The sequence below is a fragment of the Flavobacterium frigidarium DSM 17623 genome, from assembly GCF_000425505.1.
Taxonomy (GTDB): domain Bacteria; phylum Bacteroidota; class Bacteroidia; order Flavobacteriales; family Flavobacteriaceae; genus Flavobacterium; species Flavobacterium frigidarium.
In genome coordinates this window covers 98,644-156,314 of record NZ_KE384392.1, presented here as the reverse complement: position 1 = coordinate 156,314, position 57,671 = coordinate 98,644, and the positions used below count along the sequence as shown (strand labels likewise).

53 protein-coding genes and 1 riboswitch (2 of these 54 only partly in view) are annotated in these 57,671 nt (G+C 33.7%); of the genes, 15 read left to right on the top strand and 38 right to left on the bottom strand.

The window, feature by feature from the left end; genetic code table 11:
- On the top strand, positions 1-214 hold the 3' end of the coding sequence (locus tag H603_RS0113430; RefSeq protein ID WP_026709098.1) for an FKBP-type peptidyl-prolyl cis-trans isomerase. It extends 218 nt beyond the left edge of the window; only the last 214 of its 432 coding nucleotides appear in the window; its start codon lies off the left edge, out of view; the stop codon is at positions 212-214.
- Between the two features lie 143 nt (positions 215-357).
- On the opposite strand, the gene H603_RS0113425 is transcribed toward H603_RS0113430, so the two are convergent.
- Positions 358-555, bottom strand: a complete 198-nt coding sequence (locus H603_RS0113425; protein ID WP_026709097.1) for a YqaE/Pmp3 family membrane protein — start codon at positions 553-555, stop codon at positions 358-360.
- 513 nt (positions 556-1,068) lie between these two features.
- Here H603_RS0113425 and H603_RS16870 point away from each other — a divergent pair.
- From H603_RS16870 to H603_RS0113395, 6 genes are read left to right on the top strand one after another with little or no spacing between them, the layout of a single operon-like run.
- Positions 1,069-1,965, top strand: a complete 897-nt coding sequence (locus H603_RS16870; protein WP_051219329.1) for a hypothetical protein — start codon at positions 1,069-1,071, stop codon at positions 1,963-1,965.
- A gap of 36 nt (positions 1,966-2,001) precedes the next feature.
- Positions 2,002-3,051 (top strand): substrate-binding domain-containing protein, encoded by a 1,050-nt coding sequence (locus H603_RS0113415; protein WP_051219327.1) that lies wholly within the window; start codon positions 2,002-2,004, stop codon positions 3,049-3,051.
- 20 nt (positions 3,052-3,071) lie between these two features.
- Entirely contained in the window at positions 3,072-4,589 is a 1,518-nt protein-coding gene (locus H603_RS0113410; protein ID WP_026709095.1) for a sugar ABC transporter ATP-binding protein, read from the top strand.
- A 27-nt stretch (positions 4,590-4,616) separates the two neighbouring features.
- The gene (locus H603_RS0113405; protein WP_026709094.1) at positions 4,617-5,591 is read left to right on the top strand and encodes an ABC transporter permease; all 975 of its coding nucleotides are present in this window, start codon (positions 4,617-4,619) and stop codon (positions 5,589-5,591) included.
- Positions 5,592-5,594: 3 nt separating this feature from the next.
- Positions 5,595-7,079, top strand: coding sequence for a mannitol dehydrogenase family protein (locus tag H603_RS0113400; RefSeq protein ID WP_026709093.1), 1,485 nt, complete (start codon positions 5,595-5,597; stop codon positions 7,077-7,079).
- Between the two features lie 10 nt (positions 7,080-7,089).
- Positions 7,090-7,980: a carbohydrate kinase family protein gene (locus H603_RS0113395; RefSeq protein WP_026709092.1), complete on the top strand. Its 891-nt coding sequence runs from the start codon at positions 7,090-7,092 to the stop codon at positions 7,978-7,980.
- A gap of 120 nt (positions 7,981-8,100) precedes the next feature.
- Here H603_RS0113395 and H603_RS0113390 read toward each other — a convergent pair whose 3' ends face one another.
- Positions 8,101-9,585: a mannitol dehydrogenase family protein gene (locus H603_RS0113390; RefSeq protein WP_026709091.1), complete on the bottom strand. Its 1,485-nt coding sequence runs from the start codon at positions 9,583-9,585 to the stop codon at positions 8,101-8,103.
- Between the two features lie 204 nt (positions 9,586-9,789).
- Between H603_RS0113390 and H603_RS0113385 the strand changes: the two genes are divergently transcribed.
- Complete coding sequence (locus tag H603_RS0113385; RefSeq protein ID WP_026709090.1) at positions 9,790-10,527, top strand: NUDIX hydrolase; 738 nt, start codon at positions 9,790-9,792, stop codon at positions 10,525-10,527.
- 24 nt (positions 10,528-10,551) lie between these two features.
- Here the strand turns inward: H603_RS0113385 and H603_RS0113380 are convergent, their stop codons facing one another.
- On the bottom strand, positions 10,552-11,088 hold the full coding sequence (locus tag H603_RS0113380; RefSeq protein ID WP_026709089.1) for a cupin domain-containing protein: 537 nt from the start codon (positions 11,086-11,088) through the stop codon (positions 10,552-10,554).
- A 353-nt stretch (positions 11,089-11,441) separates the two neighbouring features.
- Between H603_RS0113380 and H603_RS0113375 the strand changes: the two genes are divergently transcribed.
- Complete coding sequence (locus tag H603_RS0113375) at positions 11,442-12,635, top strand: multidrug effflux MFS transporter (RefSeq protein WP_026709088.1); 1,194 nt, start codon at positions 11,442-11,444, stop codon at positions 12,633-12,635.
- Between the two features lie 14 nt (positions 12,636-12,649).
- Here the strand turns inward: H603_RS0113375 and H603_RS0113370 are convergent, their stop codons facing one another.
- Positions 12,650-13,933, bottom strand: a complete 1,284-nt coding sequence (locus tag H603_RS0113370) for an NAD(P)/FAD-dependent oxidoreductase (protein WP_026709087.1) — start codon at positions 13,931-13,933, stop codon at positions 12,650-12,652.
- Positions 13,934-14,221: 288 nt separating this feature from the next.
- Here H603_RS0113370 and H603_RS0113365 point away from each other — a divergent pair, with 288 nt between their 5' ends.
- Entirely contained in the window at positions 14,222-15,514 is a 1,293-nt protein-coding gene (locus H603_RS0113365; protein ID WP_026709086.1) for a sensor histidine kinase, read from the top strand.
- 67 nt (positions 15,515-15,581) lie between these two features.
- Here the strand turns inward: H603_RS0113365 and H603_RS0113360 are convergent, their stop codons facing one another.
- From H603_RS0113360 to H603_RS0113350, 3 genes are all read right to left on the bottom strand, one after another.
- Entirely contained in the window at positions 15,582-16,925 is a 1,344-nt protein-coding gene (locus H603_RS0113360; protein WP_026709085.1) for a DEAD/DEAH box helicase, read from the bottom strand.
- Positions 16,926-17,050: 125 nt separating this feature from the next.
- On the bottom strand, positions 17,051-18,595 hold the full coding sequence (locus H603_RS0113355; RefSeq protein WP_026709084.1) for a DEAD/DEAH box helicase: 1,545 nt from the start codon (positions 18,593-18,595) through the stop codon (positions 17,051-17,053).
- Positions 18,596-18,707: 112 nt separating this feature from the next.
- The gene (locus H603_RS0113350; protein WP_026709083.1) at positions 18,708-19,229 is read right to left on the bottom strand and encodes a DUF6155 family protein; all 522 of its coding nucleotides are present in this window, start codon (positions 19,227-19,229) and stop codon (positions 18,708-18,710) included.
- Between the two features lie 105 nt (positions 19,230-19,334).
- On the opposite strand from H603_RS0113350, the gene H603_RS0113345 reads away from it, so the two are divergent.
- The 3 genes from H603_RS0113345 to H603_RS0113335 are packed head-to-tail and all read left to right on the top strand — an operon-like array spanning position 19,335 to position 21,430.
- Complete coding sequence (locus H603_RS0113345) at positions 19,335-19,619, top strand: DUF3817 domain-containing protein (protein WP_026709082.1); 285 nt, start codon at positions 19,335-19,337, stop codon at positions 19,617-19,619.
- Positions 19,612-20,868 (top strand): mechanosensitive ion channel family protein, encoded by a 1,257-nt coding sequence (locus H603_RS0113340; RefSeq protein WP_026709081.1) that lies wholly within the window; start codon positions 19,612-19,614, stop codon positions 20,866-20,868. The genes H603_RS0113345 and H603_RS0113340 overlap by 8 nt, the downstream gene beginning before the upstream one ends.
- Before the next feature lie 10 nt (positions 20,869-20,878).
- The gene (locus H603_RS0113335; protein WP_026709080.1) at positions 20,879-21,430 is read left to right on the top strand and encodes a GNAT family N-acetyltransferase; all 552 of its coding nucleotides are present in this window, start codon (positions 20,879-20,881) and stop codon (positions 21,428-21,430) included.
- Positions 21,431-21,452: 22 nt separating this feature from the next.
- Here H603_RS0113335 and H603_RS0113330 read toward each other — a convergent pair whose 3' ends face one another.
- The gene (locus H603_RS0113330; RefSeq protein WP_026709079.1) at positions 21,453-21,839 is read right to left on the bottom strand and encodes an acyl-CoA thioesterase; all 387 of its coding nucleotides are present in this window, start codon (positions 21,837-21,839) and stop codon (positions 21,453-21,455) included.
- A 67-nt stretch (positions 21,840-21,906) separates the two neighbouring features.
- Between H603_RS0113330 and H603_RS0113325 the strand changes: the two genes are divergently transcribed.
- Positions 21,907-22,293, top strand: a complete 387-nt coding sequence (locus H603_RS0113325) for a hypothetical protein (RefSeq protein WP_026709078.1) — start codon at positions 21,907-21,909, stop codon at positions 22,291-22,293.
- A 67-nt stretch (positions 22,294-22,360) separates the two neighbouring features.
- Here H603_RS0113325 and H603_RS0113320 read toward each other — a convergent pair whose 3' ends face one another.
- From H603_RS0113320 to H603_RS0113215, 22 genes are all read right to left on the bottom strand, one after another.
- On the bottom strand, positions 22,361-23,038 hold the full coding sequence (locus tag H603_RS0113320; protein WP_084157748.1) for a DUF4240 domain-containing protein: 678 nt from the start codon (positions 23,036-23,038) through the stop codon (positions 22,361-22,363).
- A gap of 51 nt (positions 23,039-23,089) precedes the next feature.
- The gene (locus tag H603_RS0113315) at positions 23,090-24,751 is read right to left on the bottom strand and encodes a M1 family metallopeptidase (protein ID WP_026709076.1); all 1,662 of its coding nucleotides are present in this window, start codon (positions 24,749-24,751) and stop codon (positions 23,090-23,092) included.
- Between the two features lie 46 nt (positions 24,752-24,797).
- Complete coding sequence (locus H603_RS0113310; RefSeq protein ID WP_026709075.1) at positions 24,798-26,228, bottom strand: leucyl aminopeptidase family protein; 1,431 nt, start codon at positions 26,226-26,228, stop codon at positions 24,798-24,800.
- Between the two features lie 156 nt (positions 26,229-26,384).
- On the bottom strand, positions 26,385-26,984 hold the full coding sequence (gene hisIE, locus H603_RS0113305) for a bifunctional phosphoribosyl-AMP cyclohydrolase/phosphoribosyl-ATP diphosphatase HisIE (RefSeq protein ID WP_026709074.1): 600 nt from the start codon (positions 26,982-26,984) through the stop codon (positions 26,385-26,387).
- Positions 26,985-27,062: 78 nt separating this feature from the next.
- Positions 27,063-27,818, bottom strand: a complete 756-nt coding sequence (gene hisF / locus H603_RS0113300; protein WP_026709073.1) for an imidazole glycerol phosphate synthase subunit HisF — start codon at positions 27,816-27,818, stop codon at positions 27,063-27,065.
- A gap of 33 nt (positions 27,819-27,851) precedes the next feature.
- Positions 27,852-28,211, bottom strand: coding sequence for a four helix bundle protein (locus tag H603_RS0113295; protein ID WP_026709072.1), 360 nt, complete (start codon positions 28,209-28,211; stop codon positions 27,852-27,854).
- A gap of 16 nt (positions 28,212-28,227) precedes the next feature.
- A complete protein-coding gene (gene hisA, locus H603_RS0113290) occupies positions 28,228-28,959 on the bottom strand; it encodes a 1-(5-phosphoribosyl)-5-[(5-phosphoribosylamino)methylideneamino]imidazole-4-carboxamide isomerase (protein ID WP_026709071.1) in 732 nt (243 codons plus the stop codon).
- Positions 28,960-28,994: 35 nt separating this feature from the next.
- Positions 28,995-29,624 carry an imidazole glycerol phosphate synthase subunit HisH gene (gene hisH / locus H603_RS0113285; protein ID WP_051219325.1) on the bottom strand — a complete coding sequence of 210 codons (630 nt, stop codon included), beginning with the start codon at positions 29,622-29,624 and terminating at the stop codon, positions 28,995-28,997.
- Positions 29,625-29,684: 60 nt separating this feature from the next.
- The gene (gene hisB, locus H603_RS0113280) at positions 29,685-30,821 is read right to left on the bottom strand and encodes a bifunctional histidinol-phosphatase/imidazoleglycerol-phosphate dehydratase HisB (protein WP_026709069.1); all 1,137 of its coding nucleotides are present in this window, start codon (positions 30,819-30,821) and stop codon (positions 29,685-29,687) included.
- Between the two features lie 175 nt (positions 30,822-30,996).
- Entirely contained in the window at positions 30,997-32,052 is a 1,056-nt protein-coding gene (hisC, locus tag H603_RS0113275; protein ID WP_026709068.1) for a histidinol-phosphate transaminase, read from the bottom strand.
- Positions 32,053-32,169: 117 nt separating this feature from the next.
- A complete protein-coding gene (gene hisD / locus H603_RS0113270; protein WP_026709067.1) occupies positions 32,170-33,453 on the bottom strand; it encodes a histidinol dehydrogenase in 1,284 nt (427 codons plus the stop codon).
- A gap of 92 nt (positions 33,454-33,545) precedes the next feature.
- Entirely contained in the window at positions 33,546-34,403 is an 858-nt protein-coding gene (hisG, locus tag H603_RS0113265) for an ATP phosphoribosyltransferase (protein WP_026709066.1), read from the bottom strand.
- Between the two features lie 271 nt (positions 34,404-34,674).
- Positions 34,675-35,172, bottom strand: a complete 498-nt coding sequence (locus H603_RS0113260) for a hypothetical protein (RefSeq protein WP_026709065.1) — start codon at positions 35,170-35,172, stop codon at positions 34,675-34,677.
- Positions 35,173-35,196: 24 nt separating this feature from the next.
- Positions 35,197-35,922, bottom strand: coding sequence for a VIT1/CCC1 transporter family protein (locus H603_RS0113255; protein WP_026709064.1), 726 nt, complete (start codon positions 35,920-35,922; stop codon positions 35,197-35,199).
- A 78-nt stretch (positions 35,923-36,000) separates the two neighbouring features.
- On the bottom strand, positions 36,001-37,119 hold the full coding sequence (locus H603_RS0113250) for an efflux RND transporter periplasmic adaptor subunit (protein WP_026709063.1): 1,119 nt from the start codon (positions 37,117-37,119) through the stop codon (positions 36,001-36,003).
- Positions 37,120-37,129: 10 nt separating this feature from the next.
- Positions 37,130-41,464, bottom strand: a complete 4,335-nt coding sequence (locus H603_RS0113245) for a CusA/CzcA family heavy metal efflux RND transporter (RefSeq protein WP_026709062.1) — start codon at positions 41,462-41,464, stop codon at positions 37,130-37,132.
- Between the two features lie 56 nt (positions 41,465-41,520).
- Positions 41,521-42,915 (bottom strand): sensor histidine kinase, encoded by a 1,395-nt coding sequence (locus H603_RS0113240; protein WP_026709061.1) that lies wholly within the window; start codon positions 42,913-42,915, stop codon positions 41,521-41,523.
- Positions 42,916-42,917: 2 nt separating this feature from the next.
- The gene (locus H603_RS0113235; RefSeq protein WP_026709060.1) at positions 42,918-43,580 is read right to left on the bottom strand and encodes a response regulator transcription factor; all 663 of its coding nucleotides are present in this window, start codon (positions 43,578-43,580) and stop codon (positions 42,918-42,920) included.
- A gap of 11 nt (positions 43,581-43,591) precedes the next feature.
- On the bottom strand, positions 43,592-45,025 hold the full coding sequence (locus H603_RS0113230; protein ID WP_026709059.1) for a DUF3570 domain-containing protein: 1,434 nt from the start codon (positions 45,023-45,025) through the stop codon (positions 43,592-43,594).
- A 9-nt stretch (positions 45,026-45,034) separates the two neighbouring features.
- On the bottom strand, positions 45,035-45,244 hold the full coding sequence (locus H603_RS0113225) for a DUF4266 domain-containing protein (protein ID WP_026709058.1): 210 nt from the start codon (positions 45,242-45,244) through the stop codon (positions 45,035-45,037).
- Entirely contained in the window at positions 45,237-46,226 is a 990-nt protein-coding gene (locus tag H603_RS0113220) for an FAD:protein FMN transferase (RefSeq protein ID WP_026709057.1), read from the bottom strand. The genes H603_RS0113225 and H603_RS0113220 overlap by 8 nt, the downstream gene beginning before the upstream one ends.
- A gap of 4 nt (positions 46,227-46,230) precedes the next feature.
- Positions 46,231-46,665, bottom strand: a complete 435-nt coding sequence (locus H603_RS0113215) for a thioredoxin family protein (protein ID WP_026709056.1) — start codon at positions 46,663-46,665, stop codon at positions 46,231-46,233.
- A 146-nt stretch (positions 46,666-46,811) separates the two neighbouring features.
- Here H603_RS0113215 and H603_RS0113210 point away from each other — a divergent pair, with 146 nt between their 5' ends.
- Positions 46,812-48,908, top strand: coding sequence for an LTA synthase family protein (locus H603_RS0113210; RefSeq protein WP_026709055.1), 2,097 nt, complete (start codon positions 46,812-46,814; stop codon positions 48,906-48,908).
- Between the two features lie 54 nt (positions 48,909-48,962).
- Here the strand turns inward: H603_RS0113210 and H603_RS0113205 are convergent, their stop codons facing one another.
- The 8 genes from H603_RS0113205 to sucD form a co-directional block, all read right to left on the bottom strand.
- On the bottom strand, positions 48,963-49,967 hold the full coding sequence (locus H603_RS0113205) for a zinc dependent phospholipase C family protein (RefSeq protein ID WP_026709054.1): 1,005 nt from the start codon (positions 49,965-49,967) through the stop codon (positions 48,963-48,965).
- 159 nt (positions 49,968-50,126) lie between these two features.
- On the bottom strand, positions 50,127-51,059 hold the full coding sequence (locus tag H603_RS0113200; protein ID WP_026709053.1) for a YeiH family protein: 933 nt from the start codon (positions 51,057-51,059) through the stop codon (positions 50,127-50,129).
- Between the two features lie 115 nt (positions 51,060-51,174).
- Positions 51,175-52,071 (bottom strand): LysR family transcriptional regulator, encoded by an 897-nt coding sequence (locus tag H603_RS0113195; protein WP_026709052.1) that lies wholly within the window; start codon positions 52,069-52,071, stop codon positions 51,175-51,177.
- An 11-nt stretch (positions 52,072-52,082) separates the two neighbouring features.
- Positions 52,083-54,110, bottom strand: coding sequence for a hypothetical protein (locus tag H603_RS0113190; RefSeq protein WP_026709051.1), 2,028 nt, complete (start codon positions 54,108-54,110; stop codon positions 52,083-52,085).
- 25 nt (positions 54,111-54,135) lie between these two features.
- Complete coding sequence (fabG, locus tag H603_RS0113185; RefSeq protein ID WP_026709050.1) at positions 54,136-54,882, bottom strand: 3-oxoacyl-[acyl-carrier-protein] reductase; 747 nt, start codon at positions 54,880-54,882, stop codon at positions 54,136-54,138.
- Positions 54,883-55,074: 192 nt separating this feature from the next.
- Complete coding sequence (locus tag H603_RS0113180; RefSeq protein WP_035676077.1) at positions 55,075-56,400, bottom strand: Na+/H+ antiporter NhaC family protein; 1,326 nt, start codon at positions 56,398-56,400, stop codon at positions 55,075-55,077.
- Positions 56,401-56,457: 57 nt separating this feature from the next.
- A riboswitch (SAM-I-IV-variant riboswitch) is annotated at positions 56,458-56,554 on the bottom strand.
- Positions 56,555-56,670: 116 nt separating this feature from the next.
- The gene (locus H603_RS0113175) at positions 56,671-57,093 is read right to left on the bottom strand and encodes a hypothetical protein (RefSeq protein WP_026709048.1); all 423 of its coding nucleotides are present in this window, start codon (positions 57,091-57,093) and stop codon (positions 56,671-56,673) included.
- Between the two features lie 214 nt (positions 57,094-57,307).
- Positions 57,308-57,671, bottom strand: partial view of a succinate--CoA ligase subunit alpha gene (sucD, locus tag H603_RS0113170; RefSeq protein ID WP_026709047.1) — the 3' portion only. Its footprint extends 509 nt past the window's final position; only the last 364 of its 873 coding nucleotides appear in the window; its start codon lies beyond the right edge, outside the window — the gene reads right to left on this strand; its stop codon occupies positions 57,308-57,310.

Genomic DNA, 57,671 nt, shown 5'->3' with positions numbered 1-57,671 from the left:
TGAAGATTTGATTATCGAAGTACCAAAAACTGAACTACCTCAAGAGATGACTCCTGAAGTGGGTATGGGACTAGTTTCTAGAACTCCGGAAGGTCAAGAAATGAATCTTTTGGTTGTTGAAGTAAGAGAAGAATCAGTTGTATTAGATGGAAATCATCCTCTAGCTGGTAAAGATCTAATTTTTGATCTTGAAGTTGTTGAGATTACTGAATAAGCATATACTACAATATTTAAAAAGCCTGACGGATACCAATCTGTCAGGCTTTTTTTTGCGATATTATTTTCGAAAATGAAAATGACTGATTTTTAAGGACAACTTCCATCAATAGCTGTCATATAATTAAAGATTCTAATTACCTATTTTTTATTCATCGCTTTTATTAATTTTTTGTTGCGTTTTTCAGCTCTTGCGTCTTGTAAAGAAAGTACTGCCCAAATAGACGCAGGAATCCACCCAATAATTGTTATTTGCAAAAGCAAACACAAAATTGCTGTCAATATTTTGCCTCTTAAAAAAAAAGATAGCGTCGGGAAAATGATTGCGATTATTAACATTTTTTTTTAATTGTTTAATTAGTAGCACTCTAAGAAAATTATTTACTCAAACACTACTTGGATTTATTAGCTAGTATTTTAAAATTAGGCATTAAGTTCCAATCGCTTTGATACATAATAATAGTCTTCAATCGAGAATATATCGTTTTCGGAAGTGTAAATCTACACTATTTAAGTATTAATTATACAATTTAACTTACTAAAAAAACGATGTAGTTGTAATTTTCTATATTTTTTTTCGAATAATACACTTTTTGAATTATTTGCATATTAAACTATAATTTCTATTAATATTTTTAAGATAATTCAATAAAGCGTTAATTTAACGTAATATAAATATGTAAAAATATATCGATTTAACTGTCAATAATCTAATAATAATGGATTATAAATGAAATAATCACTTTTTTTTATCGAAATAAAATTTTTAGTTGTTGGAAATAATTTACATTTGTTTTTATAAAACGTAAATATTACGCTTTATAAAATTAACCAAACCAAAAATTATTAGACATGAAATTATTACTATTTAAATCTGGTCTTGCTGCTTCGCTAGCAAATTATTATAAACCTAGCTCGAAGTATTTTTTAAAAATTATAGCTACAGGTTTCCTATTTTCACAAGGAGCAATCCATGCACAAGATAGCAGTAAAGGTGAAGTGAAAAATAGTAGTACAATTGAAGATGAATACAAACCTTTTAATATTCACATGCATTTAAAAAATATGCATACATGGCATGGTTTCGTGGTAACACCAAGTCCTATGGTCGCAACGTCATTAGAATACAATTCGAAAAATAAAAAATTTGTTTTTGGTTTATGGGGTGGCGCAGGTTTTTCTGGAGACCCAATAACAACTAACGATGGTGACCGAGTAAACGCAAATTATAAAGAGTTATCTATATATACGTCTTATCACATTACTGAGAAATTTTTCATCGAAGCAGTTTCGCACAACAATTATACGGGTGTGGAAGAACGAGGTGATGTATTACATTACTGGAGTTATAAAAAAACACAAGGATATAATTTTGTAGATTTAAACTTTGGTTATCAGGTGACTAATAAAACTTCGTTGTATTTAGCAACGATTTTAGCTGGTAGATCTGGTGATTATGAGGTTCAAAATGATGGTTCGTTGAAAGACTCCTATACACATTACCTAGAAGTAAAGCATAAGGTTTGGGAAAAAGACAATAATAGTTTGACATTGTTCACAGGTGGTGCTTTCTCATTCCTTACTGACAAAACTTTTTACACAGACCAAAAAGCAAATATCATCAATGTAGGCGCTGTTTATGCACGTACAGTCAAAGCTGGTGGTTTTTCTTTCCCAATTGAAATGACTGCAATGTGGAATCCAGAAAAACAGAAAACCGTTTTACAAGTTGATATTGCTCTGTTTTAAAATAATTATTCGAAATAATTCTTAAAAAATTAAAATATGAAAACATTTTTCAAAAAAGCATTTAAACCGTTATTCATCTTAACAGTGGCTGTAAGCCTTGTTAGCTGTCTTGATAAAAGTGACAGGATAAAATCAGATGTGCAATCTAGTGGCTCTAAAGTTACAAAGATTGAAAGCGCTAAGGATTTAAAAGGAATGAAAATAGGTTACTGCAGTCCTTCACTAGATGCCCCATATTACCAAGCTTTGTTCACAAGTATCAAAGAAAATACAGAAATCAACGGAATGGAATTTATATCTGCTGATGGACAAGGTGATATAAACAAGCAAATTGCCGCTGTAGAAGATTTAATCACAAAAGGGGTTGATGCTTTATTACTTAACCCTAAAGACCCAATGGCCTTAGTGGCAGTGACAAAAGTGGCAAAGGCTGCTGGAATTCCCGTTTTTATTATAGATAGTTCTATTGACCCTTCTGCGGAAATTGTTACTACAATTCAATCTAATAATTTAGCTAATGGTGAATTAGCAGGTGCTTGGGTTGCTAAGAAATTTGGAAATAAAAAAATGAAAATTGCTTTATTAAGTGGGAATGCAGGAAACCCTGTAGGTTTAACTCGTAAGCAAGGATTATTACAAGGAATCACTGAGGAGCAATTAAGAACACTAGGTTACATAAATTTAAATGTAGCTACTCAAATGTATACTGAGTGGACGTATGCTGGGGGATTGAAAGCCATGGAAGATGTATTAGTAGCACATCCAGATATTAATGTCGTAATAACAGAATCTGATGTTTGTGTTTTAGGTGCTATTAAAGCGATTGCACAAGCTGGTAAAACAGATGACATCTTGATTGTTGCTGGAGCAGATGGTCAAAAAGAAGCCATTAAATATATCATGGATACTGACTTCTATGGTTGTACAGCAATGAATAGCCCGGTGCAAATAGGTCGAAATTCCGTTGAATGCGCCATACAATATATTAATGGAAAGAGAGATTTTCCATTAAAATCATATACAGCTCCTTTGTTAATTACTAAAGAAAACGCTGCACAATACTACAATCCAAAAGCATTGTTCTAAAAATAAAAAAAAGTACTCAAATGGGAAATTCAGAAAGCGAATACCGTCTTGAAATGACTGGAATAACTAAAAGTTTTGGGGTTGTTTCTGTTCTTGAAGGTGTAAATCTAAAAGTCAAACATGGAGAAATTCATGCTTTGCTTGGTGAGAATGGTGCAGGTAAATCGACGTTAGTTAAAATCTTAAGTGGTGTACATCAAAAGGACAGCGGAAAGGTAGTGCTTAATGGCAAAGAAATAAATCCAAAAAATACCCATTACGGTCAACTACTAGGCATTAGTGTAGTCTACCAAGAACTTTCATTAGTAAATGATTTATCAGTTGCTGAGAATATTTACTTACATAAGTTAGGTGCAAGTAAATTCTGGATGAATTGGAAAAAAATTACCAAGGATGCGCAAGAGTTAATTAATTCTTTAGGTTTCGAAATAGATGCTTCGGCAATTGTTAGAGACTTAAGTATCGTCCAGAAGCAAGTGGTTGAAATTGCCAAAGCATTATCTGAAGATACTAAAGTTTTAATTCTTGATGAACCTACCACTGTATTTGATCCAAATGATGCCAAAAAACTTTTTGCCAATTTAGAGCGCTTGAAAAAAGGTGGAATGTCCATCATTTATATTTCGCATCACCTAGAGGAAATTTTTAAAATAGCAGACACGATCACTGTTTTAAAAGATGGAGTTGACACGGGTTGCGTGCCTAAAGAAGATATCGATAAAGACGGTGTCATTCGATTGATGATAGGTAGAGAATTGGAAGATTTATTTCCGGTGCGAGACGTTGTTGTTAGTGAAAAACCTGTATTTGAAGTAAAAGGATTAAGCGGAGACGACGGTTTTGTAAAAGATGTCTCGTTTGCTGTTCGTGCAGGTGAAGTTTTAGGAATTGCTGGTTTAGGAGGAAGCGGACGTACAGAAATGGCAAAACTAATTTTTGGTGCTGATAAAAAGAAATCAGGAACTTTAACCTTGAACGGAAAAGTAATCACTACAAAAAATCCGGTTGAAGCTGTAAACCAACAAATTGGTTTTGTATCTGAAGATCGCAAAGAAGAAGGTGTTTTTCTGCCTTTATCTATTCGTAAAAATATAAGTATTACCAGTTTTAAAACTATTTCTAGTAAGCTAGGTTTTATAAATGACGAAAAGGAATATAACAATGTTCAGAATTTAATTGCTAAGCTTAACATTAAAACTCCAAGCTCTGAAATTGATGTCAAAAATTTATCAGGTGGAAACCAGCAAAAAGTCGCTTTGGCAAAATGGTTGAGTATCGACAGTAAGCTTATTATTATTGACGAACCTACTAGGGGTGTTGATGTAGGCGCCAAGGTCGAAATCTACAACCTGATTAATGAAGTAGCAAAAAAAGGAGTTGCTGTCGTAGTAATATCGTCTGACATGCCAGAAATTATGGGAATTGCAGACCGAATATTAGTGATGCACAAAGGAAGCATCTTTGGAGAATTACCTAAAGATAAATTCTCTGAAGAAAATATTTTGAGGTACTCTATTGGCGAAGAATTAAAAAATTAAATTTTAAATAATATTAAATACAACGTAATGAATCTAACTATAAAACAACAGCTTAGCACTCCAGGAGGAATTCTAAAGTTTTTAATTAAGCACAATACAATTGTCATTTTTGTATTACTGATGATTTTCTCAGCTTTGATTTCTGATGTGTTTTTTACGCAAACAAACTTATCTAATTTATTGAAACAAGTATCTGGAATAGGCATTATCAGTATCGGGATGCTTATTGTTATCCTAACTGGAGGAATTGACTTATCTGTTGGTTCGCTTGTCGCTCTATTAGCTGTGACATTTGCACTTTTAATAAATTTAGTCATTCTGCCTGCTGCTATATTACTGACAATCGTTATGGGATTTGCATTGGGTAGTGTATCGGGATATTTAGTTGCCTATCAAAAGATGGCCCCTTTTGTAGCCACATTAGCACTAATGACTATAGCAAGAGGATTGGGTTTTATTTATGCCAAAGGTTCCCCTGTAACATTTGAAACAGCTGGAGGTGCATTCATGTCTGACTTTGCAAACAATGCAACTCTAGGTGTTCCTAATATAGCCATTATCTTTTTCATCATTGTTGCCATGGCATCTGTGATGTTGAAATACAATGTGTTTGGTCGTTTAGTTATCGCCATGGGAAGTAACGAAGAGGCTTCTCGCCTATCTGGTATTAAAGTAAACAAATACAAGTTTTTAGTGTATGCAATTTCTGGATCACTGGCAGCAGTAGCAGCAATCATCACTGCTTCAAGAACTAATTTAGGATCTCCTAATATGGGAGTATCATGGGAGCTAGATGCTATTGCAGCAGTAGTTATTGGAGGAGCAAGTCTAAATGGAGGGAAAGGAACTGCTATTAATACCTTAATGGGAGTGTTAATCTTAGGATTAATAGGTAATATTTTAAATCTTTTAAATGTTCCATCTTACCCGCAACAAGTTGTAAAGGGAGGAATTATCATCTTAGCCGTATTATTTCAAAAATTCGAAGGAAAAAAACAATAAATCATGAAGCAGTATAAATTAAATAGCAACAACTTATCAGCAATTTCTGAACGTGTGGCTGTACCAAACTATAACAGAGAAACTATCACAGCAGGCATCGTACACGTAGGTGTTGGTGGATTTCATAGAGCACACGAAGCAATGTATATTGATCAATTACTTGAAGATGCAGCTAATGCTAACTGGGGTATTTGCGGAGTGGCCTTACTTAATTTTGACCAAAAAATTTACAACGTTTTAAAAGAGCAAGATGGTTTATACACATTAGTAATCAAGGAACTAGACGGTACCTTAACTAAGGAAGTCATCGGTTCGATTACAGAATATTTATTTGCTCCTGATAGCCCAAAAGCAGTTATTGAAAAAATGGCTGATAAAGCGACCAAGATTATTACGCTTACTATCACTGAAGGTGGATACAATTTGAAAGAAGCGACCGGAGAATTCAATTATGAAAATCCAACAATTGTTCACGATAAAAATAATCCAGCTGAGCCTAAAACAATTTTTGGATATTTAACGCAAGCTTTAGCATTAAGAAAAGAAAACGACAACGGCCCGATCACTATTTTATCCTGTGATAACATTGAAGGAAACGGACATGTCACTAAAAAAATGTTGTTGTCCTATATCGCATTTGCACAGCCAGATTTATTACCTTGGATAGAATCAAATGTATCTTTCCCAAATAGCATGGTAGACCGTATAACTCCGGCTACAATTCCTTCGGATATAGCGCTACTATTAGAAACTTCTGGAATTGAGGATCAATGGCCTGTAGTGTGTGAATCTTTTCAACAATGGGTAATCGAAGATGATTTTATTGCTGGACGTCCTAATCTAGAGGCTGTAGGAGTGCAATTTGTAAAAGATGTTGCTCCTTTCGAAAAAATGAAATTAGGATTGCTTAATGCAGGACATTCTGTGATAGGTATTCTAGGTAGTTTAATGGGATACAACACTATTGACGAGGCTATTCACAATCCTGAAATTGCTAAATTCCTTGCTATTTATTTAGACAACGAAGTAACACCTACACTGAATGATCTTGAGGGCGTGGATCTAACGCAATACAAGAAAACATTAGTGGCTAGGTTTAGCAATGTATATATTCAAGATCAAATCGAACGCATTTGCTCTGAGACATCAGCAAAAATGCCAAAATTTATAATGCCTACTGTCCAAGGACAACTTGCTGCTAATAGATCCGTATCGCATGCTGCCTTTGTGATTGCTGCTTGGGCAATTTACAGTTTGGGTGTTAACGAGAAGAAAGAAAGTATCAATATCAAAGATGCTTTACAAGAAGTTCTTTTTGCAAAAGCGACATTAGCGCAAACAAATCCAGTTGCCTTCATCCAGATCGAAGCTGTTTTTGGTACCTTAAGCACTTCGGAATCATTTGTAGCTGTTTATACAAAATCATACAATGATATTATGGCTTATGGAGTTGAAAAATGTATAATCGAATTGAACAGCAATTCATAAATATAAAATTATGATAAAGGCCACTTGTTTTGGAGAAATACTATGGGATGTCTTCCCTACTCATAAAAAAATTGGAGGAGCACCACTTAATGTCGCCATTAGATTAGCTTCGATGGGGAATGAAGTGGCGATTATTAGCCGCGTAGGAAAGGGAAAAAAAGGGAAAAAATTAATTGACTTTCTTGAAGAAAATAAAGTTGCTGTTAGCGGTGTTCAAGTTGACGACTACTATAAAACGGGTAAAGTTAAGGTTACATTAGATGATAAAGGTTCAGCTTCTTATGACATTATGCAACCAAGAGCATGGGATAATATCCAGCTTACAAATGAGGCAATCGCTCTCGTGAAAAATGCTGATATTTTCATTTACGGAAGTTTAGCTTCTCGTAATGAAACTTCAGAGAATACGTTGAACGAACTATTGAAAGTAGCCAAATATAAAATATTTGATGTTAATTTACGTCAGCCATATTACACTGCTGCAGTACTTGAGAATTTAATGAGTCAAGCTGATTTTATTAAATTCAATGATGATGAAATTTACGAAGTTGCGACTCTATTAGGTTCTACGGATCAGTCATTTGACCAGAATATTTTATTTATTTCTGAAAAGACAAATGCTAAATGTATTTGTGTAACTAGAGGTAGTCAAGGTGCTGTATTATATATAGATAACAATTTTTATTACAACTCAGGATATCATGTTGAGGTTGTTGATACTGTAGGCGCGGGAGATTCTTTCTTGGCGACCATAACAAGTAAATTAATGAATAATGACGATCCTCAAGAAGCTATAGATCACGCTTGTGCTATAGGCGCTCTGGTGGCTAGTCGTGAAGGTGCAAACCCAGTAATTTCAGCTGAGGACATTGCTAACCTTATTGGAAAAACAATTGCTTAATAATAAATCCGTTTGTAGGAAAAATTGTTTGATTTTAGTTTGTTTGTAGCATTGTTTAGAAAAGCTTCATAATTAATTTTATGAAGCTTTTTGTTTTTAACGTTACTTGATAAAATTTCATTAAAGAGCATTAATCTCTTTAATGCATTGTTTAATATTATTTTTTCGCACTTTATCGATAGCATGTAAGTACGCATCAACAAAAAGTGGGTTTTGAGCCAAATCTCCAAAAACAGCCTTAATCTCAATAAATTTCATTGGGTTTTGTATCGAAAGCGCAGCTGTTCTAATTAAAGTTCCGCTCATCGTATCGACAATTTCGTAACTATTTTCATTGTCATCGATACCATCATTGTATTTTGCCCAAGCAGCGATTATCAAAGCAGCTTTTTCGATTTTTTTATTCGAAAGTAATTGCGCTTTAACTGTAGGCAGAATAAACAAAGGAATTTTAGCAGAGCTCTCTTGACAAATACGAAATAATTGGTCATTAATATGCGGATTTTGGAATCTCGAAATAATACTTTTCTTGTATTTTTCAATCGCATCTAAATTAGAATCACTCAAAGTAGGTGTAACTTCTTCATCTAAAAATGCTTGTAAAAAAGTCAAAAAATCATCATCGCTAGTTGCTTCATAGACCGTCTTATATCCATGTAAAGTTCCTAAAATCCCCAAAATTGTATGGCTAGCATTTAAAAGTTTGAGTTTTAAATTTTCATAAGGAGCGATTGAATCAGTATACTGCACTCCTACTCGCTCCCATGCTGGTGTTTCATGTACAAATTTATCTTCGATAACCCATTGTGAAAAAGGCTCTACAATAACAGGCCATTGATCGTCAATCGAAAAGTCTTCTTTCAAAGTATGGCGATCCTGTGAACTAGTTATAGGATTAATTCTATCCACCATCGTGTTAGGGAAAGTGGTATTTTCGGTAATCCACTGTAATAATTCAGGTTCAACTTTACTAACATACTCTAGCAAAGATTTTTTTATGGTATCCCCGTTAGATTTAATATTATCGCATGAAAGTATGGTACAACCTGCAATACCACGAAGTTTTCTTAATTTAAATGATTGAGTCAGGTAACCAAAAACCGTTTTGGGGCTGAATGGATTTTTTATATCCTCAGCAACAGCAGGATGATTAATATCAAAGGCACCCGTAATTTCGTTTAAATGATAACCATCTTCAGCAATAGTAAGTGAGATAATCTTAATATCTGGACTAGACATTCTTTCAATTACAGCTAGTGGATTTTCTGGTCCATAGAAATATTCAACAATTGAACCTATTATTTTTGCTTTGTGCGCGCCATTAGGCTCTTTAGTATAAATGGTATATAAACCATCTTGATCCTTCAAAATATTATACATCTTTCTATCAGAGTCTAAAAGATCAACTCCACAAATACCGTAATTCAAATCTTTGTATTTATCAATGAGTTCGTTAATATAAAACGCTTGATGGGAACGATGAAAATTACCAACTCCTATGTGTAGGATACTAGTTTTGATAGCATCTCTATTGTATGCTGGAACACCAACATTTGCTGGTAATACTTCTAAATTTTCGGCATTGAGGTAATGAAATTTCGCCATGCTTTAAGGGTAATCTTGATTTGTAGTTTATTTATTTCAATGTTTAAAAATACACTTTTAAAATTAAAGTTGGCTCCTAGTTTCAAGCAGAATAAAAAGCATTAAAAAAATAATACTCTTCAGCACAAAGAGAGGATTTTAGGCACTTTATTCCTGCTTAAATTTTCTATATTTGTGAGCATCCCTTATAAAAGTAGTTCAATTATGGATTTTAGAAAAATTAATAACTTATCGGTAGAATGTGTAATTTTTGGACTTGATTCAGACAATTTAAATGTTTTATTGAGTAAAAGGAAATTGAATTTATATAATGACAACTTTCCTATTATTGATGATTGGATGCTTCTTGGCCAACATGTTTATAAGAGTAGTAATTTGGCTCAATCTGCTGATAGTATTTTGAAAGACCTTACAAAAGAATCGTTTATCAACAAAAAACAATTTAGGACTTATGGCAGTAATCGTCGGGCAAATACTGAAAAAGATATGTTGTGGATACGCAGTAAAGGTGGCGATTCTCAAAACCTTACTGTTGTTTACTACTTGGCAGTAGCTGTAAATGCAATTGCAATTGAAAATAATGAAAATTTGCACTGGTTCCCAATCAAGGATTTGCCAGAAATAGGTTTTGATCACGAAAAAATTATAACTGATGCGTATGAGGATTTAAAAAGTAAGGTAGTAACCGAAACAATTATGTTTGATTTGGTTCCAATGAAATTCACATTAAACGAATTACAAATTGCTTTTGAAATCGCCTTAAATATCGAATTAGATAATCGGAATTTTAGAAAAAAAGCCATGAACAAACCATACATTGTGCCGCTAGAGGATAAAAAGAAAGTTGGTAGTTCTAAGAAGCCCTCAAAATTGTACATGTTTAGCAAAGACATATTTGACAAACTTTCAGAAAAAGACAATATTATTAGTACGATTTTATAATTATTAAAAATTGATTTCAAGTTGTTAACAGTATCTTGAAATAAGTTTCTTTTGTAGAGCCGTTTTCTTCCCTAGAAAAACCAATATTCCTATGCCTATTTTTTGAATTGATAATGGAATTTTAGGCACATAAGCATCCATCATTTGTATGGCAATTGCAGCACTTAAAATATTTTTAGGAAGTCCGTTTTTGTAGACCTTGTCCTCTGTAGCAAGTCCATAAATTATTTGCAAACCTCTTCTTACATCCATTAACGGCGATACCACAACTTCAAATACTACATTATTTTTAGACTCATTTAGAAACTGGTGACAATCAAAAGGTTTTATTACATAATGATCTCCTAACTTAAGAGTTAACTTTTGCCCGTTTAAATTTACGGTCAACTCACCAGAAATTATTTTGAATTCTTCGGTTATTTTTGTGTGATAATGCACTCCAGACTGTCCTCCTAAGGGTTTTACTACCGTTCTAAAAACTAATTTTTCATTAGATTCGAATAGTATTTCGATTTCATCTTTAATTATGGGGTTAGAAAATTTTAGTGTAGCGGCAGTCATTTAGATTTATTGAAATAATATGTTATAAAAGTAGAACAAACAATCTTATTGGTTTTCATAAATTTTCATATTAATTATCGAATATGGTAAGGAAAGCGCCAAATAATTTAATAAAACACAAATTGCTAGCCCTGATAGTAGTGAAAAGTCTTAACGGAATGAAAACGCTATTTTATAGATATGGTAGAGCGACCAAAGGAAGCTCCTACTAGATTTAATAAAATAAGTTTGAAGCCGGTGAGCTTGTAACGAATAGCAGGAAAAAGCTTTAAAAAGTAGTTATTAATTGGAATTTTAAATCCATTTTTAAAGCCTTTTAAATACTTACATTTGCAAAAAAAATAAATCGCTACATGACAAAAGCCCATTATATAAAATTGATTTTGATCTTAGGATCTCTTACTGCCCTTGGACCTTTTTCTATTGATATGTATTTACCGGGTTTTGCTCAAATTGCTACCGACTTAAATACTACAGTGGCGAGTGTCGCAATGACATTATCGAGTTATTTCATAGGAATTTCCGCAGGACAATTATTATATGGTCCATTACTGGATCGTTACGGTCGTAAAAAACCATTATTTATAGGAATGTTGGTCTACATTGCCGCTTCATTAGGATGTGTATTTGTGAGAGACATCGATACTTTTATAGGTTTGCGATTTATACAAGCAGTGGGGAGTTGTGCTGCGACAGTGGCTTCAGTTTCAATGGTACGTGATTTATTTCCAGTTAAAGATATTCCAAAAGTCTTTTCATTATTAATGTTAGTAGTGGGATTATCTCCTATGCTGGCGCCTACTGTGGGTGGCTATGTAACCGATTGGTATGGTTGGCACATGGTGTTTGTGATATTGATGTTTATTGGAATCATTATCATGCTGGCGGCACAGTTTGGTTTGCCGGATAGTTATGAACCCGATACTTCAATCTCCCTAAAACCAAAACCTATTTTAAAGAATTTTGCTAGCGTTTTAAAAGAACCTCAATTTTACACCTATGCTTTCACAGGAGCAATTGCTTTTTCGGGATTGTTTACTTATGTGGCGGCTTCACCTATAATTTTCATGGACATCTACAAAGTAGATCCCAAAATGTACGGTTGGATTTTTGCCTTTATGTCACTGAGTTTTATCCTTTCTAGTCAATTAAACTCTGTGCTTTTAAAATGGTATCGTAGCGAGCAATTAATATATGGTGCCTTACTAACACAATCAGTAGTAGCGGTAGTTTTTTTAGTATTATCCATTAATGATATGCTGGGATTATATGAAACGATAGGAATGTTATTTCTATTCTTAGCTTGTTTGGGAATTTCTAATCCAAATACTGCAGGATTAACTTTAGCGCCTTTTACAAATAATGCAGGAAGTGCTTCGGCATTGATGGGTGCAATTCAGTTGGGACTTGGTGCGCTAGCTTCGTTTGCTGTAGGATTATTTGTTACAGCATCGATTTATCCTATGGTATTAATCATGGCAACTTCGACAATCGTGGCTTTAATTGTACTGCTTATTGGGAAGCGCAACATTATAATTAAGCATTAAAAAAAGAAACAAGCTTATAAGCTTGTTTCTTTTGGAGTTTTTACTTTTTTATCTGGTCTAATAATCATTCTTAAAGACTGATCTCTTGCTAGATATGCAATCATCCAGTTGTAGAACGTTTTTATTCTATTGCGGTAGGTAATGAGCGAAATTAAATGGACAAATAACCAAATTGCCCATGCAAAGAAACCTTTGAAGTGCATCTTTGGTTTTGGCAAGTCAACCACAGCTTTGTTCTTACCAATAATTGCCATCGAACCTTTATCGTTATACTCGAAAGCTTTTAAAGGTTTGTTTTGTAACATTAACTTAAAGTTCTTAGCTAAATTTAGCCCTTGCTGTATAGCGACTTGAGCAACTTGAGGATGCCCTTGTGGAAAATTCTTGTCAGTTAATTGAATACAAGTATCTCCAATCGCATATATATTATTTGTTGCATTAACTTTATTATATTCATCTGTTGTCATTCTTCGGCCACGACCATAGCTTTCAACAGGAATTCCTTCAAAAATCATTGCGGAAACACCAGCTGCCCAAATCAAATTTTTTGTTTGAATGGTTTCGCCATTTTCTAAAAATACGGTATCGTCTACATAATCTAAGACACGATTGTTCAATTTTACAACTACACCTAGATCTGTTAAAGCATTCAAGGTATCTTTTTGTGATTCCTCAGTCATAGGTGCGAGAAGTGTTGGTCCACCATCAATCAGATATATGTTACTTGCTGCTGTAGCCAATTCTGGATATTCCTTCATGAAAACACTCTTCTTCATTTCGGCAAACATTCCAGAAACTTCAACACCAGTTGGTCCACCACCAGCTACAACAATCGTCAACAATTTACGGCGCTCGCGCATGTCTTTGCAAATTGCAGCTTTCTCTAAATTTTTCAAAATAGTATTACGCATCACAATCGCGTCATTCAGTGTTTTCATTGGGATGGCATTTTTCTTGACGTTCTCAATCCCAAAATAACTAGTCTCTGCTCCTGTCGCAAATACCAAATGATCATAGTGAAGTTCACCGTTATGTAAAATCACCTTGTTTTCTTCGGGTACCACGCGTTGCAATTTCCCCAATCTAAATTGCAAGTTCTTCTTTCCTGCAAAGAATTTTCTAAATGGATAACTAATACTTGAGGGTTCTAAAAAAGCGGTTGCTACCTGATATATTAAGGGAGGAAAAAAATTATAATTATTTTTATCAACCAAAGTAACGCGCACGCCCTTTTGATCTAGCAATTCTTTAGCTAAATTTAGGCCAGCAAAACCTCCTCCTATAATAACAATTTCCATATATGTGATTTTAACTTTGTAATTATTGTCTCTTAATTGTGTCGATACACTATTCTTTGCTAATGAAAAAAATTGTGTATCGATAGCTGATAATCATTAACTGAACAGCCAAATAGGCTATCGCAAAATAAAACATTAAATATACAGAATTAATAAAAGAGAATTAGAGCAAAACTATTAAAAAAGGGTTAAAATTAAATTAGTCAGTGTTATACTGCTATTTTGAATACCCTTATTTTTACAGAGATGCATGATTATTTTTTGTAACTTGTACTAAACAAGTTATTTATGGACATCAAACAAAAGTGGCTAAACCTAATTGGTACGAAAGAAAATTTCTCTTTAGAAAGGAGAATTTTTCATGGCGTTTGTTTAATAACTTCACTTGTACTTTTAATCTCGTTTCCCGCTAACTTTTTCTTAGGTCTACTAATCTTTGGTTATGTACTCTTACTTGCATTAATTCTATTATTGATTTTATTTTATTTTTCCAGATATAAACAGCAATCTCGTGCAACATTTGCCATTTTTGCTGTTTGCATTTCCTTTGTACTGGTTATTGGATATCTCTTTAATTGCGGTATAGACGGCCCTATCATACTGATTTTTGCCATAACATTTGTAATTTATGCCTCCATTGTTAAAAAAGAACAACTCCTATTTTGGATGCTGTTCCAACTAGCTATCGCCTATACCTTACTTTATTTAGAATATTCTTATCCAGATATGATCTATGTACATTATGAAAAACCTTCTTTTAGATATTTAGATACTGCTTTAACATTAGGAATTTTATTACTAACAATCTTTTTAACCATTCGTTATTTAAAGACAAATTACAGACAGCAGCAGGAATTGTCAATTAAAAAAAATGAAGAACTTCAAAAAGCAAATGCAACAAAAGACAAGTTATTTGCTATCATTTCTCATGATTTGAGATCTCCATTTAATGCCCTAATTGGTTTAAGTCAAATTTTAAAAGAGCAACAAAACGAACTTGGAGAGATAGAGAAAGAGAAATTTGTTACAGCCATTTATGACACCTCTACAAAGACTTATTATTTGTTACAGAACCTATTAGAATGGTCGCTTTCGCAAACAAATGAGATACATTTTTTACCTGAAGAAATTAACCTAAAAGCTCTTATAAAACAAGCCATTGCCATGCCGTTAGAGGTGGCAAGTAGTAAAGAGATCACAATAAATTTAAATATTTTTGAGAATTATGATATCATAGCAGACAAAAATATGATCGAAACCGTAGTCCGTAATTTAGTTTCTAATGCAATAAAATTTACAAGTACTGCTGGCACCATTTCTATAAGTTCATATATAAATCATAAAGGAACAACCTTAGTTGTCTCTGATAACGGTGTAGGCATGAGCGCCGCTACATTGAAAACGTTATTTGATGATTGTACAACTCAAAATAATGACGAACATATAGCTGAGAGAGGTACTGGAATAGGATTGCTTTTGTGCCGCGATTTCATAGCACAGCACGACGGCTTAATTTGGGCCGAAAGTATTCAAGGAGAAGGAAGCACCTTTTATGTGTTTTTAAAAAATAGTAGCATATAGAACATAAAAAAAACCATTACAAACTCCCGGAAGATTTATAATGGTTATTATTAAAAGCAAACAGTTTTTACTTCTGCTTCATTTTTTGTCTTTTGACTGGTTTTTCTACTGGTTCATTTTTATTCTGCAAAATGTAATTAGCCAATAATTTTTCGATCAGTTCATCTTTAGTTAAATGGTGAAAAACCGTCTTAATTTTTGTTTTCAATTCGGTATCAACCTCGTGGTTGGGTTTCGTTTTAAAAATTTGTTTGGCCCACAATAGTGTATTATTGTCTTCAATACTAGATATACTAGGCTTCTTAAATTGCGTAAATTTAATCCCTAATTCCTTTTCAAAATCAGCTATTTCTTTCTCTTCTTCGGGTTGCAATACGGTTAATGAAAGTCCCTTTGCTCCTGCTCTCGCTGTTCTACCAGAACGGTGTACATACGCTTCATAAGCATCAGGTAGATGGTAATTTACAACATATGAGATTTCCTTGACATCAATACCTCTGGCGGCAAGATCTGTAGCAACCAAAATATTGATGTGTCCCTCACGAAATTGTTCCATTATACGATCACGAATCCCCTGTGACAAACTCCCGTGCAAGGCTCCTGATGAAAAGCGGTTAATCGCCAAGTTTTTTGCTAGTTTGTTTACAGCTGCTTTGGTTTTACAAAATATAATTCCGCGTTCTCCTTCTCTCGAATTCAAAAAATGCATCAAAACATCTAGCTTCTCAATGGGATCAACTACTATATACTCGTGATCGATGCCTTGATTCCCTACCGTTTCCATGTTGGCACTAACCTGCACTACATTTTTGTTTAGGTAATTTTGAACTAGTTGCTTAATTGTTCCTGGCAAAGTTGCTGAGAATAAAAAAGTACGGTGTTCTTTTGGCAATTCGGCTACGATTTCATCCAAGCTTTCTTTTAAGATAGAAACCATTTCATCGGCCTCATCTAGAATAAGAAAATTAGTTTCTTTCAAGTTGATTGCTTTACGCTGAATCAAATCTATTAAACGTCCTGGTGTCGCTACAACTATATGTGTAGGTTGTGATAAGCGTTCGATTTGTGGTTTGATAGGAATTCCTCCGCAAGTTGCTGCAATAGAAACCTCGGGTAAATACTTAGCAAAATCCTCTAAGTTTTTAAATATCTGATGTCCTAATTCTCTTGTTGGGATAAGAATGATAGCTTGGACATGATTTGCAGCAGTATCTATTAATTGTAAAAGTGGCAATCCAAACGCGGCTGTTTTACCAGTACCTGTTTTTGCCAGACCAACTAAATCCGTTTTATTTTGCAATAATAACGGAATTGTTTTTTGTTGAATTTCTGTTGGAGTAACAATTTTCAATTCGGTAAGCGATTTTAATATAGGAGATTCAATTCCTAAATCTGAGAATTGTTTTGACATTTGTTTGGATTTATTATTTTATAAAAAATAGTTGATTTGCATGCGTATTATTAACCTTGAGGTACTGACCTGACGGGCAGAATTAGGAAGCATTCCCGATAGCTATCGGGAAGCTCCTAATAAGCCTATTCTTCATCAGGTTCGTTCATGATTTTCTCACGGTATTTTTTACCAATAAGTAAAGTCATTTTTAATTTGTAATCGTCAACCAGCCATTCGCGGTAGTTCTTACTGCACTGACTAAGGCATTTTGAATAACGTTTGATACGGCAATCGATGTCTTCATCTAGTTCCTTACCTAGTGATTTTGCTTCTTGCAAAGTCTCAGTATTGTCTACACACATTGCTGCATGTTGCTCAAGAGATTTTTCAAGAACAACTTTTGAACGTAAATTTTGTGCTATGGCAAGCTTGTGCTCTTCATCTACATCAAAAGTTACTTCAGCAGTTTTACTAAATTTAGCACGTAATTCAGGAGGCATTGCATATTTAAAATACAATTCAATCTCAGTATCATCACGCAAGTTTTCAAGATAGAATTCAGGTGATTTAAAAATATGTTGCCAGTTTACTGGTTCGCTCCATAGTCCAAAACGGGCTGCATTATTTCCTAAATCTATTACAGTAAAAATATCCTTGTTAGGTAATTTACGTGATCCACGACCAATCATTTGGTAATATAGCGTCAGTGATTTTGTCGCTCTATTTAATATAATCGTTTCAACAGTAGGTTCATCAAAACCAGTTGTCAAGATCCCCACAGAGGTCAAAATAGCATCTGTAGTATGCTTAAACCAATGTAGGATTTCCTTTCTTTCCTCTGTACTACTTGTATTATCTAAATGACGAATAGGATAACCTGCTTCTCTAAATGTTTCGTAGACATATAAAGAGGTATTGATACCGTTATTGAAAATAAGGGTCTTTTTACCTAATGATTTTTCAGTGTAGGCATGCAATAATTTTTCTTGCATCGCCATATTTGTATACAAATCATCAGATGATTTTACAGTATAATCACCATTGATACCTACTTTTAACGAAGTAAGCCCTACATCGTAGCTATACGTGATGGCTTTAGCCAAAAATCCGTTATCAATTAATGAACTTATAGTGTCACCTACAATCAATTCATCGTAACTTTGATGCATTGGTAATTTTATATTCGAACTCAAAGGTGTTGCTGTCACACCTAAAATGAAAGCATTTTTAAATGAGCTTAACAATTTTCTAAATGAGTTGTAATGTGCCTCATCAATAATTACCAAACCTATATTATCAAGATGTAGTTTCTCGTCGTTGATACGGTTTTTTAATGTTTCTACCATCGCCACAAAACAAGAGTATTCGTTTTGATCTGGAAGTTCTTTTACCTTACTATTAATGATTTTGTTTTTTACATCAAAACCTTTCAACATTTTTGAGGTTTGTTTACACAACTCTATACGGTGTGTAAGTACAACCACTTTTTTGTCATTATTAGCCAGGTATCGACGCACAATTTCAGAGAAAATCACCGTCTTACCACCTCCCGTAGGAAGCTGATAAAGTAAATGGTGTTGTTTAGGCGCGTTATCGATACGTTCAAAAATGGCATCAATGTCATTTTGTTGGTATGCGTAAAGTTGTTTTTTAGTTTCTTTTTTTTCTTCTATTGAATTTTCAAACATTGCTTTTTCTTGGGTTTTTGCAAAAATACACCGAAAAAACAGTTTATCGATAGTAATTTCGATAAAATATAGCGTGAACATTAATTAAAATTGATTTATGGCACTTATAGCGTTATAATCGCTCTAAAATTGCTTCAAATTGTGCTTTATTCTTCCATTTTAGCCTTTTCGCCTCCTCAGATATTGCTAAGAATCTTGGCTTAAAATCGCTAAATACGCCGTTTGCAACTGCATATTGAGTAGCTTGTTCAAATGAATTCAGCATACTTTTAAAAAATAATTCTTGAATAATGGTGTTTTCTGATGCATAGGTTTGAGCGATTTCGATATTGTACAACATCAAATTTACAACCACATAAGGATCGACTCCCAAAACTATAAAATGCTTAATAAATTTTTGAGCCACTGACCTACGCATTTTTGACTTGGGTTTTTTCCTTCCTTTTTGCACAGGGAAATACTCATTCGAAATTTTAAGTTTGGCCTCTTGAAGAAGTTTTTCCTCTTTTGGATTAAAAACAAAATCATAGTACACTTTCACGGGACTAAATTTCTCATACAATTCAATCAACTGCTCTTCTAATTGTTCTTTGCTAAGATTTGCTAAATATTTTTTTAAATCGCGTTTACTCATAGTTCGTCCTTTTAACTATTACAAAGTTAAATTACTTTCACTAGCAATACCATTATAATGAATCATAATACTTAATTTTGTCGCTTATTAAATAAAATAATCGCCATGTTAAAGCTGTTTAAAATTGTCGCTATCTTAGAAGGTATATCTTATCTTGCCCTATTTTCAAATATGTTATTTATAAAACCAACAAATTTTGAGTTATATCATACCTTATTATACCCTATTGGTATGAGTCACGGTGTGCTTTTCATTGGATACTTAATATTGGCTGCACTTTTAAAAAATAGCATGAAATGGTCTTATAAAACCTTTGGTATAATCTTAGTAGCGTCTTTAATTCCTTTTGGAACTTTTTATATCGAACACAAATACCTGAAAAATGTATAAAACCATCGAAAAAGTATTTGGTTTCCTATATCCTATGTTTAGGAAATGGGGAATGGGATACAGTTTTTCTTCTTATTTGAGCTTATTTATCAATATTGCACTGCTATGTGTCTTAGCCTATGCCATCTACGTGGTATTCCGACTCATATTAGTGACAATAATTGTGTTTATAGCACAACGAACAAAGACACAATTTGATGATTTTTTAGTTACGAATAAAACCGCAAAGTACATTGCGCATTTAATTCCGTTACTTTTTATTTACAAATCGGTTCCTGTCATTTTAGAAAAATTTGAATATTGGGAAAGCGTTTTTGGTAAATTGATTGGTATTTATATTGTATTCCTGGTGTTGTGGATAATAAGAACAGTATTCAACGCCTTACGTGATTATCTTAAACAGAAACCGCGCTATAGCGACAAACCTATCGATAGTTTTATTCAGGTAATCATGATTGTCCTTTGGATGGTAGGTGTTACGGTGATTATTTCTAAATTATTTGATTTACAATTTAAAGAATTACTGACAACCTTAGGAGCTGTTTCAGCTTTAATTATCTTAATTTTCAGAGATATAATTTTAGGATTTGTTGCTAGTGTACAAGTGTCTATAAATGATATGGTTCGAATAGGTGATTGGATTACAATGGAAAAATTTGGTGCTGACGGAGATGTGATCGAAATCAATCTAACTACCGTTAAGGTGCGAAATTTTGATAATACCACAACTACTATTCCTACTTACAGTTTGAGTTCTGACTCTTTTCAAAACTGGAGAGGGATGCTAAAATCAGACGGTCGAAGAATCAAGAGGCACATCTTAGTTAAAAGTAGCAGCATCCGTTTTTTATCTGATGCCGAATTAACACGACTAAAAAGTATTGGTTTAATTAGCGCTTACATCGATACAAGGAAAATCGAAATCGAGAAATTCAACATTGATAATAACATTGATAAATCCCTAGCAATCAATGGCCGAAACATGACAAATCTTGGTCTTTTTCGAAAATATATTACGCAGTATTTACGCAATCATCCTGCATTAAATCAGGACATGCTATTAATGTGTAGACAATTACAATCAACTGCTCAAGGTGTTCCTATCGAAATTTATGCGTTTTCTAGCGATAAGCGATGGGAAAATTATGAATATGTAATGTCTGATGTTTTCGATCATATTTTTGCTTCTGTAAAGTATTTTGATTTAGAAGTATTCGAATTGCCTTCAAAAGGTACTTCTACAGCTTAACAAGTAATTTATGAAATTAGAAACGACAAGATTGCAATTACGTTTACTACAGTCGTCAGATCTACAGGCGGTACATGATTTGCACTGTATTCCAGAAGTGGCAAGATATAATACACTTGCCATCCCGGAAAAACTTGTAGAAACTGAAATCATAATTGCTCCCCTTGTTGCTGCTAATAGTCAAGAATTTATTAGCAACTACACCTTTGTAATAAAAACCAAGGAAGATTATGAATTTGTAGGTTTGTTTGGTCTTAAATTAGGTAAAGCAAAGTATAATAATGCCGAGATATGGTATAAATTAGACCCACAGCACTGGAACAAAGGATTTGCAACTGAAGCTGTCAAATGTGTTTTTGATTTTGGTTTCAATCATTTAAAACTACATCGCATTCATGCTGGTTCTGCCATAGAAAACTTTAGTTCAATAAACGTACTTGAAAAAGTAGGAATGATTAGAGAAGGACACGCTAGGCAAACCTTGCCACTACTAACAAGCTGGTCTGATAATTATGAATATGCCATTCTTGAAACTGATTTTATAGAAAACAAAAAGAGATAGCAAATTGCTATCTCTTTTTTATTTAAAGGAGTCTGTTCCTCACAAACTCAATTTCTTTTTTACCATGAGCTTTTGGTTTACCATCTTCTCCTAAATTCACCATTGTTGTGCTTTCGATACTGATTATTGTTTCACGGGTCATCATGTTTCTCGCTTCGCATTTTAAGGACAAAGAAGTAGTTCCAAATTTTACTACATCAATACCAATTTCGATAATATCGCCTTGCCTTGCTGAACTCCTAAAATTTATCTCAGACATGTGCTTTGTAACAACTTTAGAGTTCTCTAATTGTATAATAGTGTATAGTGCTAATTCTTCGTCAATCCAAGCTAATAATTGTCCTCCAAATAAAGTTCCGTTCGGATTTAAGTCTTCGGGTTTTACCCATTTTCTAGTGTGAAATCTCATCTTATTAATTTAGTATTGCTAAAATAAGATTTAGAAGTCAAAAAATGTTTAATTTTAGGAAAAAAAAATGAACAACAGAGATGTTTTTATAAAAGAGTTTCGATCAGAAACCATAGGATCTGTAGGTGCTCAGTCATCAGCAGAGGAGCAATTTCAAAATGAAGTACTGCGCCCAATATTAAAATTACAGAATGAATTATTTATCGCTTCATTCAAAAGTTATATTGCAAAAAATAAAGGTGATTTTGCGAATTTCACATTGGAGAAGAAAAATGCATTTGTAGAAAATAGTATTCAAAAGGACACAAAATATAGAAATACATTGAAAGGTTTTGTTGTAGGATTATTCACATTACAGGAATATGAAACCTACGCTTCCAATACTTCAAATTTAAATAAACGGATAATGAGTATGCTGCAAGAACGCTTAAAAAGTCAATTGCAACTTTTTTAATTATCAAAAATGATAAAGCGGTTTGCAATGCCTAAGCTATTGTAAACCGCTTTTTTTAAGCTAATTATTATTTAATGAATCTATCGTATAATTTAGGACAAACTTTTTGCATTGTCTCTGGCTCATCTACATTCCAAGCAAATTTTAAAATAGGATAATTTTCATCATTTGTAATAAAATTATTGTAATCAATAAAGTCAAATAGCTCACGTGTAGTTACGGCTTTAAAAGCACTTACAGCTACATAAGAAAAAGCTTCAAATTCGAATTCATCTTCCTCGCTAGTGTCAATGATCTGTAAAATAGAGTCTGGATTTTTAACTGCGCTGTAATATGCGTCTTTACCTTTAGAGATCAACCAACACCTGAAATAGTCAAAACCGCCATCTGTAGAACCATCATTTACAATATATGCAGCGCACCATAGCTCCTGATTGTAGGTATCATAAAGCAATTTATCAGTACGTAATCGAAAGCCTATTATCTCTTTTGGCGACAATTTTTCAAGTTCCGCAATTAAATATATTTCCTGATCATCTTGACTAGAAGTGTTTTTTATAGAATTTTCAATAATAGCCCAGTAGGTATTTTCATCAAGCATTTCACTAGACTTATTGAGGACCAAACTATCACCTGAAATTACTACAATTGATGAATTAGGACTTACAGTTGTCGCGCTAGTTTGTCCTTGAGATAAAGTGCTTATAAAAATAATCAACAGTAATGACGTAATAGTTTTTTTCATAAAGCGCAATTATAAAGTTCTAGTCCGGATGTTTTCCTTCGGTAAAATTAGCTAATTTTCTTTGGTTATGTCAAATCCGGTAACATAAAAATTAGGGTCAATTGTTAGTTTTATATCAGCTTTTGAAACGGCCATATTATTCCAATTTGTTGTTGGTTTCAACCACCGTTCCCTACTATCGATAGTAACCTTAATAGGCATATCAAAGTCTGTCACAGCATTAGCCCATCTATAAAATAAATTACCTTTTTGACTATAGTACTCTAATGTTGGAATGCGCACATCTCTCAAATACTGATCAAATACTTTAGAAAAATCTATTCCAGCTTCAGTACTAATATAATCTTCAATTTGCTTTGTTGACACTGTTTGATGATAAAAAGTACTATTCATACCTCTTAGAATCGATCTCCACTTATCGTCATTATTGATGATTTGACGAATGGTGTGCAACATATTAGCACCTTTATAGTACATATCACTAGACCCTTCATTGTTAACATTATAATTACCAATGATAGGCTTATCATTTAAAATATTTTTTCGAAGTCCGCGCACGTATTCATAGCCGGCTGCTTTTCCATAGTGGTATTCAACAAATAAGCTTTCAGAATAATTAGTAAAGCTCTCATGTATCCACATATCTGCAATATCTTTGTACGTGATATTGTTGGCAAACCATTCATGCCCTGACTCGTGAATAATGATAAAATCAAATTTCAATCCCCAGCCCGTTCCACTTAAATCGCGACCACGGTACCCATTTTTATAGCCGTTTCCATAAGTAACAGAGCTTTGATGTTCCATTCCTAAATAAGGTGCTTCAACAAGTTTATAGCTGTCCTCGTAAAAAGGATAGGGACCAAACCAATGTTCAAAAGCCTGCAACATTCTAGGGACATCTTTGAATTGTGCTTTGGCTTTAGCCAAATTATCCTTCAAAACATAATAATCCAAGTCTAAAATTCCTTTTTCTCCTTGATATTTTTCTGAAAACGAAACATAATCACCTATGTTTATGTTTACACCATAATTGTTGACAGGATTTGTTACAACCCAAGTATATGTTTTGGTTCCGTCTTTTAATTTTTTAACTTCTTGCAAGCGACCATTAGACACATCCATTAAATCACCAGGAACATTCACACTTATTGTCATGCCCTCAACTTCATCGTACATATGATCTTTATTGGGCCACCATACACTAGCACCTAATCCTTGACATGATGAAGCGATAAATAACTTTCCATTGACATCTTTTTTCCAAGTAATACCTCCATCCCATGGTGGATTAACAGCAACCTTTGGTTTTCCGTTATAGAAAACAGTAAGCTCTTTTAAAGCACCAACTAGCTGCTGTTCTTCCAACTTTACAAAAAACACATTGCCTTCTCTTGTGAATTCTAATGACTTTCCATCTTGTATTATGCGCGTGATTTCCATCGGATTTTGCAAATCAATTTGCATCGTATGATAGGCATCTATCACTTTATATTGAATAGTGTTAGATCCTGTAATTGTACTATCTACAGGATTCACTTTTACATCCAACTTATAATTTTTTACATCCCACCAGGCACGTTCTTTAGTAATGCTTCCGCGAAGAGAATCTTGCCTACTAAATACAACATCCGATTTATTTAATAGGCCTTGCGCACTAACAAAATTCGAAGCTAAAAGTGCTAAAAGAAAGAGATAATTAGATTTTTTCATTGTATGATATTACTGTTAGTGACTCGATATTTTTTAATATGAAAAATTATAAGTTCTCTATATACTTTGTCAATAACTGCACACCATAAGCTGTTGCATGTTTGCTTTTGGCAAATTCATCAGTGCCATATGCTACGCCAGCGATATCTAAATGTGCCCATGCTTTATGATCTTTAGTAAAATATTCTAAAAATTTAGCCGCAGTAATGGCACCTGCCAATGGTTTTCCGCTATAATTACGAACATCTGCAATATCACTTTCTATATCTTGATCATATGCTTCCCACAAAGGTAAAGGCCACATGCGTTCTCCAATACTATCTCCAGCTGCTTGAAGCCCTTTGGCAACAGCTTCATTGTTTGTAAATAAAGCGGCACATTCATGTCCAAAAGTCCCCATACTACTTCCTGTTAATGTTGCAATATCTACAATGTATTCAGGATCAAAATTCTTAACCATATACGCCAAACCATCTGCGAGGATTAATCTTCCTTCAGCATCAGTATCAATTATTTCAATTGTTGCACCGCTATAACTTTTAATTACATCACTCGGTAAAAATGATTTACTACTTACAGCATTCTCAGCGCAAGGAACGATGGCCGTTACTTTAACTGCTAACTGTAAATCAGCAATTAATTGCATGGCTCCAAAAACCGCTGCTCCACCAGCCATATCTGATTTCATATCTAGCATGCCTGACGTTTTAATATTCAAACCGCCAGTATCAAAGGTGATCCCTTTACCGACTAACCCAACATGCTTTAAATTTGGCGTAGGAATATTTGGTTCATAATGCATTATTATAAATTGTAGCTCATTTTGACTTCCTTTACCAACAGATAAGAATGCTTCAATTCCTTCAATCTCACAAGCCTCTAAACCTAGCGCCTTTACTTTAAAACCATATTTGCTACCGCGATCAACAGCCCATTCTGTGAGGTATTTAGGAGTTACGCGGTTAGGAGGTAAATCGACTAATGTCAAAGTTTCTAGTTGTGCTCTAGCAATTTTTATCGCTTTATCAATCGTGCTGTTATAATTTGTTTCAGATAAAATTTTTAGTTCAAAATCCATATCTAGAAAAGGATGTGTCTCTTGCTTTTTGTAATGTCCTAAATTATAGGTACCCAAAACTAATCCCGAAATTACTGCTTCTACTTCGTCATTAGTAAATTCTTTTGGTAGTGCTAAAGCCGTTGTTTTCGAAAAAACTGCTTTATCCTTGCTAGCAACTTTCCTAAAAATAGTTTTAAGTGATTTATAATCTATTTTCTTTCCTAAACCTAGAAACAAGTAAGTATTACCTTCTTTTTCAACAAGGTAAGTAGTACCTTTTTTACCGTAGAATACTTTTGATGATAGTGTAACATTGTCGAACGTAATCGGAATTACATTTTGAGCTGATGTTTCAAATACAGGAACTAAAATGCTCCCCTCAAAATTATTTAAGTTATTTATTTGTGTTGTCTTCATATGGTATTTTAGTAAAATTTTAAAGCTTAAGAATGCTTAGCTAGCTTTAGATTATTCAAAGTAAATATAGGAATTGCATTTTGATCTAAAAATAAAACCCAATAATAAATCAATTTACTATTGGGTTTAATATATAAAAACTTATAACAAAGCCTTTTATTTTTGGCGGCTTTTTAAAACATTCACCACATCTTCTAATTCAAAACCTTTAGCTTGAAGCAAAATCAAATAATGAAAAAGTAAATCAGCGCTTTCTCCTAAAAACAGATCGGCATTGTCATCTTTAGCTTCGATTACCACTTCTACTGCCTCTTCACCTACTTTTTGAGCAATTTTATTCATTCCTAATTTAAAAAGTGACGCCACATAACTTTTTTCAGAATCGGCATTCTCTCTTCTAGTTTTGATGGTCGCTTCTAAGTTTGATATGAAGCCATAATTTGACTTATTCTCTGTTTGCCAGCAAGTATCTGCACCTGTATGACAAGTAGGACCAACTGGTTTTGCCTGAATTAATAAAGTATCACCATCACAGTCATTTTTTATATCTACTAAATTTAAAAAGTTTCCACTTTCTTCCCCTTTAGTCCATAGCCTTTGTTTTGAGCGACTAAAAAAGGTTACTTTTTGAGTATCTATTGTTTTTTGGTACGCCTCTGCATTCATGTAACCCAACATTAAAACTACTTTGGTTTCGCTATCTTGTATAATGGCCGGGATTAATCCGTGTGCGCTTTTTGAAAAATCTATGTTCATTTTCTACTATTTAATGATTAAAAGATTCAAATATTGCAAGATTTTTAGATCTGACTTCTTTGCTCTTTTTTCTATGTTTTATAATCGCACTGCGATATTATTATTTCTCAGTTCTTGCTTCAAGGATTTTATTTCAATTTCTTTAAAATGAAATACGCTTGCCGCTAGTGCTGCATCTGCCTGTCCGCTATTAAAACTGTCAACAAAATGCTGCATATTTCCTGCTCCTCCCGAAGCAATAATCGGAATATTAACCAACGTTGAAAGTTTAGACAAAGCTTCATTAGCAAAACCATTTTTAGTTCCGTCATTGTCCATAGAGGTAAACAAGATTTCTCCCGCTCCTCTATCGGCTACTTCAACGGCCCAGTCAAATAAATTCAGTTCTGTAGGTACTTTTCCGCCCATTAAATGCACGATCCATTGTCCGTCTATTTGTTTGGCATCAATCGCTACAACCACGCATTGGCTTCCAAATTTACTAGCCAAATCATTAATTAATTGTGGGTTTTTTATCGCTGATGAATTGATCGAAACTTTATCTGCTCCGTTTTGCAACAATACTTCAACATCTGCTACAGAAGAAATTCCTCCACCAACAGTAAACGGAATATTAATGGTTGCCGCAACTTCACGAACCAAATTGACTAATGTTTTTCGGCGTTCTTCAGTTGCTGAAATGTCTAGAAAAACTAATTCGTCAGCTCCTTCATCCGAATAAATCTTCGCTAATTCCACCGGATCACCAGCATCACGCAAATCTACAAAATTTACGCCTTTAACGGTACGTCCATTTTTTATATCTAAACAGGGGATTATTCTTTTTGTTAACATGTATAGTAAGTATTAATTAATAAGGATGAAGCATTAAGTTTTTTTCTGATTATTTTTAGCAGAGATAATAATGCTTTTTATCAGTTTTAAAATTTCAACGCCATCGTTATGTAAACTGTCAAATTCTTCTTGTGAAAGGTATTTTGTTGCTTGTAAAAGTTCTAACCAGTATAAAGTTTCGTCTGCCTCTTTTTGAGAAATTCCCATTTTATGAATAAAATCAGCTCTACTTTCCGCATTTTTTGCTTCTCGAATATTTGCACCTATTGAAGTACCAGAACGCAAAACTTGTTTGCTCATGACATATTCATTTCTAGAAACTAAAGTCTTGTAGAGGTTCACAATTCTAATCGCAAATAAAAAACTCTTTACCTTTATTATATCTTCTCCCATACTTACAACTTAATCCTCATGACTTACTACTCAAAACGTAGTTCTCTAGTTGTTTCATTGAAATCCTTCCTTCGTAAATCGCTTTACCTATGATGGTTCCTTCACAACCTATTTCGGCTAGTTTAGGCAATTCATCAAAAGTCGAAATTCCACCTGAAGCGATTAATTTGATTCCTTGGGCCTCCGCCAAAATCTTTGCGTACAGTTCAAAACTTGGACCTTCAAGCATTCCGTCTTTGGCTATATCTGTACAAATTACGTACTCAATTCCTTTTGATTGATACCCTTGAATAAAAGGAACCAACTCCTGATCTGATTCTTCTAACCAACCAGAAACAGCTACTTTTTCGTTATTTGCATCAGCACCTAAAATAATTTTATCAGCTCCGTATTCTGCGATCCATTTTTCAAAAACAGCTCTATTTTTTACAGCAATGCTTCCACCTGTAATTTGGTTCGCACCACTTTCAAAAGCAATTTTCAAATCGGCATCCGACTTTAATCCACCACCAAAATCGATTTTCAAACTCGTTTGACTTGCAATTTGTTCTAGTATTTTATAATTGACAATTTTGCTTGACTTCGCTCCGTCAAGATCTACTAAGTGTAAGTATTCAATTCCATGTGCTTCAAATTCTTTGGCAACTTCAAGCGGGTTTTCGTTGTATATAATTTTAGTGTTGTAATCGCCTTTTGATAAGCGAACACATTTTCCGTCAATGATGTCTATGGCTGGTATTATACGCATGATTTCTTTTTGGTTTCAGGTTTCAGGTTTAAAGTTTAAAGTTGCAGAAAATTCCCCAGAATTTTCTCCCCTACGTCACCACTTTTTTCCGGGTGAAATTGGGTTCCGTAAAAATTGTTTTTTTGCAGTGCCGATGCATATTCTTGTTCGTAATTAGTAGTCGCAATCGATTCGACGCAATCAGGAGCGTAAAAACTGTGGACTAAATACATGTATTCGTCTTCTGAGATGTCTTTAAATAAATCTGATTTCAGGTTGTAAATTGTATTCCAACCCATTTGAGGCACCTTTACTTTATTCGAAAATTTAAGCACATCTACGTCAAAAATTCCCAATCCCTGGGTGTTTCCTTCTTCGGTTTTATTGCACATTAATTGCATTCCGAGACAAATTCCCAGTACAGGCTGCGTCAGTGTAGGAATCAATGCGTCTAAACCACTCGCCAAAAGCATTTTCATCGCTGAACTCGCCTCACCAACACCTGGAAAAATTACTTTGTCCGCTGCTTTTATCTCGGCTGGATCATTACTCAATACCGCCTTATATCCCAATCTTTCGATCGCAAACATAATGCTTTGAATATTCCCTGCTCCGTAGTTTATTATTACTATCCCCCCAGCCCCCGAAGGGGGAGTTGAAGTAGATATTTTATTATCTTGACTCATTTCTAAAAACTTTATATTATGTTCAATTTATTCAAATTCCCCTTCGGGGGTTAGGGGATTTTACAACATCCCTTTAGTCGATGGCAAAATCATTTTCTCTGTGTCGCGTTTCACGGCAACTTTTATCGCTTTGGCGAAAGCCTTGAAAATCGCTTCAATTTTATGGTGTTCATTGTCGCCTTCGGCTTTGATGTTGATGTTTGCTTTTGCACCATCTGAGAATGATTTAAAGAAATGCAAGAACATCTCTGTGGGCATCTTCCCTACCATTTCACGCTTAAATTCGGTTTCCCAAACCAACCAGTTTCTACCTCCAAAGTCAATAGCCACCTGCGCTAAGCAATCGTCCATTGGTAAACAAAAACCATATCTTTCAATACCTAATTTGTTTCCTAATGCTTTAGCAAAAACTTCTCCTAGAGCAATAGCAGTATCTTCAATAGTGTGATGCTCATCCACTTCTAAATCTCCTTTCACAACAATTTCTAAGTCCATTTGTCCATGGCGTGCAATTTGGTCAAGCATGTGATCAAAAAAGGCAATTCCGGTTTCGATTTTGCTTTTCCCTGTACCATCAAGATTCAAGTTAATGTAAATATCAGTTTCATTTGTTTTTCTCGAAATCGTAGCTGAACGTGCTTCCAGTTTCAAGAACTCGTAAATCACTTTCCAATCTGTAGATTGCAAACTAATCACATTATCTAATTCCTCACGTTTTGAAGCAATTTCAGAACTTCCAGCACCGTCAGCCGTGTTCATAAAAATGGCCTTTGCTCCCAAGTTTTTAGCCAATTCAATGTCAGTTAAACGATCACCTAATACAAATGAGTTAGCTAAATCATAAGCCGGATTATCTATATATTTAGTCAACATACCCGTTCGCGGCTTGCGAGTAGGCGCATTGTCTTCAGGAAAAGAGCGGTCTACAAAAATATCGTCGAATAAAACTCCTTCATTTTCAAAAGCTCTCAAGATGAAATTTTGCGTTGGCCAAAACGTATCTTCCGGAAAACTATTTGTTCCCAATCCGTCCTGATTTGTTACCATTACTAATTCATAATCCAGCTCATTAGCAATTTTAGCCAAATACTGAAAAGCTTTTGGGTAAAACTCTAATTTATCAAGGCTGTCTAATTGATACCCTTCTGGTTCCAATACAATCGTTCCATCACGATCGATAAAAAGTACTTTTTTCATTTTATATAAGCTTTTAGCTGTTAGCTTTTGGCCTTTGGCTAGTTGTGTTTTATTTTTTATTTTGGCGTGTCCCTATGGGTCGGGCTATTCGTTCCCGCTTTTTTATGACTTCGTTCCTCGGTCATAAAAAGAGCTCCACTACTATCCCTCACGCACTTTATATCTAATTATATATTTATGGTTGTCCTATTGCTAATAAAGCTTCCATCAATTTCTTGTTTTCCTCTACAGTTCCAATTGTCAGTCGCAACGTATTTTCACAAAGCGGTTGTGTGGTTCTATTTCTAATCACAATTCCTTTAGCGATTAATTCATTGTATCTTTTTGTCGCATCATCAACTTTTATTAGCACAAAATTAGCTTCAGTAGGATAAATTTTAGAAACGAAATTTACTTCATCTAATACTTTAAGTAAATCATCTCTTTGTTTTACAATAGAGTCTATTTCAAGTTTAATTTTCTCTTTATCAGCTAATCTTTCTAATGCTCTTCGTTGTGTCAACTCATTGACATTATAAGGTGGCTTTATCTTGTTTAAAACCGCGATAATTGCTGCCGAAGCATAACAAATCCCCAAACGAATCCCTGCCAAACCATACGCTTTCGACAAGGTTTGAGTGATAACCAAATTAGGATATTCATCTAATTCAACCAGCCAACTTGGTTTTTTTGAGAAGTCGATATATGCTTCATCGACAACTACCAACCCTTTGAAATTTTGCAATAAAGTTACCACACTTTCATCTGCAAAAGAATTCCCTGTTGGATTATTTGGCGAACAAAGGAAAATCATCTTTGTGTTTGCATCAACCGCTTCAAGAATACTTTCAATCTCTGGTTGAAAATCAGTAGAAAGCAGTACTTCTCTATTCTCCACCGAATTAATATTAGCTAAAACGCCGTACATTCCGTAAGTAGGTGGCAATGTTATCACGTTGTCTGTTTTAGGTTCGCAAAACGCTCTAAAAAGTAGATCTAGGACTTCATCGCTACCATTTCCTAGTAAAACTTGGTTAACTTTCAAGTTTCTTTGTTTTGCTAAAACGGCTTTAACACTGCTTTGTTGAGGATCAGGATACCTGTTTACTCCATTTTGATACGGATTTTCATTAGCGTCCAAAAAAATCATTTGAGCTACGTCAAAATCCTTAAATTCATCACGCGCCGATGAATACGGCTTCATGGTTTTAACGTTCTCACGAACTAAATTATTTATATCGAAATTTTCCATTTTCTTATGTTTGTAGAGGAAAAAATTAGAATCAAGAGTCAAGAAGAAAAGACTTTTATACTGTGTCTACTTCTCTAATATCTTGCATCTTGTTTCCTGCATCCTGTTTCTTGTCTCTTATTCTAAACTCTTCAATCTCAAAGTTACAGCATTCTTATGTGCTTGCAACCCTTCCGCTGCTGCCATAATCTCAATAGCGTTACCAATATTCTGAATTCCTTTTTCAGAAATTTTTTGGAACGTCATCGATTTAGTAAAACTATCTAAATTGACACCACTGTAATTCTTAGCATAACCGTTTGTTGGCAAAGTATGATTAGTCCCTGATGCATAATCTCCAGCACTTTCAGGAGTATAATTTCCAATAAAAACAGATCCTGCATTTTCTATTCTGTTGATGTAAAAATCATCATTAGCAGTGCAAACAATAAAGTGTTCTGGTCCGTATTCGTTGATTAAATCTAAAGCAATTGCATCGTTTTCGACAAAGATCAATTTAGAGTTGGCTATTGCTTTCTCAGCAATTTCTTTACGAGGCAATTGCTCTAATTGAAGTTGAATTTCTTCTTCAACGGCATCAATCAATTTTTTAGAAGTCGAAACCAAAATCACTTGGCTATCTACGCCATGTTCTGCTTGTGATAATAAATCTGAAGCTACAAAAGCAGGAACAGCCGCATCATCAGCAACAACTAATAATTCTGAAGGTCCAGCAGGCATATCAATGGCTACTCCAAATTGTGTTGCTAATTGTTTTGCTAAGGTTACAAACTGGTTTCCTGGTCCAAAAATTTTGTACACTTTTGGTATCGTTTCTGTCCCAAAAGTCAAACCAGCAATCGCTTGAATTCCACCCACCTTTAATATTTTAGTAACGCCACATAAACTGGCAGCATATAAAATTGCTGGATTAATATTTCCTTTTTTGTCTGGTGGTGAACACAACACAATTTCTTTACAACCTGCTATGTTTGCTGGAACCGCCAACATTAAAACAGTTGAAAACAAAGGTGCTGTACCGCCAGGAATATATAAACCTACTTTTTGGATGGGTCTTTTTTCTTGCCAACATTGCACACCTTCAACCGTTTCAACTTCGACCTTAGCTGTTTTTTGAGCCGTGTGAAATTTTTCGATATTGCTTTTTGCTAATTGAATCGCTTCTTTTAACTCAGTAGGAACGTTTGCTAATGCATTTTCAATTTCTTGTTGTGAAACCTCTAAGTTTTCAAATACTACTCCGTCAAAAATCGAAGTGTATTTGGCTATAGCCGCATCCCCATTTTTTTGAACTTCCTTGAAAATCTCTTTTACTGTGAGTTCGATATCGTCAACCGTTTTAGTAGGTCGCTCTAAAATAGCTGACCATGTTTCCGATTTTGGGTTATATATTTTGTTCATGATTTTTAGTTTAAAGTTTAAGGTTTAAAGTTAAGCACTGCTTGACAAACTCTAAGTCACTTACAACTTATGAATTACTACTTAAAACTTAATTACAGTACCATTTTTTCAATTGGGCAAATCAAAATCCCTTCGGCTCCAGCCTCTTTTAATTGATCGATTACATCCCAAAACGTATCCTTATCAATTACCGAGTGCACACTACTCCAACCTTCTTGTGCCAATGGCAATACAGTTAAGCTACGTAATACCGGAAGGATTTTTCCAACTTCTTCGATTTTGTCGTTTGGTACGTTCATCAAAATGTATTTTGATCTACGAGCTCTTAAAACTGATTCTATTCTAAATTTTAAAGTGTCGATTAATTTTTGAACTTCTGGAGTTACTTTTGGAGAAACCGCAAGTACTGCTTCACTTTTATAAATAATCTCAACTTCTTTCAAATTATTTTTGAATAACGTACTTCCGCTTGAAACGATATCTACAATAGCGTCTGCAAGACCTATATTTGGAGCAATCTCAACTGACCCAGAAATTTGGTGAATATCAACATTAACTCCAAAAGAGTTGAAATATTCGATAACCGTATTTGGATAAGAAGTCGCGATACGCATTCCTTCTAAGTCCTTGATAGATTTGTATTCGAATGCCTTAGGAACGGCAACAGATACTTTGCATTTAGAAAACCCTAATTTTTGAACTACTTGGATTCCTTTTCCTTTTTCTACTAATAGATTATCTCCAACAATAGCAATATCTACTACTCCATCAATTAAATATTGTGGAATATCTGAATTTCTAAGATATAAAACTTCAAGAGGAAAGTTAGATGCTTCTGCTTTTAGCTGGTCAATCCCATTATTGATAGAGATTCCGCAATCTTTTAATATTTGGATACTGTCTTCGTTTAAACGTCCTGATTTTTGAATTGCAATTTTTAAAGTACTCATTTTTTTGTTTTTTAAAGAGTTAAGTCTGAGTACAGTTTAAGGCAATAAAAAACCCGTTTGATGTACTCAAACGGGTTTTTTAATATGATGATTTACATGCATACCATTAACACATCGCTTGAGAGCAATAATGAAAATGATGATGATGTACTGTATTTGTAAACATGACTTGTTTTATTTTTCTTATGCAAATATAAAATATTTTTTTATTAAAAAGCAATTATTATTTTAACTTAATGTTGCTTTTTTGTTAAATCTAATGTTTAAACTATTATTCTTTATCATTACCAGTACTAACACTTTCCTTACTTGGAGCGGCAATAATACCGTTTTCTCTAATTTCTGTATGACGAATTTCTCCACCAGAATTACCTACTAATGTACCAACAATAGAGGAACCAATGGCTAATAACAGTGTTACTATAGATATCGTTTTAGCATATTTATGCTTTTTTACATCTGTATACATGGACAACAAACTAAAAAATGTTGTGGCATATAACAAAAGAGCTAATTTCTCAGCAAGTTCCTCATGTTCGTGAATGATTTGATGTCCTATGTTAGGCATATCTTCAACTAGTTCTTCAGCACCCTCTCCAGTTGCCATACTTGCAAATGCAAAAATTGCAGCTACAACAAATACAATATAAGCGGTGTTTTTCACTGTATTATTTTTTAAAACCAATCCTACAATCAAAATTCCCAAACCGAGGATGGCCCCTATAATTGGAAAATGATTAACTACTAAGTGCCAATGTGCGTCGTTCATAATTACTATTTAAAATTGTTATTTTTATACTCTTACACCGAAAACATAACCTACTAATGCTGACAAGCCCATTGCAATTGTTCCCCAAATCGTAATTCTTAAAATTGCCTTAGAGATACTTGAACCCCCAGTTTTTGCCGAAATCGCACCTAAAATTATAAGAAACAAAATTGTTGATGAGTACAACCAATATTCCATGCCTTTAACTGGTGCAAAAAGCACTGCCAATAAAGGCAATACACCCCCAATAGTAAAAGAAGCACCTGATGCCAAAGCCGCCTGAATTGGTTTTGCCTGACTAATTTCGTTGATTCCTAATTCATCTCTTACATGTGCAGCTAATGCATCTTTTTCTGTAAATTCAGTAGCAACTTGCATTGCCGTTTCTTTTGTAAGCCCTCTTCTCTCATAGATTTGAGCTAATATATTCAATTCTTCATCAGGCATTTCTTTAAGTTCGACTTTTTCTCTTTCAATATCTGCCTTTTCAGTATCAGTTTGGGAACTTACAGAAACATACTCCCCAGCAGCCATAGATAAAGCACCAGCTACAAGTCCTGCAACACCTGCCAGGACAATAGGCTCTCTGGTTGCACTTGCAGCCGCAATACCAATAGCTAAACTTGAAATAGAAATGATACCGTCATTTGCTCCAAGTACAGCTGCTCGAAGCCAATTGCTACGGTGAATATAGTGATTGTCTAAATAATTTTCAATTGTTAATTTTGACTCTTTACTATCGTTTGTCATAACATTACATTTACTATATTGTTTTCTTTAACAGACTAACAGCGTTAGCCATTTTTTTATCAAATCAACTAATTCAAATTAATTAGAAACATCAAAAACACCTTTGGTCAAAATCTTAGACGAAGCATTAATTTGATTATTAGGTATGATTTCGACATATTTATCAGCGCGTTCTCCTATAGTTACTGCCGTTTTTTGGAAGGCGTAGCTATTATTCTTATCATTCTTCAATAAAAGTACGAAGTTTTTATTGTTTTCGGTGATTAACGCTTCCTGAGGAACGGCTAATCCTTTCTTTGAATCTACAATAATCCCTGCTTCTATAAACATACCTGTAATCAATATCTGAGTCATTTTCTCGTCTAAATGTCCGTGAACATTAATCGTACGCTCAGTTCCTTCTATAGATTTACCAACCAAATGTACTTCGGCGTTAAAAACTTCTTTTGAAGCTTCGGGAACCGTAAATTTAATCTTTTGTCCTTCTTTTACTTTCAAAATGTCTTTTTCAAAAACATTCAATTCTAAATGTAAATGTGAGGTTTGAATAATATCAAGAATCACATCGGCAGGCGAAACATGCATCCCTACATTCGCATTCATTACTACAATATCTCCCGATATGGGTGCATAAATAGTAATTACGGAAGTTAATCTCCCTTTTTCCACATTTGCAGGACTAATATTCAATAATACTAATTTAGCTCTTAAACTTTGATACATTCCTTTGGCTCTGCGATACTCACTCTCGGCTTTTAGATAATTTTTTTGAGAAGTTATTTTTTCATCGAATAAGGTTTTCTGGCGCTCGTATTCGGATTTTAAATAATTAATTTGTTCGGCGACGTCTAAATATTCCTTTTGAATATCTAAAAATTCTGTGTTTTCTAAAGTCAGTAATGCTTGGCCTTTCTTCACTTTATCTCCAACCAAAAGTGTTGTTGACTTGACATAACCTCCTATAAAAGAAGTTATTTGTGCTCTATTTTGCGGAGGTACATCAATCTTTCCTGAAGTTTTTACGGTTACATCAAAATCTTGTTCAACCGCTGAAGCGATTTGCATGTTCCCTGACTGAAATTGCGCGGCAGTAACTCGAATCAAATTATCATTTTTCTCTAGCGCTTCTTCCGTTTTAGTTTCTTTGCATGAAACAGTAAGCAGGCATAGTGATAGTATATATAGTATCTTTTTCATTATAAATATTTTAGTAATTTAGGTACTGAATCTCTAATTGTGTTTGATTGTATCGAAGGACATTATCTAAATAATCCACTTGTATGATTGTTGCGTTTTCTAAGCTTTGAATGTATTGAAAAAAATCAATTTCACCGTGTTTATAACTCATATTTCCAACCTTTATAATCTCATCTGATAATTTTTTCCCGAATTGGTTGTAGTAGTTTATCGCCTCTTGATATTTGGCTAACTCTTGCTTTTTCTGACTTAAATAGCTGTCGATCTTAAGCATTTCGTTTTCCTTTTGTTGTTGCCAACTTTCTAGTTCTAATTTTGCCACCTTAGATTTAGATACATTGCCTCCGTACAAAATGGGCACTGAAATTCCCATTTGGAATCCATTTAAAGATTGGGAAATCCCCTTATTCGAACCTCTAAAAACATCAAAGTGTAAATCAGGTAACCAGTTTTGTTTTTGCAGTTTTAATTGACTTTCATAATTTTTACTAATAGTCTCTAAATATAATTGATAAGTGCTTTTATTTGATTCATTACTTAATGTATTTAAAGGACTTATTTTACTGCTTTTTATCAATATTTCATCTTCCGTTTGTACCCAATTTTGTAGTGTGATATAAGCTGCTTTCTTTTCGCTTCCTATTTGCGTAAGCTTGGTTTTTATTTGTCTAAATTTTGCTTCAGCAGTAATTTTTTCTAAATAATTGGTTTCGCCCAATTCGAATCTTCTGTTACTCGCTGTTGAGAAATTATGATACAAACTATCCAGATAATGATACAGTTTTTCTTGATGTTGTAAAAATACTATTTGGTGATATGTCTTGGCGATTTCGTATGACAGTTTGTTTTTCTGAATTTCAAAACTGGCTTTCTCTTTTTCAAATTCTGTTGTATTGGCTTTTTTTCTAGCACCATAAACCGTAGGGAATTCAAATCGTTGTTGCACACCAAATACCTTTATCGGCTCATTGTTATAGGCAATATTATTTTGGTCATAATTGTAATAAATATTGGTTTTATCGAATGTAAATGCGCTGTTTATATTCGCTTCGTATTTCGCTACCTGTAATTGATACCCTTTCAAACCTTTGTTATTATTGATTCCTTTAACAATCAAAGTATCTAGCTCGTCTGTAGGGTTTTGTGCAAAACTCAAAGTACTGCTCAATAGCAAAAAGAGTATAATAATAGTACTTTGATTTGTATTAATTTTAGGTTTTTTAAATTCTTTCTCGTCAAATAATTTATATAAAATTGGTAATACGATCATCGTTAAAATAGTTGCTGTAAACAAACCACCAATGACAACGGTTGCTAACGGTCGTTGTACCTCTGCCCCTGCAGATGACGAAATAGCCATGGGTAAAAAACCCAGTGCTGCTGCTGCTGCAGTTAATAATACAGGACGCAAACGATCTGTGGTTCCTTTTATAATAAGTTCATCTATATTTTTCATTCCTTGATGTTTCAATTCTTTAAAATGCTCAATTAATACTATTCCGTTTAGCACCGCGATTCCGAATAATGCAATGAACCCTACTCCTGCCGAAATGCTAAAAGGAAGATCACGTATCCAAAGGAATAATACGCCACCCACTGCAGATAAAGGAATAGCGGAGTATACCATTAAAGCTTCTTTAATAGATCCAAAGGCAAAATACAACAGGATAAATATTAAAAATAAGGCAATAGGAACAGCGATCATTAACCTTGCTTTCGCAGATTGCAGATTTTCAAATTGTCCGCCATATTGCACATAATAACCCGTAGGTAACTTAACTTGTGTGTCTACAATTTTTTGAATATCCGTAACTACAGATTGCAAATCTCTGTTGCGAACATTAATTCCCACTACAATTCTTCTATTGGTATTGTCTCTCGAAATTTTGGCAGGACCTTGGGTATATTCAATTGATGCAAGTTGTTCTAATGGCACTTGTTCTCCCGTTGCTGTTGTAATATACAGCTCTTTCAAATCGTTGATACTTTCTCTATTAGATGCATCCAGTCGGATAACCATGTCAAAACGTTTTTCTCCTTCAAATACATTTCCTACCGTTTTACCAGCAAACCCAAGGGCAATCATTTCATTCAAATCAGAAATATTTAAACCGTATCGCGCTATTTTAAAGCGATCATATCTCACGGTCATTTGCGGTAAGCCTTCGGTTTTTTCGATAATGATATCTGATGCTCCTTCGACTTTGGCAATCGCTTTCTTGATTTCATCTGCTTTTCGAGCCAAAATATTTAAGTCTTCGCCAAAAATCTTAACAGCAACATCAGATCGCGTCCCTGAAATTAGTTCATTAAAACGCATTTCGATCGGCTGCGTAAATTCAATTTCCATGTTAGGAATTTGTTCTTCGATTTTTGCTTTTATTTTGTCTGCTAGTTCATCTTTAGTTTTAGCTGAAACCCATTCAGATTTTGGTTTTAACTTTACCATTACATCACTCTCCTCCATACTCATTGGATCTGTAGGAACTTCGGCAGCACCAATACGGCTTACCACTTGATCAACTTCGGGGAAGTTTTTAAGGATAATTTTTTCGATTTTAGTTGTGGTTGCAATCGTTTTGGTTAATGTAGTTCCGGTTTTAAGCACGGGTTGAATTACAAAATCACCCTCGTCTAAGGTTGGAATAAACTCTCCTCCCATTGTTATAAATAAAACGATTGCCATAACTAAAAGACTTGCTGCGCCATATAATACTTTTTTAGTATTCACCAGTGCCCAAGTAATCATAGGCAAATACCATGAATTTAATTTGCGGATCAATCTACTCGAAATCGATTTTGGATTTTCGATAGTCGGTTTTAAAAATAATGAAGAAACAACAGGCACATAGGTAAAACAGAAAATCATTGCCCCAACTAAGGCAAAACTGAATGTCATGGCCATAGGTTTAAACATTTTACCTTCTATACCTGAAAGTGAAAGAATAGGAATAAAAACGATCAAGATAATCAACTGACCAAAAATAGCCGAATTCATCATTTTTGAGGCACTTTTATAAGTGATTTGGTCTATTTCATTTTGTCGATCTTCTTTAGAAAGCGGTCCTAATTGTGCGGCTTTACTAGCAATTTGAAAAGCAATAAATTCGACAATGATTACTGCACCGTCAATAATGATTCCGAAATCAATAGCTCCTAAACTCATTAAATTAGCATCAATGCCAAAAATATTCATTAGTGAAATCGCAAACAACAAACAAAGCGGTATAACCGAAGCCACCACCAATCCAGAGCGCCAATTCCCTAATAACAATACGACTACAAAAATTACAATTAAACAGCCCAAAATAAGGTTTTCGGCCACCGTAAAAGTGGTTTTGGCAACTAATTCACTTCGTTCTAGAAAGCCATTGATGTAGACTCCTTCAGGCAATGACTTTTCGATAATAGCAATTCGAGCTTTAACATCATTAATGACTTGTTTCGAGTTGGCACCTTTTAGCATCATCACTTGACCTAGCACTTTTTCGCCTTCGCCATTTCCTGTTATGGCACCAAAACGATTGGCGTGACCAAAACGAACATCAGCTACATCTTTAATGTAAATAGGAAAACCATTGCTGTTTTTAACAACTATATTTTGAATGTCTTCAAGGTTATTAACTTTACCTTCGGCACGAATAAAATAACTTTGATTTACTTTTTCGATATAAGCACCACCTGCAATACTGTTGTTTTTTTCAAGTGCTGTAAACACATCTGTAGTAGCAATATTCATTGCTTTGAGTTGTGCGGGATTAATTGCTACTTCATATTGCTTCAAGTAGCCTCCCCAAGTATTAATTTCCACAACACCTTTAATTCCGGATAGTTGACGCTTTACAATCCAATCTTGAATAGTACGCAAATCTGTAACCGTATAATTATTTTTAAATTCGGGTTTAACTTCTAATGTGTATTGGTAAATTTCGCCTAGACCTGTAGTAATAGGCCCCATTGCAGGAGTTCCAAAACCAGGGGGAATTTTTTCGGATGCTGATTTTATTTTTTCAGCAATTAATTGTCTTGGTAAATAGGTTCCTAAGTCATCATCAAAAACAATGGTAACAACTGATAAACCAAATTTTGAAATCGAACGAATTTCTTGCACACCAGGTAAATTTGCCATTTCGATTTCTACCGGATACGTGATATATTGTTCAATATCTTGAGTAGATAAATTTCCAGATGTTGTGATTACTTGCACCTGATTGTTAGTCACATCAGGCACTGCTCCTATCGATAATTGGAAAACAGAAAAAATCCCAAATCCAAAAATCCCCAACGTAAAAAGAAGAACAATGAGTTTGTTTTTTAAACTAAAAGCAATAATTTTCTCAAGCATTTTTATTTATTTTATCTTTCAAAAATAAATAAACAATTAAAGAAAAGTCTTAAGAACTACTTAAGTTCTCCTTCGTTTAAGCTTAAAGTTACCGATGTACCATTGTTTACTTTACTTGAAATTTGGATATCAACATCTAATAAATCGCAAAGTTTCTTAACAATAGAAAGACCTAGGCCTGTTCCTTTAATTTGTGGATGATCATTAGCATCTGATCTAAAGAATGGATTGAATACTTTTTCCAGATCTTCGGCGGCAATACCAATACCGTGATCTATAATATTGCACTGTATTTTACCATTCATTCGCTGTATATCAATTGTTACTGTAGCATCTTGACTCGAATATTTTATGGCATTCGAAATCAAGTTATTAATTACTATTGAGAATAAATAATTATCAGTATTTATGTAATAATCTTTGATAAAATTTGTACGTAGTTGTATATTCTTGTTTTCAATAGTACTTGAAAATCTAGATATAACATCTAAAAAAGCACCGTTTAAATACAATTTTTCGACTGACAAACTTCTCTTTTGGTTTTCAAAACGAGCTAATAATAATAATTGGTCTACAAGATGATTCAAGCGGTCTATTTCAGCTATACAAAAATTAATTTTATCATGATATTCTTCTGTATTTCTAGGTTTTCTGATAAGTACTTCTAGTGTTCCTTTAAGTACTGTAAGTGGTGTCCTTAATTCATGAGAAGCATCAGATGTGAACTGCCTCTCCCTTTCAAGAGCATTTTCGACTCTATCCAGCAATTTATTTATAGTTTTAGAAACGGTGTACAACTCATCCTTATTTTGTGGTAAAGGTATGCGAGCAGTAAGATTATCTTTAGTAATAATATTAGAAGTTTCAATAATACCATTTATTGGTTTGATGCTGCGCCCAGCGATGAATCGTGCTATAAAAAACAGTAAAATTAAAATCAGCGGATAAGCAATTATGAGTACCTCTGCTAACCGTTCAAGAACTAAGGAAGATCCCTCTAGTGACATTGCTATAAGGACATATCCAGCTTTGACATTATTTGAGAGGATGGGTACTTGTACTTGTCTGATTTTTTTTCCTGATAATTTAGTATCAAATAAATCATTATCAGCTTTTGAATTTTCGAAATGTAGGGCGTCATTTTTAAGATTGGGAGATTTTTCTAACACTTCACCCTTATTATTAAAAAAAGTAATGAAAACTGGATTTACATCAACGGTATTGTGTTCTCGCTCCTTCCATTCTTCTTCATGAGTTAGGTGAAATTCAGATCCGCTGATTTTAATTTCACTTAAATGATGTGTCACTTCAATGGATATGTCAGCATCAATGTCACTGTAGAAAGTTAAGCGCACAACAGAATATATTACCCCGAAAACCGCAAAAATTAATAATGCGGTTGTGATAATATAATTTGAAGCAATTCTATTTTTAAATGAAAGTTGTTGCATCCTTAATCGTTGGCAATATAGCCTACACCGCGCACGGTTTTTATGTAGTCTTGTTCAATTTTTAAATTCAATTTTTTTCTAATAGCATTTATAAAAACATCAATAACTCCGGTATCGTATTCAAAATGTATGTCCCAAACATCTTCTATGATTTGGTTTCTCGTGCACACATTTCCTTTATTACGAACTAAATACGTTAATAATTCAAATTCACGCTGAGTCAAAGCTATGACATTATCATTTACTGAAACTATGTGCTTATTTAAATTAATAACAATAGATCCCAAAGTTAGAATATCAGCTTCCTTTTGAACTCTAAAATGAATTTTTATACGTTCAATTAATTCTTCAAAACTGAATGGTTTTTTCATATAATCATTAGCTCCCGCTTTCAAACCTTCGATAGTTTCTTGAACAGTATCTTTGGCAGTTAAAAATATGATTGGCGTAGTGTCATCTTTCTCTCTGATGGCTTTACATACTTCTAAACCATTCATTTTAGGTAACATCCAGTCTAATAGGATTAGATCAAAGCTGGTTTTTTGAGTATATTCTAAACCCATTAAACCATTTGAAGCAGTTGTAATGATATACCCTTCTTCTTGCAAACCTTGCTGCAAGAATTTGACAATTCCCACTTCATCTTCTACTATTAAAATATGCATTTTTAGTTATTTTATTCGATTTCAAATTTAAAACCTACAGTACCAATGTTTGAGGACAGACCATCATTTCTTTCATAATGATTGAACCTAAAGTCAATTGTTTTTAAACCTAACATGAAAATTTTAGCTTTAGCAAATATATCTGTGTAAGTTACTCCAAAACCATATTGATTGCTATTAAATTTTGACAAATCATAATCAGATGTGTAGTACTTTTCAGTAGAAAGATGTTTGTCAAAAGCGGCAAAATAATCCGAAGCTGATTGCGAGTAATAACGATAAAGAGGTGATACCGTAAATTTAGTTGATAATTTAATAGGCAATTCAATCGATGCAGTATGTGCCTGCACTCCCCAGTTATCTTGGTAATAACGATAATAGGTTTTTGCAACAACATATTCGCTGATATAAAAATTCAGTCGTGCCCCTATAGGGATTTTAAATCTCGAAGAAGGTAAATTCTCATTGTCATCTGCTAATTGATAAACACCAGTGTTTTCTTTGGAATCATATACCGGAATGTATTTTGACTGTCCTATGAAATAATTAGGCTTGTCAGCAAAATAAACACGTTGATAAGGTGTCCCTAGCAATCCATCTTGTTGCAATACGTCCATAAATATAGACATTTGGATTTTCTCTGTCAGTATCTGAGAAAAGGCAATCGATAACGAGTATGAGTTACGATTGGTTTTATCATAGCTTTTAAAAGCAGTAGGTAAATAATCATTACTAGCATTTCCATTTTGATCTAAAATAGTGACATCTTTCAAATAGCCTTGATTTTGATAATTAATCCCATATGCTCCGTATTCCTTCAGTTCTGTTGGGTAAATAGGCCTCCACTGATCTAAATAGGCATTTGCTTTCAAACTTAGTTCAGTATTTTTTTGATTGAACAATTTAGTCAATCCACCCCCAAAACCTACTGAGGTATAATCGTACTCATTAGAAAAAGAAACATCAGCATTCCATATCGTATTTCTATCATCAGAGCTATGATTATAATTCACGCTAAGAGCGGCTAATTGATCACTAGCTGAAGCTCCTGATGAAGTTTGCCATGGCGTTACATAACCTGCTGTATTGTTTGCACTTGGATCTCCAGCAGCAGACGATCCTGTAGTAGTCATTCGGTTATCAAAAGGGTTGATATTGCTGGATGAAGCCGAAGTATATGCTGAAACACCCACGTCAAATGTTAGCACATCGTCAGCATTTAAAGGTAAAGCAACCACAATATTAGTTGCAATATCAGATAACTTTTCAGAACCTACTCCGCCTCCAACAGCAGAGTGTACTCCGTCCTGCTTATAATAGCTTAACAAGAAATCAACTTCAGTATTTTCTAAAACTCTTTTTTTAAATACAGCTGTAGTATCTTTATCTTGGGCATTAACAGCCAAATTGAAGACAATGACTACGGTTAAAAATATTTTTTTCATTTTAATTTATTAATTGCATCCACAACCACCGCCTGTTTTTCCTCCATTTGCACCTGCAGCACCTTCTCTATATACTTGAAAAGTAGTTTCATAACGCTCTGCTGGTTTTGCAGCGAGTTTCATATCTGGATCATTGATATATTGCTTGTCATACTCTTTTACTGCAACACATGATTGTACTGTAAGCGCTAAAAGTGCTAAAAGGACTATTTTATTCATCAGAATATTTTTTTAAATCTATATTTTTTGAGGCCGTTATTTTTCCGTTATTTTCTACATAAATACAACCAACACCAGGTAATTGGTCAATTAGATCAATCCCTATATCAACACCAAGGACAAAAATCCCAGTTGCTAATGCATCGGCTAATTCAGTTGATGTGGCAAAAACAGAGACACTAATTACACCTGATGCCGGATAACCCGTACGTGTGTCTATAATATGTGAATACCTTACTCCATTAAAGGTTACATATTTTTCATAGCTTCCTGAGGTTTCAACAGCGCTATTTTCTAGAGGGAATGTGGCAAATATTTTATCTTTATTTAGAGGGTTTTTTATACCCACTTTCCATTGCTTTCCATCTAGTTGCTTGCCCCAGGTATTAATATCACCCGAAATATTTACGATTCCTGCGGGAGCTCCTTTTGCAATAAGCAATGCTTTTATTTTATCAGCAATAAATCCTTGACCTATACCACCTAATCCTAATTTCATTCCTTCATTTTTTAAAAAAATACTGTGATCTTTAGGATTTAATACAATGTTTTGATAACCTACTTTAGCAACAGAGTTTCTGATCTCTTCTTCTGACGGCATTTTTTTCATACTACCATCAAATTTCCAAATTTTATCCAGTGAAGCGTAAGTAATATCAAAAGCTCCAGAAGTTAATTTAGAAACTGTGATAGATCGCTGCACTAAGTCAAAAACTTCTTGAGGGACGATGACCGCTTTGACTCCGGCATTTCGATTAACTTCCGAAATTGGAGTTGTTGGAATCCAATCTGAAATTAAATTTTCAAGTCGAGACACTTCGGCCACAGCCAAATCAATGTAAACGTCAGCCTGCGGTATATCATCGGCAACGACTATCATTTCAAAAGGACTTCCCAGCATAGTTAATTCTCGTTTGTGCGTAACTTGTGAGAATCCTAAAGAAGACGTCAAAACGAATAATAATAAAAGTTTTATATTCATTAGATTATTTTAGAAAAGCATTTAATTCCTCAATATAAATTTCGGGAGTAGTATTTTTATAAGTGGTTTTACCTAAAACTTTTCCATCAGCATTGAGTACAACTACCAGCGGAAATATGCCGTCATGATTGTACTTTTCAGCTAGAACTTGGTTTTGCTTTTTTAGCTCCTCAGTTAATTCGTTTTGTTTTCTTCTAGGAAAATCCGCTCTTTCCATTATATAGTTTGTATTAGAATAGTTTTTAAAAGCTTCTGATTGCCAAATACTTTTATCTAATTTAATGCAAGGTGCACACCAGTCAGATCCTGAAAAAACCAAAATAATGGGTTTATTTTGAGAAGCAGCATCGGCGGAAGCTTGCTTAAAATTTGTATTCCAATTTTGAGAATATCCGTTGAATACAACAGTTATGAGCACTAGACTCCAAAATGTTTTCATCTTAAATTATTTAATAGTTGAAAGTCTGGACAAATTTAAACAATATACACTCCTTAAAATTGTTGATGAAATATTATTAAGCCAATATTAAGAATATCTCTTCACACGAACCTAAGTATTTAAGTAGTTTTACAATAAAAAATATCATGTCTTTTATAAAAAAACTATCCCCTTTTTACAACCTAATATTTCTTTATGTTGTTGTCAGTTTTATTGTAAGAATTGTATTGTTGTTCCACCCTATAACGCAATCCACATTTTCAGTTTTAGAGAGCTTGAAGATCTTTTCAATAGGCATGCTATCTGACTTTTTTGTTTTTATACTAGCCAGTGGATTTTTATGGCTGTACTTAATTTTTATATCAAATTCTAAATACTATAAACCTTATGGATATATTATTTTTGGTTTATTAGTAGCCATATTTATTTACATAGTTTCAGGCAAATCAATCCTTAATGAATACGGAGGTGCATTGCCCAAGATAGGATTGTTTTTTGTGGGAATTAAGACGTTTTTATTTGGATTGCTATTATTTGTACCCAAATTAAGAGAAAAAATTCGTTTCTGGTTGTTCAGTTTTGTGATCTTTCTATTTGTAGTTCTGATTTTACAGAATGCCATTAGTGAATATTTTTTCTGGAATGAGTTTGGTGTTAACTATAATTTTATCGCTGTAAATTATTTGGTTTACACCAATGAAGTGATAGGAAACATCATGGAGTCCTACCCTGTAATTCCTTTATTTTCAGGATTATTTGTTATAGCTGGAATAGTTTCTTATTTTATCATTCGAAATTCAAAAACGTTTATAGAAAACATTCCTTCATTTACCGAAAAACTTAAAATTTCAGGAATTTATTTAACATTTTTTGTATTGTCGTTATTCGCAGTGCCTGCATTAGCACAACTAGAAAATTCGCATAATACTTTTACTAACGAACTACAAGCAAATGCTTTATACCGCTTTTATCTAGCTTATGTAAACAGTGAATTAGATTACTTTAAATTCTACAAAACACTACTTGAGAAAGAGGCGTATACTATATTAGCACAACAAATCCCAGGAATTACTAGATCATCTACTTTGATCGAAATCAAAAGTGCAGTTGCTGAAATACATAAAAACGTAGTACTTATAACAATTGAAAGTTACAGTGCTGACTTTATGAAAGCGTACGGGAACGATAAAAATCTTGCACCTTTTTTAGACCAACTTGCTACAGAGAGTTTGCTTTTTACAAATTTCTACGCAACGGGAAATAGAACGGTAAGAGGACTTGAAGCGGTTACACTATGTCTCCCTCCTACTGCTGGCGAGAGTGTTGTAAAAAGAGAAGATAACAAAGATAAATTTACCACAGCAAGTATTTTTAAACAGAAAGGATACGCTACTAAATTTTTATATGGAGGTGATGCATATTTCGACAACATGGAAGATTTTTTCTCAGGAAACAATTATGATGTTGTAGATAAAAAAACATTAACTGCTAACGAAATTACTTTCTCGAATGTTTGGGGGGTTTGCGATGAAGACATGGCTAATAAAGCAATAAGAGTTATGAACACTGAAGCTCAAAAAGGAAAGCCATTCTTTAATCACTGGATGACTGTAAGTAATCATAGACCATTTACATATCCTAAAGATAAAATTGATATTCCAGGAGATGCAAAGTCACGAGATGGTGGCGTAAAATATACTGATTATGCCTTAAACAAATTTTTTACAATGGCAAAAAAGCAAGCTTGGTTTAAAAATACGGTTTTTGTCATTTTAGCTGACCATTGTGCTTCTAGTGCTGGAAAAACGGAATTGCCAATTGATAAATATCGAATTCCAGCAATGATTTATAGCCCAGGATTTATCAAGCCGCAACATTATACTAACATGGTTTCTCAAATAGACATTATGCCTACTGTTTTTGGCTTATTAAACTTTAACTATCAATCGAAGTTTTTTGGTCAAGATGTACTTAAAGCTGATTATAAACCAAGAGCGTTAATTGCTACCTATCAAGATCTAGGATTGATTAAAGACAATGTTTTAACTATTTTATCACCTAAGCAAGAGGTAAAACAGTATCAATTGAAACTAATACCAAAAGAAGGAGTTGACAATGATTTTCAAATGCATTACGATCAAAAACTACTTAAAACGCAAAGGAAAGATTTGATTAATGAAACCATATCCATCTATCAAACAGCATCAGATGTACTAAAGAAAAAACAATATCAGAAAAACTAAATCATAAAAAAAGCCTGTGAATTTCACAGGCTTTTACTTTATAACTTTCTAATTTTATTCGACGTCTTTGTCACTTTCCATACCAAACAAATCTCCTTTTTTGAATAATTTGGAATCTTTTTTTAATGCTTTCGCATTACGTTTCGTCGTTACACTAGCATCAAGCTTACTTAAATCCGGTTTTCCCGCATTTACCCATGCAGTATACCAGAAACTTGCAGTTGCAGTAACTGCCTTTTTCATTTGGCTCTCCACCATACCATTTAGTGCTGTGTGAAACTTTCCTGCATACTCATCTGTATAGCGTACACCGTTATATTTATTTTTAACGATGTTTCCTTCAGCATCAGTAACAAAAATTTGATTTGGCGCCAAGCTAGTTCTCAGTCCTTTGTCTGCTGCTAAAAGAGCTGGAACCAAACTGTGAGTATCATTAATCATTGCCCAGATTGCTGTATCTACATCCTCATAATAAGTAGCTGGAGCCACTGTAAATTTGTAATCCTTAACAAAAAGTTCTGGCAACCTACTTTCCCATAGCGAGTGAATTCCTTTTTGGTCTGTTAATTGACCGTCATGGTTATCTGATGTGTGTAATGGCATGTGTGCATCACCAATATAATGCCCTAACTCTGCTGCAATAAACAAGATTTCTGATTTGCGTTTATCTTTAAAAGCTTGTGTTAATCTTGCCATCATATCTTGAATATGCCAAGGTAATGTTCCGCTCTTTGATAAAAATTTATCATCGTATTTCTTTTTGGCATCAGCCATAGTATTTGGAAAATCCTCTGAACCTTCAAAGTTTTCCATATCAAGGTAATGTCTAGGACCTTCAGCCTTGTCTTGCAAAATGTATTTTCTCAAATCAGGAACTGTAGATTCTTGGGTGATAAAGTCAATATGATTATAAAAGAAAGACTGCATTGGTTTAGGTAAAAGCATTACAGCTGCCTTATTAATTCTTTCATGACCCACAATTCCCCACGAAATGGTAAGGAAGCAAACAGCTAGAGCAGCCATCGTAAAGGCTGAGCGTTTCAACTTAATATTTTTCATTTTACTTATTTATTTGAAGCACAAATATATTTTAATTTTGAAGAACTTTAAAAATTATCCGAATAACATTACTATAATTAACAATTAAATGACATCAGCTCGTTGCTATTAAATTACGATAACCTATGTAACTGCACTTTCTTAATGAACTACTAACATTTATAGCAAGTAGATAATAGAAATTAAGGAGGCAGTAGCAATAAATCCCCATAGTAAAATACCTTGAAGTAAAGGTTTTATACCAATTGATTTTAAAGTTTTGTAATGCAATCCCGCCCCAATTAAAAACAAGGTTACAGTAAGACCTACTTTTGCGAAAGCAACAATATAGGGGGCTATTGTAGCAATTTGAGCAACATACGTATTTAGTAACATCGCAACAATAAACAAACCAATAAAATAAGGAACTTTAATTTTGCTATTCTTATTTTTAAATACACTCGCTGTAAGTAAAGCTATAGGAATAATCCACAAAGCTCTGGCTAATTTCACCGTCGTTGCTACTTGCAAGGCTTCTGCTCCATACTTGTTAGCTGCTCCCACCACTGAACTCGTGTCATGTATGGCAATAGCACACCACAATCCAAATTCATGTTGGCTCAAATGAAGCAAATGACCTACAGCAGGAAATAAAAACAATGCCACAGAATTCAATATGAAAATCACTCCTAAAGCTACTGAAGTTTGCTTTTCATCTGATTTTATGACTGGTGCAATTGCTGCAATGGCACTTCCACCACAAATGGCTGTTCCACACGAAATTAAATGGGAGATTTTTTTATCTATCGATAGCCATTTACTCAAAAAGTAGCCAAGAATTAAAGTGCTAAAAATAGAAACTATGGTAAAAAAGAAACCTTCTTTACCTGCTGTTAATGCATCATTGACATTCATACCAAATCCCAAACCTACAACAGCAAATTGCAATAATAACGAAGTTGCTTTATGATTATAAGCAATAAAGGGATGCCCAGATACATTTGCAACAATTAAACCTAACAATAAGGCAATAGGCGGACTTACATATGAGGTGGTGCATAATAGAATCAAGATCACAAATAAGAAAACTTGAAACTTTCTCTCATGAAGCATTTTCTTAATAATCTCTAACTTTTTAGCTTTATTTTTCACAATAACTTTGTATTATATATAATGATACAAAGATGGTGTGAATAAAACACTTTTGCCAATAGTTATATGTAATTAGTTATAACTTTAAGTTATAATGATTAAGAATGTCGGTTATTAATAAATCTACTAAAGCAGTAGATTTACCTTGCAGAGTGACGATATAAAAATTACGTTCGATACTTAAATTCTTAATATCTAATATTGTTAGTTGGTTGTTTTTAAGCTCTTTGCTAACTGCATGAATCGAGATAAAAGCCACACAATTGGAATTTAGTAAATAAGACTTTATACTTTCTGTACTCCCTAATTGCATTTGCACATCTAATTGATCTAAGTAAATATTAAATGTTTTTAGTCCATATTCTATAACCTCTAGGGTTCCAGAGCCTTGCTCCCGCATTAAGAACTGCATTTTTAATAAATCCTCCTTAGTAATCTCCTTTTTCTTTGCTAGTGAGTGATTTGCTTTGCAAACTAATACGAGTTCGTCCTTAAGAAACGGAATATACTTTATTCCTTTATTTTTTAATTGCCCCTCTACAATACCTACTTCGATTTCCTTTTCTAATAATGATTTTTCAATTATTTCAGTATTACCGTTAATCAAAGTTATTTTAACCTCTTTCATCTTTGGGTGAAAACGAGCTAATACTGGTGGAATTATATATTGAGATAGTGTTGTGCTCGCGCCCACTCTTAGTAAACCACGTTGCTCATGAATTAGCGCACTCATATCAAAATCAATATCTCTGTAAATCTCGAATAATCTTTTAGTGTGTTGTAATAATACATGACCCGCCTTTGTAACAGCTATCTTACTACCATTACGCTCAAAAAGTTTGATTTTATATTCTTCTTCTAGCTCTCGAATATGCTTCGAAACAGCAGGTTGCGTAATAAATAATTCACTAGCTGCTTTAGTGAAACTTAACCTAGCTGCTACAGTCAAAAAAACTTTTAATCTAAAATCCATATTCTATTTATCTATAATAAACCATTGTATTTCCTAATTAGCCATTCTAAACTTAACGTTAGACCTACTAATAGTAATAGCCAATACCAATCTATCAAACTAACTTTATCGACACGCTCTTTTTGGATTGTTTTGTAACTTTCATCTCTGACAAGTGCTTGTACTAATTGATCAACTTGATCAGGATAAAAGGCAGCTCCTTCAGTTGCTACGGCTAGACGTTGCAATTTTTTTGAATCTGGATTAACTGCTTGTTTTTCTATGTCAAAATCCAATACTTCAAATGTATTTGTAAACGAAGCTTTGGATTTTTTTTCGGTAACGGTAAATTGATATTTTCCTCCCTCTAAACCATCTAATGACACTTTAAAATCATTATTACTTTTCAAGAAATCATAATTGCGTGTTTTTTTGGTCTCGAGATTTAGTAAACTAATCGTTAAAAGCGCATTTTGATCAAATTCGTAATTCTTATTAAAATATTGGGCATTGATAGTTATGGCATCAGATGAGTTGTAACTATTCTCAAAATTCACTACCAATGATTTTTTGCTATTATTCGAACTCAAAAATTGTATAATCTTATCTATAAAAAGATCGTATTGCATGTACGAATCAGTATTAAGGTGATTTTGCATGCGCCACTTCCAACTATTCTCTCCTAATAAATATGCTGTTCGTTGTTTATTATTGTCTGAAAAAACAAGTAGTGGAGCAGTTGTTTGCATGCCTCGAATTTTTGACCCCAAAAGAATGGAAACAGAAGAAACAGGACTAACTTTTCCATAACTATTTTCTAAGGGAGGAAAATTTTCAAATCCAATATCCTCAGTAGAAAAATAAGTAAACTCCTTGTTAAACGATGCTTGATAATCTTCGAGCTGATTACTCATTTTAAAATCTAAATCTTTTTGTACTTCGTTTAAAAATTTAAAATCTGTTTTTGTTCCCGTAATAATAAACGAATTTAGACCAATTACTTTATTTGAATGAAAAACTTCTCTAAAAGCAGTATTAGGTTGATAATAAATAAGAACTTTATATTTAGAAAGATCAATTTTATTTTTTGGGTTTAGTACCACCACTTCTCTCTGCTCGTTAGATTCAATAGCATGCTTTAACGCTCCTAAATCAGGATGGTTCATCGTGCTGATTATAGCTACACTCGATTTTTGGTCAATGACTTCTACTGCAAAACGTTGGCTATTGTTGTGTAAGTTGACCTCTTTGTTTGCGCTGGTAACTTGAGCTTTGTATACAACTGTTCCTAGCCTATTTGCAGTAAGATTTGTGGTTATTATTGCCGTGTTATTTGTTGGAGTGAAAGACACTGACTGTTTATAAACTTCCTTTTTTCCATCATAAATTGAAAATGAAGCACTACTATTTTTTGTACCACTGTATTGCAAAAATACTTCAGCAGGAAATTTATTTTTTAGGTAAGCATATTTATTGGCATTAACTTGATTGACCTTCAAATCAAACACCCTAGTGGTATCTCCCATAATTACAGGAAAAACTTTATTTAGAGCATTAAATGCAAACTCATAATCTGTTCCCGTGGTTTGGTTTCCGTCAGTAATTAAGACAGTGGGAAACTTTAAATTTCGATTAATATTTTGGAGATCTTTTGCAACGATCCCAATATTAGACTCCTTCCCAGCAAAATTGAATGTATCAGAAACTTTCAAATTCGTATCAAACTGATAACTTTGAATTGCGAATTTTTCTTTTAATTCTTTGTTCGAAATTAGTTTTTGATAAACCTGATTAACTTGATGAGTAGCTTTTAATTGATTTATCGAACTTGAATTATCGACGGCTATCGCTAAAACTGGTTTATCATTAGAAATTATAGTGCTACTAATTTTAGGATTGATAAGTAATATAAAAATAAATAATAGCGACAGAAAACGCAAAAAAGCCAAAAACAAATGCAATTTAGATTTGTTTTTGACTTCTTTATAATAAATAAGAAATGACAGTAATCCAGCACTTACTATTGAAACAATCATTAATAGTATTGTGCTTATAGTCATTCTTTTATAATTTAATTTATAGTTTCTAAGTTAACATTCCACCATCAACGTTTAATACTTGACCAGTAATGTATGCGCTCATATCTGAAGCTAGAAACAAACAAGCGTTAGCAACATCTTCAGTTGTACCACCACGTTTTAAAGGAATTCCATCTCTCCATCCTTGAACAACATCATCATTTAATTTTGCTGTCATTTCAGTTTCGATAAAACCTGGAGCAATTGCATTACAACGAATATTACGAGAACCTAGTTCAAGAGCAACTGATTTGGTAAAACCAATAACTCCAGCCTTAGAAGCCGCATAGTTAGTTTGACCAGCGTTTCCTTTAACACCTACAACACTACTCATGTTGATAATCGATCCAGCACGTTTTTTCAAGAACGTTCTTTGAATTGCCTTAGTCATATTAAAAACCGACTTTAAATTTACGTCGATTACTTTGTCAAAATCTTCTTCAGACATACGCATAAGCAAATTGTCCTTTGTAATTCCAGCATTATTAATTAAAATATCTACTGTACCAAACTCAGCAATCACTGCGTCTACCATTGTTTGTGCTTCATTAAAATCAGCAGCATTAGACTGGTATCCTTTTGCTTTGATTCCCATTGCTGTAAGTTCTCCCTCTAGTGCCAAGGCAGATTCAACAGATGAACTGTAAGTAAATGCAACGTTTGCGCCATGTTTAGCAAAAACTTCTGCTATTCCTTTTCCAATTCCGCGACTTGCTCCTGTAATGATAGCAACTTTTCCTTCTAGTAATTTCATATTAAAAAATTAGTTTATTTTTTATTTAAAGCTATTCCTGCTAAGCAAGATTCGAAAGCCAACTTTATTCCTTTTTCTAAATTTGAAACATAGAAATAACGCTGTTGCGAAAGCTAAAAAAGACTTGTCAAATATATACTATTTCCTTTTTTAAAAAAAATTTCATTACCAATTAGAAAAAATATCACTAATCTACTGAATCTTAAAAACACGATTCACTATACGATCCCAAAACGAGCTGTAAATAGCGACCATTGTAAAGATCAGCAAAAATAAATGGTACCATGCATTGCTAATTAAATCAAAGAAATCTAATTTTCCTGCTGCAAAACTCAAAATCAATAAAACCTGAGCTCCATAAGGCAAAATACCTTGTATAATACAAGAAAAAATATCTAGGATAGCTGCAGTTTTCTTTGGACTTAATTGATATTCATCATTAATTTCCTTTGCGATAGGACCTGTTATCACGATGGAAACCGTATTATTAGCAATAGCTAAATTGGCAAAACCCACAAGAGCTCCTATTCCTGCTTGTGCCGATTTTTGGCTTTTAATACGCTTTTTGATTTGGACTAATAAATACGTTATTCCTCCAGCTTTATCAACCATAGCAGCCAGTCCACCGGTTAACATAGAAAGTAAAAATATCTCCGTCATTCCCGTGAAACCCTCATAAATTTTTTGAGTGAACTCCATGAAAGTAAAAGAACCACCAATGTAACCTATAATTCCAGCTAATATTGTTCCTATTACTAAGGTCGAAAAAACATTTACCCCTATTAAAGCTAATATGATTACCAATAAATAAGGTACAATAGCAATCCATGAGAAGTCAGTCTTAGCGATATCAACGGTAACAATTTCAGAATTAAGACCAAGATAAAAGAAAATCAATACGGTAACAATTGCAGCAGGGAAAGCAATAAATAAATTAATTTTGAATTTATCCTTTAATTCACAACCTAATGATTGCGTTGCAGCAATTGTAGTATCAGAAATCATCGAAAGGTTGTCCCCTAACATAGATCCACCAAGTAAAGCACCAGAAATTAGCGGCAATGAAGCACCACTTTTATCCGCTAGTGAAACTGCAATTGGCCCTATTGCTACAATTGCTCCTACTGAAGTTCCTGTTGCAGTAGATAAAAAAGCTGCTATTAAAAAAATCCCCAACGGAAAGTAAGCGACATCAATGGTATTGATCCCTAAACTAACAACAGCATCTACGCCACCCATTGCTTTACTCACCACAGCAAAAGCTCCTGCTAATAAATAAATTATACACATGGTCATAATCTTACTTTCTCCACAACCTGCAATTAAAGTAGCCACTTTATCATCAGTAGAGGTTTTATAAAGTAAGAAAGCAGCAATTATTCCTACAAACACTGCTACTGGTGATGGAAAAGCATAAAAATCGTCAAGTACAATTCCTGCACCTAAAAAAGTAAAAATAAACACTAATAACGGAATCAAAGCAAAAGGATTCCCGGTATTTTTTGAAAATGAAGTCATAGATATATTTTAAAAATTTAAAATTATCAAGAAAAACAAAGCTAAAAAATGGGAATGTAAAACAACATTTTTTCCAAAGGATTTGGCTTATCGTTTTAGCACCTTGCTCGTTGTTGCAGGTTGCTATCTCATTTAGAGATTCGTGATAACGGATGCAAAAGTAATTATATTTTTTTAAAATAAACAAAATGTAAATTAAAATTTTACCAAAAAAAAAGCATTACCTAAGTAATGCTTTTTTAATGTATTATATACCGTTAATGTAACTGCTTAAAAAGCAACATTCCATCTTGGTAATCTTCCGTTTTCATCTAAGAAATTTTGTAAAACTTGTCCTTCTACTGCTGTAGGGATTCCTTTTACTTCTTCTGTGAAAGTCTCATACCATACTACTTCTAGAGTAGTGATGTTTTCGATTTTCATTTGTGCTGGCCAAGAATATTTTCTTCCTGTTTTAGCAAATTGATGACCGTTCACGATTTTTTCGAAAAGACCACCATTTTTGATTTTTAAAGTACCATCATTTTGTACAGTTCCTGTAGAACCTACCATGATTAATTCTTTTTTATCAGCTACGTCATAAACTAAAAACACGCCACTTCCGTCAGAAGCATTGCATTTTTCTTCTAAACTCTCGTCTACAGTAATTGAAAATTGATTGCTACTTTTAAATTTCTCTAATTCTTTATACATACTTTATTATTTATTATCTAATTTCTCTTTATAAATAAGAATTAGCTATTAAGGTTAAAAGCACTTATTTATAAAATTGTATTTCATTCAAACTATCACAAAATAAAGTTTTAACTATTTTAAATACGGTGCAAAGGTATTTCTTTAATTTTGTATAATAATAAAAAAGCCCCACAAATGTGAGGCTAAATTTATTTTTATTTGAAGATAGTGACTATCCTAAAACTTCTTTTACTTTTTTACCAATTTCAGCTGGTGAATCAACAACGTGAATTCCGTTGTCTCTCATAATTTGTTTTTTAGCTTCAGCTGTATCATCAGCACCACCTACAATTGCACCTGCATGTCCCATTGTACGTCCAGCTGGAGCAGTAACTCCCGCGATGAAACCTACAACTGGTTTACGGTTACCATCAGCTCTAATCCACTTAGCAGCATCAGCTTCCAGTTGACCACCAATTTCACCTATCATAACGATACATTCTGTTTCTGGATCATTCATTAACAATTCAACAGCTTCTTTAGTTGTAGTTCCAATAATTGGGTCTCCGCCAATACCAATTGCAGTAGTGATTCCT

Coding starts and splice junctions, on each gene's coding strand:
- H603_RS0113370 (WP_026709087.1), bottom strand. CDS start 13,933: ATGGAAATTGTTATTATAGGAGGAGGTTTTGCTGGCCTAAATTTAGCT.
- H603_RS0113310 (WP_026709075.1), bottom strand. CDS start 26,228: ATGAAGACAACACAAATAAATAACTTAAATAATTTTGAGGGGAGCATT.
- H603_RS0113345 (WP_026709082.1), top strand. CDS start 19,335: ATGTTAAAGCTGTTTAAAATTGTCGCTATCTTAGAAGGTATATCTTAT.
- H603_RS0113405 (WP_026709094.1), top strand. CDS start 4,617: ATGAATCTAACTATAAAACAACAGCTTAGCACTCCAGGAGGAATTCTA.
- H603_RS0113380 (WP_026709089.1), bottom strand. CDS start 11,088: ATGACTGCCGCTACACTAAAATTTTCTAACCCCATAATTAAAGATGAA.
- H603_RS0113195 (WP_026709052.1), bottom strand. CDS start 52,071: ATGGATTTTAGATTAAAAGTTTTTTTGACTGTAGCAGCTAGGTTAAGT.
- H603_RS0113175 (WP_026709048.1), bottom strand. CDS start 57,093: ATGTATAAAGAATTAGAGAAATTTAAAAGTAGCAATCAATTTTCAATT.
- H603_RS0113260 (WP_026709065.1), bottom strand. CDS start 35,172: ATGAACGACGCACATTGGCACTTAGTAGTTAATCATTTTCCAATTATA.
- hisIE (WP_026709074.1), bottom strand. CDS start 26,984: ATGAACATAGATTTTTCAAAAAGCGCACACGGATTAATCCCGGCCATT.
- fabG (WP_026709050.1), bottom strand. CDS start 54,882: ATGAAATTACTAGAAGGAAAAGTTGCTATCATTACAGGAGCAAGTCGC.
- H603_RS0113215 (WP_026709056.1), bottom strand. CDS start 46,665: ATGAAAACATTTTGGAGTCTAGTGCTCATAACTGTTGTATTCAACGGA.
- H603_RS0113180 (WP_035676077.1), bottom strand. CDS start 56,400: ATGACTTCATTTTCAAAAAATACCGGGAATCCTTTTGCTTTGATTCCG.
- H603_RS0113385 (WP_026709090.1), top strand. CDS start 9,790: ATGGATTTTAGAAAAATTAATAACTTATCGGTAGAATGTGTAATTTTT.
- H603_RS0113230 (WP_026709059.1), bottom strand. CDS start 45,025: ATGAAAAAAATATTTTTAACCGTAGTCATTGTCTTCAATTTGGCTGTT.
- H603_RS0113400 (WP_026709093.1), top strand. CDS start 5,595: ATGAAGCAGTATAAATTAAATAGCAACAACTTATCAGCAATTTCTGAA.
- H603_RS0113375 (WP_026709088.1), top strand. CDS start 11,442: ATGACAAAAGCCCATTATATAAAATTGATTTTGATCTTAGGATCTCTT.
- H603_RS16870 (WP_051219329.1), top strand. CDS start 1,069: ATGAAATTATTACTATTTAAATCTGGTCTTGCTGCTTCGCTAGCAAAT.
- H603_RS0113220 (WP_026709057.1), bottom strand. CDS start 46,226: ATGAATATAAAACTTTTATTATTATTCGTTTTGACGTCTTCTTTAGGA.
- hisF (WP_026709073.1), bottom strand. CDS start 27,818: ATGTTAACAAAAAGAATAATCCCCTGTTTAGATATAAAAAATGGACGT.
- H603_RS0113190 (WP_026709051.1), bottom strand. CDS start 54,110: ATGACTATAAGCACAATACTATTAATGATTGTTTCAATAGTAAGTGCT.
- H603_RS0113315 (WP_026709076.1), bottom strand. CDS start 24,751: ATGAAAAAATCTAATTATCTCTTTCTTTTAGCACTTTTAGCTTCGAAT.
- H603_RS0113350 (WP_026709083.1), bottom strand. CDS start 19,229: ATGAGTAAACGCGATTTAAAAAAATATTTAGCAAATCTTAGCAAAGAA.
- H603_RS0113225 (WP_026709058.1), bottom strand. CDS start 45,244: ATGAATAAAATAGTCCTTTTAGCACTTTTAGCGCTTACAGTACAATCA.
- H603_RS0113205 (WP_026709054.1), bottom strand. CDS start 49,967: ATGAAAAATATTAAGTTGAAACGCTCAGCCTTTACGATGGCTGCTCTA.
- H603_RS0113425 (WP_026709097.1), bottom strand. CDS start 555: ATGTTAATAATCGCAATCATTTTCCCGACGCTATCTTTTTTTTTAAGA.
- H603_RS0113415 (WP_051219327.1), top strand. CDS start 2,002: ATGAAAACATTTTTCAAAAAAGCATTTAAACCGTTATTCATCTTAACA.
- H603_RS0113250 (WP_026709063.1), bottom strand. CDS start 37,119: ATGAAAAAGATACTATATATACTATCACTATGCCTGCTTACTGTTTCA.
- H603_RS0113245 (WP_026709062.1), bottom strand. CDS start 41,464: ATGCTTGAGAAAATTATTGCTTTTAGTTTAAAAAACAAACTCATTGTT.
- hisC (WP_026709068.1), bottom strand. CDS start 32,052: ATGGAAAATTTCGATATAAATAATTTAGTTCGTGAGAACGTTAAAACC.
- H603_RS0113360 (WP_026709085.1), bottom strand. CDS start 16,925: ATGTCAAAACAATTCTCAGATTTAGGAATTGAATCTCCTATATTAAAA.
- H603_RS0113390 (WP_026709091.1), bottom strand. CDS start 9,585: ATGGCGAAATTTCATTACCTCAATGCCGAAAATTTAGAAGTATTACCA.
- H603_RS0113255 (WP_026709064.1), bottom strand. CDS start 35,922: ATGACAAACGATAGTAAAGAGTCAAAATTAACAATTGAAAATTATTTA.
- H603_RS0113210 (WP_026709055.1), top strand. CDS start 46,812: ATGTCTTTTATAAAAAAACTATCCCCTTTTTACAACCTAATATTTCTT.
- hisB (WP_026709069.1), bottom strand. CDS start 30,821: ATGAAAAAAGTACTTTTTATCGATCGTGATGGAACGATTGTATTGGAA.
- H603_RS0113335 (WP_026709080.1), top strand. CDS start 20,879: ATGAAATTAGAAACGACAAGATTGCAATTACGTTTACTACAGTCGTCA.
- H603_RS0113200 (WP_026709053.1), bottom strand. CDS start 51,059: ATGCTTCATGAGAGAAAGTTTCAAGTTTTCTTATTTGTGATCTTGATT.
- H603_RS0113330 (WP_026709079.1), bottom strand. CDS start 21,839: ATGAGATTTCACACTAGAAAATGGGTAAAACCCGAAGACTTAAATCCG.
- H603_RS0113395 (WP_026709092.1), top strand. CDS start 7,090: ATGATAAAGGCCACTTGTTTTGGAGAAATACTATGGGATGTCTTCCCT.
- hisG (WP_026709066.1), bottom strand. CDS start 34,403: ATGAGTACTTTAAAAATTGCAATTCAAAAATCAGGACGTTTAAACGAA.
- hisD (WP_026709067.1), bottom strand. CDS start 33,453: ATGAACAAAATATATAACCCAAAATCGGAAACATGGTCAGCTATTTTA.
- H603_RS0113325 (WP_026709078.1), top strand. CDS start 21,907: ATGAACAACAGAGATGTTTTTATAAAAGAGTTTCGATCAGAAACCATA.
- H603_RS0113410 (WP_026709095.1), top strand. CDS start 3,072: ATGGGAAATTCAGAAAGCGAATACCGTCTTGAAATGACTGGAATAACT.
- H603_RS0113365 (WP_026709086.1), top strand. CDS start 14,222: ATGGACATCAAACAAAAGTGGCTAAACCTAATTGGTACGAAAGAAAAT.
- H603_RS0113295 (WP_026709072.1), bottom strand. CDS start 28,211: ATGGGAGAAGATATAATAAAGGTAAAGAGTTTTTTATTTGCGATTAGA.
- hisH (WP_051219325.1), bottom strand. CDS start 29,624: ATGAGTCAAGATAATAAAATATCTACTTCAACTCCCCCTTCGGGGGCT.
- H603_RS0113320 (WP_084157748.1), bottom strand. CDS start 23,038: ATGAAAAAAACTATTACGTCATTACTGTTGATTATTTTTATAAGCACT.
- hisA (WP_026709071.1), bottom strand. CDS start 28,959: ATGCGTATAATACCAGCCATAGACATCATTGACGGAAAATGTGTTCGC.
- H603_RS0113235 (WP_026709060.1), bottom strand. CDS start 43,580: ATGCATATTTTAATAGTAGAAGATGAAGTGGGAATTGTCAAATTCTTG.
- H603_RS0113240 (WP_026709061.1), bottom strand. CDS start 42,915: ATGCAACAACTTTCATTTAAAAATAGAATTGCTTCAAATTATATTATC.
- H603_RS0113340 (WP_026709081.1), top strand. CDS start 19,612: ATGTATAAAACCATCGAAAAAGTATTTGGTTTCCTATATCCTATGTTT.
- H603_RS0113355 (WP_026709084.1), bottom strand. CDS start 18,595: ATGTTTGAAAATTCAATAGAAGAAAAAAAAGAAACTAAAAAACAACTT.